The 57,671-nt window shown below is 36.2% G+C and carries 50 protein-coding genes (1 of these 50 running past the window's edge); 24 read left to right on the forward strand and 26 right to left on the reverse strand.

Annotated features, from left to right (window positions below; translation table 11 throughout):
* The 8 genes from AC13DP_RS11160 to AC13DP_RS11195 all read left to right on the forward strand — a co-directional run.
* The coding region (locus AC13DP_RS11160) for a beta-galactosidase small subunit-related protein (RefSeq protein WP_483067829.1) at positions 1-345 on the forward strand (345 nt) is incomplete at its 5' end.
* Between the two features lie 320 nt (positions 346-665).
* Positions 666-1,514: a glycoside hydrolase family 16 protein gene (locus AC13DP_RS11165; protein WP_483067830.1), complete on the forward strand. Its 849-nt coding sequence runs from the start codon at positions 666-668 to the stop codon at positions 1,512-1,514.
* Positions 1,515-1,517: 3 nt separating this feature from the next.
* Positions 1,518-2,747, forward strand: a complete 1,230-nt coding sequence (locus AC13DP_RS11170; protein ID WP_339812010.1) for a DUF2264 domain-containing protein — start codon at positions 1,518-1,520, stop codon at positions 2,745-2,747.
* Positions 2,748-2,767: 20 nt separating this feature from the next.
* Positions 2,768-3,886 (forward strand): glycoside hydrolase family 43 protein, encoded by a 1,119-nt coding sequence (locus tag AC13DP_RS11175; protein ID WP_083759731.1) that lies wholly within the window; start codon positions 2,768-2,770, stop codon positions 3,884-3,886.
* Positions 3,887-3,972: 86 nt separating this feature from the next.
* On the forward strand, positions 3,973-6,129 hold the full coding sequence (locus AC13DP_RS11180; protein WP_483067831.1) for a glycoside hydrolase family 43 protein: 2,157 nt from the start codon (positions 3,973-3,975) through the stop codon (positions 6,127-6,129).
* Positions 6,130-7,203 carry a glycoside hydrolase family 43 protein gene (locus tag AC13DP_RS11185; protein WP_483067832.1) on the forward strand — a complete coding sequence of 358 codons (1,074 nt, stop codon included), beginning with the start codon at positions 6,130-6,132 and terminating at the stop codon, positions 7,201-7,203.
* Between the two features lie 39 nt (positions 7,204-7,242).
* Positions 7,243-8,259, forward strand: a complete 1,017-nt coding sequence (locus tag AC13DP_RS11190; protein ID WP_483067833.1) for a glycoside hydrolase family 43 protein — start codon at positions 7,243-7,245, stop codon at positions 8,257-8,259.
* Positions 8,256-9,233 carry a glycoside hydrolase family 43 protein gene (locus AC13DP_RS11195; RefSeq protein ID WP_483067834.1) on the forward strand — a complete coding sequence of 326 codons (978 nt, stop codon included), beginning with the start codon at positions 8,256-8,258 and terminating at the stop codon, positions 9,231-9,233. Before AC13DP_RS11190 ends, AC13DP_RS11195 begins: the two co-directional genes overlap by 4 nt.
* 1 nt (position 9,234) lies before the next feature.
* Here the strand turns inward: AC13DP_RS11195 and AC13DP_RS11200 are convergent, their stop codons facing one another.
* Positions 9,235-10,560 (reverse strand): sugar porter family MFS transporter, encoded by a 1,326-nt coding sequence (locus AC13DP_RS11200; RefSeq protein ID WP_483067835.1) that lies wholly within the window; start codon positions 10,558-10,560, stop codon positions 9,235-9,237.
* 273 nt (positions 10,561-10,833) lie between these two features.
* Between AC13DP_RS11200 and AC13DP_RS11205 the strand changes: the two genes are divergently transcribed.
* Positions 10,834-11,193, forward strand: a complete 360-nt coding sequence (locus AC13DP_RS11205; RefSeq protein ID WP_013070419.1) for a hypothetical protein — start codon at positions 10,834-10,836, stop codon at positions 11,191-11,193.
* Between the two features lie 86 nt (positions 11,194-11,279).
* Here the strand turns inward: AC13DP_RS11205 and AC13DP_RS11210 are convergent, their stop codons facing one another.
* The 3 genes from AC13DP_RS11210 to rpe all read right to left on the reverse strand — a co-directional run bounded on the left by AC13DP_RS11210 (position 11,280) and on the right by rpe (position 13,756).
* Complete coding sequence (locus tag AC13DP_RS11210; protein ID WP_483067836.1) at positions 11,280-12,026, reverse strand: DUF1835 domain-containing protein; 747 nt, start codon at positions 12,024-12,026, stop codon at positions 11,280-11,282.
* Between the two features lie 109 nt (positions 12,027-12,135).
* Entirely contained in the window at positions 12,136-13,107 is a 972-nt protein-coding gene (locus tag AC13DP_RS11215) for a YpdA family putative bacillithiol disulfide reductase (protein WP_483067837.1), read from the reverse strand.
* Positions 13,094-13,756: a ribulose-phosphate 3-epimerase gene (gene rpe / locus AC13DP_RS11220; RefSeq protein WP_013070422.1), complete on the reverse strand. Its 663-nt coding sequence runs from the start codon at positions 13,754-13,756 to the stop codon at positions 13,094-13,096. Before rpe ends, AC13DP_RS11215 begins: the two co-directional genes overlap by 14 nt.
* 131 nt (positions 13,757-13,887) lie before the next feature.
* Here rpe and AC13DP_RS11225 point away from each other — a divergent pair, with 131 nt between their 5' ends.
* Entirely contained in the window at positions 13,888-14,304 is a 417-nt protein-coding gene (locus AC13DP_RS11225; RefSeq protein ID WP_483067838.1) for a lipoate--protein ligase family protein, read from the forward strand.
* A complete protein-coding gene (locus AC13DP_RS11230; RefSeq protein ID WP_483067839.1) occupies positions 14,270-14,893 on the forward strand; it encodes a lipoate protein ligase C-terminal domain-containing protein in 624 nt (207 codons plus the stop codon). The genes AC13DP_RS11225 and AC13DP_RS11230 overlap by 35 nt, the downstream gene beginning before the upstream one ends.
* 28 nt (positions 14,894-14,921) lie before the next feature.
* Here the strand turns inward: AC13DP_RS11230 and AC13DP_RS11235 are convergent, their stop codons facing one another.
* The 7 genes from AC13DP_RS11235 to tamL all read right to left on the reverse strand — a co-directional run bounded on the left by AC13DP_RS11235 (position 14,922) and on the right by tamL (position 24,545).
* Complete coding sequence (locus AC13DP_RS11235; protein WP_483067840.1) at positions 14,922-15,323, reverse strand: BLUF domain-containing protein; 402 nt, start codon at positions 15,321-15,323, stop codon at positions 14,922-14,924.
* 484 nt (positions 15,324-15,807) lie between these two features.
* Positions 15,808-16,671 (reverse strand): sigma-70 family RNA polymerase sigma factor, encoded by an 864-nt coding sequence (locus AC13DP_RS11240; RefSeq protein ID WP_013070425.1) that lies wholly within the window; start codon positions 16,669-16,671, stop codon positions 15,808-15,810.
* Between the two features lie 291 nt (positions 16,672-16,962).
* Positions 16,963-19,158, reverse strand: coding sequence for a polyribonucleotide nucleotidyltransferase (locus AC13DP_RS11245; protein ID WP_228252414.1), 2,196 nt, complete (start codon positions 19,156-19,158; stop codon positions 16,963-16,965).
* Positions 19,159-19,401: 243 nt separating this feature from the next.
* Positions 19,402-19,671: a 30S ribosomal protein S15 gene (rpsO, locus tag AC13DP_RS11250; protein WP_013070429.1), complete on the reverse strand. Its 270-nt coding sequence runs from the start codon at positions 19,669-19,671 to the stop codon at positions 19,402-19,404.
* Between the two features lie 210 nt (positions 19,672-19,881).
* On the reverse strand, positions 19,882-20,745 hold the full coding sequence (gene accD / locus AC13DP_RS11255) for an acetyl-CoA carboxylase, carboxyltransferase subunit beta (RefSeq protein WP_013070430.1): 864 nt from the start codon (positions 20,743-20,745) through the stop codon (positions 19,882-19,884).
* Positions 20,746-20,864: 119 nt separating this feature from the next.
* The gene (gene fbaA, locus AC13DP_RS11260) at positions 20,865-21,932 is read right to left on the reverse strand and encodes a class II fructose-bisphosphate aldolase (protein ID WP_013070431.1); all 1,068 of its coding nucleotides are present in this window, start codon (positions 21,930-21,932) and stop codon (positions 20,865-20,867) included.
* 45 nt (positions 21,933-21,977) lie between these two features.
* Positions 21,978-24,545 carry a translocation and assembly module lipoprotein TamL gene (gene tamL, locus AC13DP_RS11265; RefSeq protein WP_347405829.1) on the reverse strand — a complete coding sequence of 856 codons (2,568 nt, stop codon included), beginning with the start codon at positions 24,543-24,545 and terminating at the stop codon, positions 21,978-21,980.
* A 38-nt stretch (positions 24,546-24,583) separates the two neighbouring features.
* Between tamL and AC13DP_RS11270 the strand changes: the two genes are divergently transcribed.
* Complete coding sequence (locus AC13DP_RS11270; protein ID WP_228252412.1) at positions 24,584-25,306, forward strand: TrmH family RNA methyltransferase; 723 nt, start codon at positions 24,584-24,586, stop codon at positions 25,304-25,306.
* Between the two features lie 137 nt (positions 25,307-25,443).
* Here AC13DP_RS11270 and porT read toward each other — a convergent pair whose 3' ends face one another.
* Entirely contained in the window at positions 25,444-26,163 is a 720-nt protein-coding gene (porT, locus tag AC13DP_RS11275) for a type IX secretion/gliding motility protein PorT/SprT (protein ID WP_228251000.1), read from the reverse strand.
* Between the two features lie 16 nt (positions 26,164-26,179).
* A complete protein-coding gene (gene ubiE, locus AC13DP_RS11280) occupies positions 26,180-26,911 on the reverse strand; it encodes a bifunctional demethylmenaquinone methyltransferase/2-methoxy-6-polyprenyl-1,4-benzoquinol methylase UbiE (protein WP_013070435.1) in 732 nt (243 codons plus the stop codon).
* A gap of 139 nt (positions 26,912-27,050) precedes the next feature.
* Here ubiE and trkA point away from each other — a divergent pair, with 139 nt between their 5' ends.
* Both trkA and AC13DP_RS11290 read left to right on the forward strand, forming a co-directional pair.
* A complete protein-coding gene (gene trkA, locus AC13DP_RS11285; protein ID WP_013070436.1) occupies positions 27,051-28,400 on the forward strand; it encodes a Trk system potassium transporter TrkA in 1,350 nt (449 codons plus the stop codon).
* Positions 28,400-29,896: a TrkH family potassium uptake protein gene (locus AC13DP_RS11290; RefSeq protein WP_041578674.1), complete on the forward strand. Its 1,497-nt coding sequence runs from the start codon at positions 28,400-28,402 to the stop codon at positions 29,894-29,896. Before trkA ends, AC13DP_RS11290 begins: the two co-directional genes overlap by 1 nt.
* A gap of 187 nt (positions 29,897-30,083) precedes the next feature.
* On the opposite strand, the gene AC13DP_RS11295 is transcribed toward AC13DP_RS11290, so the two are convergent.
* Positions 30,084-31,274, reverse strand: coding sequence for a pyridoxal phosphate-dependent aminotransferase (locus AC13DP_RS11295; protein WP_272959364.1), 1,191 nt, complete (start codon positions 31,272-31,274; stop codon positions 30,084-30,086).
* A 24-nt stretch (positions 31,275-31,298) separates the two neighbouring features.
* A complete protein-coding gene (locus AC13DP_RS11300) occupies positions 31,299-32,405 on the reverse strand; it encodes a fatty acid desaturase family protein (RefSeq protein ID WP_228250998.1) in 1,107 nt (368 codons plus the stop codon).
* A 103-nt stretch (positions 32,406-32,508) separates the two neighbouring features.
* Between AC13DP_RS11300 and rsmG the strand changes: the two genes are divergently transcribed.
* Positions 32,509-33,138, forward strand: a complete 630-nt coding sequence (gene rsmG / locus AC13DP_RS11305; RefSeq protein ID WP_013070440.1) for a 16S rRNA (guanine(527)-N(7))-methyltransferase RsmG — start codon at positions 32,509-32,511, stop codon at positions 33,136-33,138.
* A gap of 110 nt (positions 33,139-33,248) precedes the next feature.
* Here rsmG and AC13DP_RS11310 read toward each other — a convergent pair whose 3' ends face one another.
* Positions 33,249-39,497, reverse strand: a complete 6,249-nt coding sequence (locus tag AC13DP_RS11310; protein ID WP_483067841.1) for a LamG-like jellyroll fold domain-containing protein — start codon at positions 39,495-39,497, stop codon at positions 33,249-33,251.
* Positions 39,498-39,777: 280 nt separating this feature from the next.
* A complete protein-coding gene (gene pruA, locus AC13DP_RS11315; RefSeq protein WP_013070442.1) occupies positions 39,778-41,406 on the reverse strand; it encodes an L-glutamate gamma-semialdehyde dehydrogenase in 1,629 nt (542 codons plus the stop codon).
* Positions 41,407-41,545: 139 nt separating this feature from the next.
* Here pruA and AC13DP_RS11320 point away from each other — a divergent pair, with 139 nt between their 5' ends.
* The gene (locus tag AC13DP_RS11320; RefSeq protein ID WP_483067842.1) at positions 41,546-42,265 is read left to right on the forward strand and encodes an NRDE family protein; all 720 of its coding nucleotides are present in this window, start codon (positions 41,546-41,548) and stop codon (positions 42,263-42,265) included.
* Here the strand turns inward: AC13DP_RS11320 and apaG are convergent.
* Genes apaG through AC13DP_RS11335 form a run of 3 tightly spaced genes read right to left on the reverse strand, consistent with a single transcriptional unit; the run spans position 42,257 to position 44,997 of the window.
* A complete protein-coding gene (gene apaG / locus AC13DP_RS11325; protein ID WP_013070444.1) occupies positions 42,257-42,643 on the reverse strand; it encodes a Co2+/Mg2+ efflux protein ApaG in 387 nt (128 codons plus the stop codon). The genes AC13DP_RS11320 and apaG overlap by 9 nt on opposite strands.
* A gap of 8 nt (positions 42,644-42,651) precedes the next feature.
* Entirely contained in the window at positions 42,652-43,725 is a 1,074-nt protein-coding gene (locus AC13DP_RS11330) for a DUF3667 domain-containing protein (protein ID WP_483067843.1), read from the reverse strand.
* Positions 43,726-43,743: 18 nt separating this feature from the next.
* Positions 43,744-44,997, reverse strand: a complete 1,254-nt coding sequence (locus AC13DP_RS11335) for a type IX secretion system plug protein (protein WP_483067844.1) — start codon at positions 44,995-44,997, stop codon at positions 43,744-43,746.
* 168 nt (positions 44,998-45,165) lie between these two features.
* Here AC13DP_RS11335 and AC13DP_RS11340 point away from each other — a divergent pair, with 168 nt between their 5' ends.
* The 8 genes from AC13DP_RS11340 to AC13DP_RS11375 all read left to right on the forward strand — a co-directional run bounded on the left by AC13DP_RS11340 (position 45,166) and on the right by AC13DP_RS11375 (position 52,634).
* The gene (locus AC13DP_RS11340) at positions 45,166-46,512 is read left to right on the forward strand and encodes a Na(+)-translocating NADH-quinone reductase subunit A (RefSeq protein ID WP_013070447.1); all 1,347 of its coding nucleotides are present in this window, start codon (positions 45,166-45,168) and stop codon (positions 46,510-46,512) included.
* Between the two features lie 11 nt (positions 46,513-46,523).
* On the forward strand, positions 46,524-47,708 hold the full coding sequence (locus AC13DP_RS11345; protein WP_347405819.1) for an NADH:ubiquinone reductase (Na(+)-transporting) subunit B: 1,185 nt from the start codon (positions 46,524-46,526) through the stop codon (positions 47,706-47,708).
* A gap of 2 nt (positions 47,709-47,710) precedes the next feature.
* A complete protein-coding gene (locus AC13DP_RS11350; RefSeq protein WP_228250990.1) occupies positions 47,711-48,454 on the forward strand; it encodes a Na(+)-translocating NADH-quinone reductase subunit C in 744 nt (247 codons plus the stop codon).
* A gap of 2 nt (positions 48,455-48,456) precedes the next feature.
* On the forward strand, positions 48,457-49,215 hold the full coding sequence (locus AC13DP_RS11355) for an NADH:ubiquinone reductase (Na(+)-transporting) subunit D (protein WP_013070450.1): 759 nt from the start codon (positions 48,457-48,459) through the stop codon (positions 49,213-49,215).
* A gap of 24 nt (positions 49,216-49,239) precedes the next feature.
* Positions 49,240-49,854, forward strand: coding sequence for an NADH:ubiquinone reductase (Na(+)-transporting) subunit E (gene nqrE, locus AC13DP_RS11360; protein ID WP_013070451.1), 615 nt, complete (start codon positions 49,240-49,242; stop codon positions 49,852-49,854).
* A gap of 16 nt (positions 49,855-49,870) precedes the next feature.
* Entirely contained in the window at positions 49,871-51,157 is a 1,287-nt protein-coding gene (gene nqrF, locus AC13DP_RS11365) for an NADH:ubiquinone reductase (Na(+)-transporting) subunit F (RefSeq protein WP_013070452.1), read from the forward strand.
* Between the two features lie 102 nt (positions 51,158-51,259).
* Positions 51,260-51,619 (forward strand): hypothetical protein, encoded by a 360-nt coding sequence (locus tag AC13DP_RS11370; RefSeq protein ID WP_013070453.1) that lies wholly within the window; start codon positions 51,260-51,262, stop codon positions 51,617-51,619.
* A complete protein-coding gene (locus AC13DP_RS11375) occupies positions 51,597-52,634 on the forward strand; it encodes an FAD:protein FMN transferase (RefSeq protein ID WP_049771415.1) in 1,038 nt (345 codons plus the stop codon). The genes AC13DP_RS11370 and AC13DP_RS11375 overlap by 23 nt, the downstream gene beginning before the upstream one ends.
* 272 nt (positions 52,635-52,906) lie before the next feature.
* On the opposite strand, the gene AC13DP_RS11380 is transcribed toward AC13DP_RS11375, so the two are convergent.
* The 6 genes from AC13DP_RS11380 to gpmI form a co-directional block, all read right to left on the reverse strand.
* Positions 52,907-53,680 (reverse strand): class I SAM-dependent methyltransferase, encoded by a 774-nt coding sequence (locus AC13DP_RS11380; RefSeq protein ID WP_347405818.1) that lies wholly within the window; start codon positions 53,678-53,680, stop codon positions 52,907-52,909.
* A gap of 69 nt (positions 53,681-53,749) precedes the next feature.
* Positions 53,750-54,316: an HNH endonuclease gene (locus AC13DP_RS11385; RefSeq protein ID WP_013070456.1), complete on the reverse strand. Its 567-nt coding sequence runs from the start codon at positions 54,314-54,316 to the stop codon at positions 53,750-53,752.
* Positions 54,309-55,124, reverse strand: coding sequence for a type I methionyl aminopeptidase (map, locus tag AC13DP_RS11390; RefSeq protein ID WP_013070457.1), 816 nt, complete (start codon positions 55,122-55,124; stop codon positions 54,309-54,311). Before map ends, AC13DP_RS11385 begins: the two co-directional genes overlap by 8 nt.
* A gap of 19 nt (positions 55,125-55,143) precedes the next feature.
* The gene (locus tag AC13DP_RS11395) at positions 55,144-55,554 is read right to left on the reverse strand and encodes a BT0820 family HAD-type phosphatase (protein WP_013070458.1); all 411 of its coding nucleotides are present in this window, start codon (positions 55,552-55,554) and stop codon (positions 55,144-55,146) included.
* Positions 55,555-55,613: 59 nt separating this feature from the next.
* A complete protein-coding gene (locus tag AC13DP_RS11400; RefSeq protein ID WP_483067845.1) occupies positions 55,614-56,153 on the reverse strand; it encodes a thioredoxin family protein in 540 nt (179 codons plus the stop codon).
* 19 nt (positions 56,154-56,172) lie between these two features.
* On the reverse strand, positions 56,173-57,671 hold the 3' portion of the coding sequence (gene gpmI, locus AC13DP_RS11405) for a 2,3-bisphosphoglycerate-independent phosphoglycerate mutase (protein WP_483067846.1). Its footprint extends 19 nt past the window's final position; 1,499 of the gene's 1,518 nt are visible here — the last part of the coding sequence; its start codon lies beyond the right edge, outside the window — the gene reads right to left on this strand; its stop codon occupies positions 56,173-56,175.

The raw sequence follows: 57,671 nt of genomic DNA on the forward strand, positions 1-57,671 counted from the left end.
AACCAGTTTACCTGGGAGTATATTCGTCCGCAGGAAGCAGGGTATAAAACTGATGCGAGATGGATTCGACTTGAAAATAAAAAGGGAGCCGGGTTACAGATTACCGGGGAACAACCCCTGGGCTTTAGCGCATTGAATGTATCGACAGAGGATCTGGATCCGGGGGAATGGAAAGCCCAACGTCACCCTACCGATATTACGGTTCAGGATAAGGTGTTTTTACATATCGATCTCAAGCAGCGCGGCCTTGGTGGTGATGATTCCTGGGGACGGTATCCGCATCAACAGTACCGATTGGAAGATAATAGTTATCAATATTCCTATATTATTTCTTTAATAGACTAGTAGTTAAAATTGGTATAGCAATAAGAAACTTTATGGAATCTTAAGTTTAAGAGTTAGACTCTAAAATAGATTCTAATGATATTACAGTGTGAGTTGGGAACTATCCCCTAACATGGATTAATTTCCTTTGGGGATAGTTTACTTAATAATCGAGATCAAATACATCAATGGAAAGATCCCGAGGGGAGAAATAAATTTAATAACTGACTCATGGATTTGCCTGAGGTAGTTTACTTGATAATGAATAATTGGTTGAAGCTAAAATAAACAGTCTTTGCGATTCCTTTCGTATTGTCATTTTTGATTCAGAATAATAGAATATGCTACAAAAAGTATCGATTTTACTGATTTTAATACTATTTTCTAGAATTTGTGCTGCTCAGCATCATAGTGCTATTCCCAATGGATATAAATTGCTTTGGGCTGATGAGTTTGAAGAAGGAAATAAACCAAATCCTGAATTTTGGAGCTATGAAAATGGTTTTGTGCGGAATGAAGAATTACAATGGTATCAATCTGAAAATGCTATTATTCAAAACGGCAACCTGAGCATTTTAGGAAAAAAAGAATCAGTAAAAAATGATCGCTTTAACCCTGAAAGTAACAATTGGAAAGAAAGCAGGGAATTTGCAGAATACACTTCAGCAAGCATAAATACTAGGGGTAAATTCGATTTTCAATTCGGTATTTTAGAAGTAAAAGCCAAGATCGATACGTCAATGGGAATGTGGCCGGCGATCTGGACTCTTGGTATAGAAAAAGGATGGCCTTCTAATGGAGAGATTGATGTTATGGAATATTATTTGGTCGACCAGAAACCTGCAATTTTGGCCAATGCCGCATGGAAAGGAGCAACCTCTTATGTGTCTTGGGATAGTGAGAAAATTCCTTTTTCAAAATTTCTGAAAAAAGATCCAAAATGGGCGGAGAAGTTTCATGTGTGGAAAATGGAGTGGACTAAAGATTTTATTAAAATCTATCTGGATGACGAATTGCTAAACACGATATCGCTTTCTGAAACTAAGAATCCAGACGGGTTTAATCCCTTTCATCAACCGCATTATATTTTACTGAATCTTGCTATAGGAGGTAATGGCGGTGATCCTTCGGCTACTACTTTTCCAAGGAAATATGAGGTTGATTATGTAAGAGTCTACCAGAAAAAATAATTTATGTTGAAAATATCCAATCTTAGTTTTTTAATTAGTTTACTTTTTATCAGCCTGAACCTATGTGCTCAGGAAGTTGAAGAGTCTTCTCCTAAAGAAGTACGAGAATTCTATGTGAATTCCTTAGTAAAAATAGCAGATCCTGTTTTAAGTAATCTGGCTAAAGGAAAATTAAAAGAAAGTATGCCTATAGAACGTTCACCTGGTGCCTGGGATGATCGTACTCATGTAACTTATCTAGAGGCTTTTGGAAGAACCTTATCGGGGATTGCTCCCTGGTTGGAGCTTGGACCAGATGATACTAAAGAAGGAAAATTTAGAAAAAAATATATCGAATTAGCGCAACTGGCTATTGATAAAGCGACCGATCCCGAATCGGCAGATTTTATGAATTTTAATAAAGATCGCCAGCCTTTGGTAGATGCTGCTTTTTTTGCTCAGGGTTTACTTAGAGCGCCAAAACAGTTGTGGGAGCCACTTTCAGAAACCACAAAAAAGAATGTTATAAAAGCGCTAAAATCGTCTAGAGATATCGAACCTTACTACAGTAATTGGTTACTTTTTACAGGAATGATCGAAGCCGCTTTACTAAAATTTGATGGCAAGGCAGATATGGTTCGACTTACTTACCCCATAAATAAACATATGGAATGGTATCTGGGCGATGGGATGTATGGTGATGGCCCAGATTTTCACTGGGATTACTATAATAGTTTCGTGATTCAGCCAATGCTATTGGACATTCTAAAAGTGATGGATGAAGCCGGAGTTGGTCGAAAAGAAGATTTTAAAAAAGTGCAGCAAAGAGCGCAAAGGTATGCCAGCATCCAGGAGCGATTAATTTCCCCTACCGGAACATATCCGCCAATTGGTAGATCTTTAGCCTATCGTTTTGGTGCTTTTCAATCACTTTCTCAGGTTGCTTTATGGAAAAATTTAAGTAAAGAGATAGCACCTTCTCAGGTTAGATCAGCTTTATATACCATGATAAAAAGACAAATTAAAGCAAAAGGAACCTTCGATAAAGAAGGTTGGCTTCAGGTGGGACTTGTAGGGCATCAAAATAATATTGGAGAAGGCTATATCTCAACTGGAAGTCTTTATTTATGTACAGAAGCTTTTCTTGTATTAGGGCTTTCTCCTGAAGATGAATTCTGGACATCACCCTCACAACCATGGACCCAAAAGAAAATATGGGGAGGGGAAAACATTCCTATAGATCACGCTCATTAATCCTTCAAAAAATAAAAACTATGAATTTGAAATACTTCCTTATTATAACTGCGTTTTTGTTCAGTATCAACGGAAAAGCACAATCTAAGGCTCCTAACTATACGGCATTTTATCCTGGTGAAATCTGGAAAGATACTGATGGTAATCACATTAATGCACACGGAGGTGGCATCATGTTTAAAGACGGTACTTATTACTGGTATGGAGAGCACAAAGGAAAATCCAGTTTGGCCAGAGTAGGGATTACTGTATACTCATCAGATGATTTATATAACTGGAAAAATGAAGGAGTTGCTCTTTCAGTGGCTAAAGATCCGGATTCTGAAATTACTTCAGGTAGTGTGATGGAACGTCCAAAAGTTGTTTTCAATGAAAAAACGGGGCAATATGTAATGTGGTTTCATCTGGAATTAAAAGGACAAGGCTACGCCGCAGCCCGAACCGGGGTAGCTACCAGTGATTCTCCCACCGGACCATTTACATATTTGAAATCGTATCGTCCAAATGCTGGTGAATGGCCAAAAAATTTTAAGGAAGTATGGAAAGAAACACCAAAAGATGGCGACCCAAAAGAATGGTGGACACCAAAATGGAAAAAAGCTTTAGATGAGGGGATGTTTGTTCGCCGTGATTTTGAAAAAGGACAAATGTCTCGTGACATGACCATTTATATTGATAAAGATGGTACCGCATATCATATCACCTCTTCAGAGGAAAATCAAACGCTGCATATTTCAAAATTAACAGATGATTATCTTGATTTTACAGGGGAATGGGTACGTATGCAACCAGGGGGGCAAAATGAAGCGCCTGCAGTTTTTGAAAAAGACGGGTATTATTATATGATCACATCAGGTTTAACCGGTTGGGATCCCAATGCAGCAAGATCTTTTCGCGCTAAATCTATCATGGGCCCGTGGGAGAAATTAGGAAATCCGGCAAAAGGAGAGGATGGCGATAAAACTTTCTTTTCCCAGAGTACTTTTATATTACCGGTAGCGGGAAAGGAGGATACCTTTATTTTTATGGCCGATCGTTGGAGGCCCAAAAATCATATTGATGGTCGTTATATCTGGTTACCGATTGAGTGGGAAAACAACAAACCAGTAATTCGTTGGAAAGAGAGCTGGTCGTTATAAATATAAAGTTTGAGGAATAACTATTCTAATTTCAATAAAAAGTGTATATTTAACACTTAATTGTTAAAATCTGAAAATCCACCACGATGAATATCAAATTCTTATTTAATTCAAGGTTTTTTGTCTTATTGTTATGTTCTGTCATACTTTTTTCATGTGCAGGCGGCGAGAAAGAAAAAGAATATACAGCGTATTTATTTACCTATTTTACTGGGAATGGCGATGGAGAAGAGGCGATTCGTTATGCCGTAAGTGATGATGGCTATAACTTCTACGCATTAAATAATAACAAACCTGTTATTGCTTCAGATTCAATAAGCCGGAGTGGTGGTGTTCGTGATCCTCATATTTTAAGAAAAGAAGATGGTAGTGGTTTTTATATGGTCGTAACAGATCTTTTATCCCAAAAAGGTTGGACAAACACAGCGATGACGTTATTGAAATCTGATGATTTGATAAGCTGGTCCAGTTCTATAATTGATATTCCACAAACCTATCCAGAATTTTCAGAGGTAATGCGTGTTTGGGCGCCACAAACCATTTACGATCCCGCAACTAAAAAATACATGGTTTATTTCTCGATGCTAGAGCCGGGAAGTTATGATAAAATATATTACGCTTATGTAAACAAAGATTTTACAGGACTGGAAAGTGCTCCGAAACAGTTGTTTTTTAACCCTAATGAAAAGGCTTCTATAGATGGCGATATTATTAAAAAAGACAACAAGTTTTATTTGTTCTATAAAACCGAAGGAGATAAAGATAAAGGGATAAAGGTCGCTATTTCAGATTCCTTAACTTCAGGGTATAAGGCTGAACCGGGGAATGTAGATCAAACCGATAAAGCTGTAGAAGGATCTGGTGTGTTTAAGCTAAACAACAGTGAAGATTATATTCTAATGTATGATATGTACACCAGTGGTACTTGTCAATTTACAAAAAGTAAAGACCTTAAAAATTTCAAAGTGATTGATGAAGATATTTCTATGGATTTTCATCCAAGACATGGTACCGTTATGCCCATTACAACTGAAGAATTACAGCGTTTATTAAAGGCTTTTCCTTCGAATGATCTGGTGGGGATAACAGGTACTTCAAATCCTGCTGTAAAAACCAATAATATTGTCATTAAAAGCGATGAAAATACGATTTATCTTCCTGTAAAATATGGGACAGATTTAAGCAGTTTTAATCCTGATTTTAAAGTACTTCCCGGCGTTGCAGTTTCTCCTGAAGGGGCACAGGATTTTTCTAATGGCGCCGTTGTTTATGAAGTTTCCAATGGCGATAAGACTACAAGTTTTAAGGTAACGGTAGCTGTAGCCAATAACCCTGTTGTTGAAGGCTATTATGCTGATCCTGAAATTATTTATTCTGAAAAAGATAAAAAATACTATTTATATCCAACCAGCGATGGCTTTGATGGTTGGTCTGGAACTTATTTTAAAACCTTTTCTTCTGAAGATTTAGTAAACTGGACAGATGAAGGAGTAATTTTGGATTTAGAGAAAGATGTTGAATGGACTAGTAGAAATGCGTGGGCACCAACAATGATCGAGAAGAAAATCGATGGGGAGTATAAGTACTTTTATTATTTTACAGCGGGACAGCAAGTAGGGGTAGCAGTCTCAGATAGCCCTAAAGGACCATTTAAAGATTCAGGAGCGCCATTAATTTCCGAGAAGCCAAGAGGAATAAATGGAGGACAAAATATAGATCCGGATATTTTTGAAGATCCGCAAACAGGTAAAAATTACCTGTATTGGGGAAATGGGTTTTTGGCCGTTGTAGAGCTTAATGATGATATGACAACAATTAAAAGTAAAGAGCCTATAGTTTTAACACCAGATAATACGTTTAGAGAGGGTGCTGAAATCTTTTTTAGAAACGGTAAATATTATTTTATGTGGGCTGAAGATGATACAAGAAGTCCAAATTATAAAGTACGTTACGCAACTGCCGATAGTCCGCTTGGGCCGCTCAGTATTCCTGAAAATAATATTGTGATTCAAAAAGATGTAGAAAAAGAAATTTTAGCTACAGGTCATAATTCGGTTATTCAGGTGCCAGGAAAAGACGAGTGGTATTTGGTGTATCATCGATTTACACGCCCTAAAGGTGAAGCTATGGGAGGAGCCGCCGGATTTCATCGAGAAGTTTCTATCGATAGCTTAACTTTTAATGAAGATGGTTCTGTAATTGAAGTTAAACCAACTTTAGAAGGAATAGCACCTTTACAATAAATGATGCGATTTTTGCCAGTTTTTGTTGCTTTGCCAATGCTCTTTTCCGGAATGGTTTCTTGTAAACAATCAACTTCCGGGGAAAATTCTGTAGAGAGGAACAGGGAAGAAGCGGTAGTAGCCAACGAAGAACTTAATGATAGAATGGCTGCTTACCTTATGGTTTATTTTAAAGATGATGATCATAGCCTGCATTTTGCTTTAAGTAAAGACGGTAGAAGTTTTACAGATATCAATAAAGGAAAAGCGGTAATTGCTGGAGATACTATTGCTGAACAAAAAGGGATAAGAGATCCTCATATTTACCGTGGTCAAGAAGGCAATTTTTATCTGGCAATGACCGATCTTCATATTTTTGCAAAACGTGATGGCATTCGAGAAACCGAATGGCAGCGTGATGGTGAGAAATATGGATGGGGAAACAATCGCGGATTTGTACTAATGAAATCCAGTGACTTAATAAATTGGAGTAATGCGAAGGTTCGTTTAGATCTGTTTTTTCCTGATTTAAAGGAAGTTGGTGCTGCCTGGGCGCCAGAGACTATATACGATCAAAAAGAAGGGAAATTGATGCTGTACTATACCATGCGAATGGGGAATGAGCGTAATCAGATGTACTATTCATACGTTAACGATGATTTTGATAGTTTGATGAGTCCACCAAAATTGATCTTTGAGTATCCAAAAGAGGTTTCTTATATCGATGCCGATATTAGCCAAATTGGTGATCAATTTCATATGTTTTATACACCACATGATGGTACGCCGGGAATAAAGCAGGCGATTTCCTCTAAAATTAATAAGGGGTACAACTACCAGGAAAAATGGATCGATGAAGAGCCAGAGGCTAGTGAAGCTCCAAACCTTTGGAAAATTATTGGTGAAGATAAATGGATCTTGATGTATGATATATACGGAATTCAACCACATAATTTTGGTTTTTTGGAGACTACCGATTTTAATGATTTCAAAAACCTGGGACATTTTAATGAAGGTAAAATGAAAGCCACTAATTTTTCTTCTCCTAAACATGGCGCTGTAATTCATCTTACTCAAAAAGAAGCTGAAATTTAGCCAGTCATTGGGATTTTGAATTTTAAAACACACACCTTCATGAAGCTAAACTTTGGTTTTTTAGTCCTGTTATTCCTTTCGCAATTATCAATTGCTCAGGATAAAATGGATGCTTATCTTTTTGCCTACTTTGAAGGAACAGGAAAGGGAGAACTGCAGGAACAATTAAGGTTTGCGGTGAGCGCAGATGCCCAAAACTGGAAAGCTTTAAACAGTAACCAACCCATTATAGGCTCAGACACTATTTCTAATTCTGGAGGGATTCGGGATCCTCATATTCTAAGAAATGATGGTCAGTTTTTTATAGTAGCAACAGATATGTTTACCATAAAACATGGCTGGGGAAGTAATCCTGGAATCGTTTTAATGCACTCCAAAAACTTAACAGACTGGGAAGCTAACGCCATAGATTTTCAAAAAGAATATCCTGATACCTTTAAAAATGTACAATGGGTGTGGGCACCGCAAACATTTTATGATAAGGATAACGATAAATATCTGGTGTATTTTACCATAAGGTTTTCAGGACAGGATAATCTAGATTTCTATAGTGCATATGCAAATAAAGATTTTACCGGTTTTGAAAGTGAGCCTAGTTTAATGTTCCGGGCAAAATATGGTGCAATTGACGGCGATATTATTTATAAAGATGGTATTTATCATCTTTTTTATAAAGGAAATACTAAAAACGAAAAGGGAGAAGAAATAAAAAATGGTATACAACAGGCGGTTAGTACTTCTTTAGAAGGACCTTGGAGGGAAGACTTTAAATATCTGGATTCCTATGCCAATTCAGATATAGTTGTAGAGGGTTCTTCGGTTTTTAAACTAAATGATAGTGAGCAGTATATCCTGATGTATGATCTATATTCCAGTGGCCGTTACGAGTTTCAGAGAAGCAAGGATCTTTTTAATTTTTCAGAAAAAACAGAAAACTTTACAAAAGATTTTTTTCCACGTCACGGTAGTGTGATCGGGATTACCAAAGAAGAAGTACAAAAACTCCAAAAAAAATGGGGTGGTGTACCCAAAGAACTTTTAAATGAAGGAGAATGAAAATAGTAAACACTTTTTTTATCGTATTTGTATGTATACTCTATGGAGGTAACTTACATGCACAACAAAAATCAGATTCTGCATTTATTTTTGAACCTACACAAAATCCGCTTTTTACCCACAAATATACAGCAGATCCGGCTGCTTTGGTAGAAGGTGATATGTTATGGTTGTTTAGCGGGCATGATTACGAAGGAGGGCAACAAGGTTATAAAATGAAAGATTGGCTCGTGTTTTCTACTAAGGATATGAAAACCTGGGAAGAACATCCAGTACCATTAAAAATTACCGATTTTGAATGGGCAACCAGTGGAGATGCCTATGCCGGTCACGTTGCTAAAAGATATGGAAAGTATTACTGGTATATTAGTACCAATTGGAATGGAATTGGTGTTGCCGTAGCCGATAAACCAGAAGGCCCATATAAAGATGCGTTGGGAGAGCCATTATTAACTAATGAAGATTGCTTCGCCTCTACACATTCCTGGACGTGTATAGATCCTGCAATTTTTATCGATGAAGATGATCAGCCTTGGATTTTTTGGGGAAATGGAGTTTGTTATTACGCCAGGCTTAAAGACAATATGATCGAAATCGAAGGAGATATTAAGAAAATTGATTTTGATGGTTTTGAATTTACCGAGGCGCCCTGGGTGCATAAGGCTAATGGCAAATATTACCTGACGTATGCTACTGGGTTTCCAGAAAAAATAGCTTATGCTATGGCAGATGATATCGAGGGGCCTTATGAATATAAAGGGATTTTAAATGAAATTGCAGGGAATAGCAATACCAACCATCAGTCAATCGTAGCATTTAATAATGATTGGTATTTTATTTATCATAATGGAGGCATTCAAACCGATGGTTCTAGTTATAGCAGATCTGTCTGTATTGAAAAAATGGAATACAATGATGATGGAACTATCAAGCCAATTGTAATGACAACCAAAGGAATTTATAATGAAGAATAAATTATTCTTCTGCTGCAGATAATCCCAGGCCTAAGTCTTCCAGAGATTTGCCTTTGGTTTCTGGCATCATAAATTTCACATACAACAATTGCAAAACCATCATAAATGCAAAGCAGGCAAAAACCCATCCCGGACCAATACTACCAAATAAAACGGGAACCAGTGAAGGGATGATGGCGGCCAGTACCCAATGAGTAGACGATCCAAAAGCCTGTCCACCCGCACGTAGGTGATTAGGGAAAATTTCAGAAATAAAAACCCAAATAACCGAGCCCTGTCCAATAGCGTGAGCGGCGATAAAAATAAAGATAAAGATAGGCACACTCATGCCGCCCCAATCTAAAAAGAAAGCGGCAGATACCATGGATAAAGAAATAATGTAGCCTATAGAACCTATAAACATTAAAGTACGTCGCCCTAAGCGATCGATTAAAAATAAGGCCAGGAAGGTGAAAATAATATTGGTTACACCAACACCAATACTGCTAAGCAGGGAAGCACTTTCTTCTAAACCAGCTTCTTCAAAAATCCTTGGGGCGTAATAGAGAAGAGCGTTAATTCCCGAGAACTGGTTGAAAAAGGCAATAAGAAAAGCTAATATCAAAGGTTTACGATACTTTTTCATAAAAATGGTTTCATGACTGGATTTTCCATGATCGGCTTGCCGCTTAATTTCAGCAATCTTATCGTCTAAGTTTTTAGAAGTATCAATTTTCGATAAAATACTTCGAGCTTTTTCAATTTTACCCTGTGCGATTAACCAACGGGGGCTTTGCGGGATAACCAGTACTAAAAAAGTATAAATTAATGCTGGCAAAGCTTCCATACCTACCATCCAACGCCAGGGTTCGCTACCGCTATCTCGTAAAAGGTAATTCGACGCATAAGCCGCAAGCATTCCTAATACAATATTGAACTGATAGAAAGCAACCAGGCGACCCCGGTCTTTTTCAGGAGCGATTTCAGAAATATAAGCTGGTGCCGCGATGGTGGAAGCTCCAACTCCCAATCCGCCGATAAATCTGAAAATCCCGAAAGTAATAGGGTCATCTACCAAAGCAGATCCTAATGCAGAAATTACATATAATATTCCTATAAAAAATAAACTCTTTTTTCTTCCCAGGGCATTGGTAGGAATACCTCCAAAAACCGCTCCAGCTACCGTGCCCCACAATGCCATACCAATTACATAGGTGCCATGAAACGCATCAGAGCTTTGCCAGATTTGTTGTAATTGTTTTTCAGCTCCCGAAATTACTACGGTATCAAAACCAAATAGAAATCCTGCAAACGCGGCGCAAAGTGACCAGAGTACTATTTTATTCATTCTGTTAAAATAAAAATTAAAATTTTTGAGAATATAGCCATTTTTATCGAAATGATAATTTAATGTTGAAAATATCAGGAATTTGTATTTCAGAAGTTTATAAAAAATACGCAATTATTTTATTCTGATTTTAGACAGGGTAAAATTGAGATACCTCCGAAAACGATATTGTGAAGATTTTATATCTTCGAGTTAAACCTTACATAAATGCTTTTTTAAGTCTATGGATTGAACATATTTTCGCTGAGTATTAACAACAAAAAAAATAAAATTATGGCATCTTATTTAAGAACGGAGGAGATAAAAACATCATTGCGGGTATTGGTAAATCAGTATATTGAGGAGTGCAGGGATTGTGATAAAATACCCCAGGATTTTATTGATTTGTTACGCCATAACTTTTTAGCAAAGTTCGTTTTTTATAATAAGAACGATAAAACTATAGAAATAGGTATTAATAAAGGATCATCACCAGAGGGGTATCCTAATATTAAAGTCTTTAGTTTTCCTGTAAATAAAGCTGTGGAATGGCTGGACGAATCATTTAAAAGTGAAACAAACGATTTAGAGTTCTATGGAAAATTACTGAATAGAAACGAAATAATTAGTTCATCAGAATTAGTATTGATTTAAAGAATAGTTCAAATGTTGTAATACGGGAGGTTGTCTCTTAGGTTTGTTGCGAACAAGTCTAGAAGACAGTCTCCTTATTTTATTGTTTACTTATAAGCGCTTGCTTGCTCAACAAGTTTTTTAACCTGTAAATCGCCAAAGCCATAAATACTTTCGCGTTTACAAAATTCCCTAAAAATAAGGGTGAAATCATCTGTTTGTAGCTCATTCATAATACTTAAGATAGAAGCTACCGGACGTCCTGGATAATTCTCCTGCGGAATTCGGGCGATATGGGCTTCAACGGCGGGAAGAATGAATGGGAATTCTTCTTGTAGATTTATAGCCATTTGCTTTAGTCTTCCTAGCTCGTTATTTTGATAGTACCGCCAAAGCTTTGCAAAATCCAGAATATTATGTACCAATTTTCGATGCTTATAAGCTAAGGTTAATTCTGTTTCACTTAATCTGCTAAATCCATATTGGCTATGCTCTTTTGGCATTATCAGGAAAATAGTTTTTAAAGATGGATTTTCAATGATTAAAGAAGTAACAAACCATAAATTAGCCTGGCAGAAAAGGTCATGTTCAAACCAAAGATTGATCTCGCAGTTTTGGTTAATATCCAAAATTTTTTGAAACTCAGATTTTACGTTTTTGAAATAATTTTCTTCAGTTTCATCATAGTTTTTACAAATAAAATTTGCCCTGTTTGTAAAAAAGCTATCAAAATCATCTCCTTTTGTAGTCCCTTCTATGAAACATTCCCTTGCTATAATTAATTTACCTTTAAGGGCTTTAGGAAATTGATACTTTAGGGCATCGCCGTTTAGAATATGACATTGGGGTAGCATAGGGAAAAAATGAATACCTAAAGATAGTTCATTTTAATGTAAAATAAAATATCCCAAATTCAGCAAAAATCAATAATTAAATTGCCTAATTTGGGATTCCCTGTTATAATTATCCAATGATATCGGCGACTATAAGTTTGGCGTGAATTCTGGAATTTTCTATAAACCATTTATGCGTTTCCATCCCTCCGCATATTACTCCGGCAAGGTAAATTCCGGGAATATTGGTTTCCATGGTATTTTCATCATACATCGGGATTTTTTTATCTTCGTCTTTTAAAGAGATTCCGATATTATCCAGAAACTCAAAATTAGGGCGATATCCCGTCAATAATAGCACAAAATCATTTTCTAGAGTCGTCTCGCCATCGGACGTTTGTACAATTACTTCTTTTTCTTTAATCTCTTTAATAGAAGAATTAAAATAGGCTTTAATGCTGCCTTCTTCTATTCTGTTAACAATATCTGGTCGCACCCAATATTTTACACGAGGCCCAATATCCTCGGCCCGTACAATCATTGTCACTTCACCGCCCTTTCTATAAATTTCTAAAGCAGCATCTACTGCCGAATTACTAGCGCCAACAACAATGGTTTTTTGAGTAGCGTAATAATGAGGATCGTTGTAATAATGCGCTACTTTAGGGAGTTCTTCTCCCTGCACACCAATATAATTTGGAATGTCATAAAATCCGGTGGCTATCACCACATTTTTTGCTTTATAAAAACCTTTTGTAGTGATAACTTCTTTTATAGTAGAATTTGATTTTACTTCCGTAACCTTTTCGAACAAATGAATGTTCACCTGGTTAGACGTTGCGATCCTGCGATAATATTCTAAAGCTTCAGCTTTTCTTGGTTTAGGGTTGTTGCTTATAAAGGGGATGCCATCTAACTCTAATTTTTCTGATGTTGAAAAGAAAGTCATATTAGTAGGATAGTGGTAAAGGCTGTTCACCAAACATCCTTTCTCCAGGATCAGATAGGTGAGGCCGTGTTTTTCAGCTTCCAGACCACATGCAATCCCAATTGGACCGCCGCCTATAATTACAATGTCGTAAGTATCGTTATGAATTTGCAAGATGCTTTAACTCTTTAATAGTTTCTAATTGATTTTCGGCTTTAAACACATAACTGCCGGCCACCAGAATATCTGCGCCGGCGTTTATTAGCTCTAAAGCATTTTTATTGGTTACCCCACCATCGATCTCGATTAAGGTTTCTGCATTCTGATTTAAAATCATTTCTTTTAAACGTTGTACTTTATGGTAGGTATGCTCAATAAAGCTTTGACCACCAAACCCTGGGTTAACACTCATTACAAGTACTATGTCGATATCCTTGATCACATCTTTCAATAAATCTACATTAGTGTGAGGATTTATCGCTACACCGGCTTTCATACCTTCTGCTTTTATGGCTTGTAATGTTCTATGTAAGTGGGGGCAGGCTTCATAATGTACGGTAAGATGGTTGGCGCCAAGATCAGCGAATTCTTTTATATATCGATCTGGATCTACAATCATAAGATGCACATCCAGTGGCTTTTTGGCATGTTTGTTAATTGCCTGTAGCACCGGCATTCCAAAGGAAATATTGGGTACAAAAACACCATCCATAATATCAACGTGAAACCACTGGGCCTGGCTTTTATTAACGGTTTCTATGTCGCGTTGCAGATTTGCAAAATCAGCGGCGAGTAGGGAAGGGGCAATTATCTTTTCTTTCATTGTAACAGCATGTTTCTCTAACAAAAATACTAAGAATATGTTTGAAGCGTAAAGAATTAGAGGAAAAGCTTTCACGGTTTCCCTATCGACCTATAATTGAATATCTTTGAAAAAAACTAAAGGAAAATACCATGATTTTTATCGAAAATGAAGGAAATAACGACCCGTTTTTAAACCTGGCACTAGAAGAGTATATACTAAGAAACTTTGATGAAGGGCAGGATTACCTGTTGTTTTACATTAATGAACCCTCGATTATTATCGGTAGAAATCAAAACACGCTTGAAGAGATTAATCATTCTTATGTTGAAGAAAAAAATATTAAAGTAGTACGAAGAATTTCTGGAGGTGGAGCGGTATACCATGATTTCGGAAATTTGAATTTTAGTTTTATTACAGATTATGATGTTAAAAGTTTAAATAACTTTAGAAAGTTTACGGAGCCGGTAATTAAAGTACTGAATAAAATGGGAGTGCCGGCTGAGTTAAAAGGTAGGAACGATATTGTAGTTAATGATCGTAAAAATATCTGGAAATGCTCAGTTTAGTAGTGTAAAAAGAATGTTTAGTCATGGTACTTTATTGCTAGATTCAGATTTGGATGAGGTCACTCGGGCGTTGCAGGTAAAAATGAGCAAGATTCAGTCTAAAGGACATAAATCGGTTCGCAGTCGTGTGGCTAATATTAGTGAATTTTTAGAGGAGTCATTAGATATCGAAAGCTTCCGAACTATTATTTTAAAGGGGTTGTACGAAGAACGCGAGGAATTCGAGACTTATCATTTAACGGCAGAGGAGTGGGAAGAAGTACGCCAATTAAAGACTGAGAAGTATGAAGCCTGGGATTGGAATTACGGGCGATCGCCTAAATTTAATATTCAGCGTACCAGGCGTTTCCCAGTAGGAGAGATTGATTTACGTATTTTTGTAAATAAAGGCTACATTGAAGAATTTAAGATTTTTGGGGATTTCTTTGGGAAAGAACCTGTATCAGATATCGAAAATAAACTAATTGGTGCCCGCTATGAAAAACTAGAAATAGAGTCGCTTTTAGCCAATATCGATACGAGATTTTATTTTGGAGATCTGCCTAAAAAAGATTTTATAAATCTTGTGTATGGAGAAGATGAGGAATAATTCCTCAAAAATTGGGTGCCATCAGGATTTAATCTACAAATGCTTTTAAAATGTTTTTCACAGTATTCTGGGAAGCATTATCTAAACATTTAATATAATCGAGATAGCTAATATCCTGTGATAAATTGCTGGTTCTTTTCGATAGAAAGGTAGCTTCATAACCATTAAATTCAGTGTTTTTAATTTCTTTATTAAAAATTTTTATCAGATTTCGATGTCTGCTATCTTTAGCAATATTATCGAAAAGTTCTTTAATGATAGATCTTTCTCCTTCTATCACCTGAAAAAAATTGCCTTCTGAAGATAATAAAATCCCAGTGATGCTATGATCTATATTCCAATTTTCGGTATAGGAGAGAACACTATCAATGTCTTTTTCTTCAATATAAGGAGAAGCTGTACTTACGTAGCAGATTGCCCATCTTTCCATAGTTTAAATAAAAATCGTTTAAAGACTAAAATTAAAGAATTAATTGTAAGGATTTTATTAAATCTTTGTTACAATTTATTATAAATGAAGCGACCCCGGGTCATCACTCCGGGGTCATTCATCAATCAAAAAACGAACAGTTATTTTCATGGTTAGGGTCATCACTCCCCACCACTAAACTGTTGTCATCTTAAATATCTTTTATTCTCTATTTCAATAGTAGTCAAAAGTAATGCCATTATAAAAAATAAATGCAGCTATGCTGCACCATAAATCAGTCAGCTAATTTAGTAAGTTTCAATTAGAATCAATAAATTTTAATTTAAGTTTAATAATTGATGCTAAAATAGGAGTGAAGTTATATTATAAAATGAAGCGACCCCGGGTCATCACTCCGGGGTCATTCATCAATCAAAAAACGAACAGTTATTTTCATGGTTGGGTCATCACTCCCACCACTAAACTGTTGTCATCTTAAATATGTTTAACCTAAATAGGTTTTTAAAATCTTACTGCGAGATGTATGTTTTAATCTTCTAATCGCTTTTTCTTTAATTTGTCTTACGCGCTCACGAGTAAGATCAAAAGTTTCGCCAATTTCTTCAAGAGTCATAGGATGTTGATCTCCTAATCCAAAATACAAGCGAATAACATCAGCCTCACGTGGTGTAAGTGTTTCTAAAGCACGTTCGATCTCTGTTCTTAGTGATTCATGAAGAAGATCTTTATCCGGGTTTGGGGACTCACCAGATCGTAATACATCATATAGGTTAGAATCTTCACCTTCTACTAAAGGAGCATCCATAGATACGTGACGACCAGAGTTTTTCATAGACTCTTTCACGTCATTAATGGTCATATCCAGCTCTTTTGCAATTTCTTCAGCACTTGGTGGGCGCTCGTGAGATTGCTCTAAGAAAGCAAAGGTTTTATTGATCTTATTGATAGATCCAATTTTGTTAAGCGGTAAACGTACAATACGAGATTGCTCAGCCAAAGCCTGTAAGATAGATTGTCTAATCCACCAAACAGCATACGATATAAATTTAAAGCCACGAGTTTCATCAAAACGTTTCGCAGCTTTAATAAGTCCTAAATTTCCTTCGTTAATAAGATCGGGAAGAGTTAATCCCTGGTTCTGATATTGTTTTGCTACAGAAACAACAAAACGTAAATTCGCTTTTGTTAATTTCTCTAAGGCACGGTTATCACCCGCTTTAATTCGTTGTGCTAATTCTACCTCTTCGTCTGCGGTAATTAAATCTACTTTACCTATTTCCTGCAAATACTTATCCAGCGAAGCAGTTTCACGGTTAGTTACCTGCTTCGTAATTTTAAGTTGTCTCATCTATCTTCTCCTTGGGTTTTAATTGTGAATAGCTCTTGTATATAGTTATACGTAAGAAGACCGAAAAATGTTACAAAATGTTTACGCAATTTTTTGTGGGTGTTATTTAAAATGGCTGTCTTAGACCAATATTTTAGCTATAAAAAGAAGTATTTTGTAGTAAATACGGGCTTTTGGAACAAATCCATAAATCCAATGCGTAAAAATGATTCGCAACAAAAAAATAAAATAAAAATAAAAAAGGCTTCGAATTTTCGAAGCCTTTTTCATACTATATGATAATTAATAGAATTATTTTCTATCGTTTCTTGGTTTGCGATCTTCACGTTTACCGTGTTCACGATCACCACCTTCTTTACGTTCTGGACGCTCTGGTCTTGGAAGTAAAGCTTTTCTAGAAACTTTTTCTTTTCTTGTTTTTGGATCTACACCAAAATATTTTACATCAATAACATCACCAAGGTTTACAACATCGGTCACATTATTTGTACGTTCCCAGGCAAGTTCAGAAATATGAAGTAAAACTTCGTTTCCTGGAGCTTCTATATACTCTACCACTGCCCCAAAATCCAGAAGTTTGATTACTTTAACTTCGTAAACACTTCCTTTCTCTGGTTTAAAAGTAATGGAATCGATTTTAGCAAGAACTTTATCGATACCTTCCTGACTGGTACCAAGAATTTCTACAATACCTTCTTCTGTAACAGGATCTTCGTTAATAACGATTTCTGTTTTTGTTTCTTTTTGTAGTTCCTGAATTACTTTACCACCTGGCCCAATTAAAGCACCTATATAATCTCCAGGAATTCTTCTGGTAATAATTTTTGGAGAATGTGCTTTTACATTTGCATTTGGTTCAGCAATCGTATCGGTTAATTTTTCAAGAATATGTAATCTTCCGTCACGAGCCTGCTTAAGTGCCTTTACTAAAATTTCGTAGGAAAGTCCTTTAATTTTAATATCCATCTGGCAAGCGGTAATACCATCTGCAGTACCGGTAACTTTAAAGTCCATATCCCCTAAGTGATCTTCGTCACCAAGAATATCAGAAAGTACAGCGAAATCTTCACCATCAGAAATTAATCCCATAGCGATCCCTGAAACTGGTTTTTTTAGCTGAATTCCCGCATCCATTAGGGCCATTGTACCAGCACAAACAGTTGCCATAGAAGAAGAACCGTTGGATTCTAAGACTTCAGAAACCACACGCACTGTATAAGGGCAATCTGAAGGAATCATTCCTTTTAATGCTCTTTGTGCAAGGTTACCGTGACCAATCTCTCTTCTGGAAGTACCTCTAATAGGATAGGCTTCACCGGTAGAGAAAGGAGGGAAGTTATAATGTAAGTAGAAATTTTCTTCACCTTGTTGAGTTGGAAGATCTACCTGATTTGCTTCTCTAGAAGTACCTAGTGTTACGGTAGCAAGCGCCTGGGTTTCCCCTCTGGTAAATATAGAAGAACCGTGTGGAGAAGGTAAATAATCTACTTCACACCAGATGGGTCTGATTTCAGTAGTTTTTCTACCATCTAAACGAATTCCTTCTTTAAGAACAACGTCTCGTACTGCTTTTTTATGAGCATCACTAAAATAAGAACTAATAAGTTTTTGTTTCTCTTCAAGTTCTTCTTCAGAAAACATCGCTAAAACTTCTTCCTTTAAATTAGAAATAGCTTCGCTTCTTTCGTTTTTGGTGCTTCCCTGCTTAGCGACATCGTAAGCTTTCTGGTAAACAGCATCGTATATTTTTTGTTTTAAATCCTCGTCTTCTTCGGTAACTTCATACTCGCGAATCTCAGTTTTTCCGGCAGCTTTTCTCAATCTTGTTTGAGCTTCACACTGAACTTTAATCGCTTCATGAGCAAATTTGATGGCTTCTGCCATTTCTTCTTCAGAAATTTCATCCATCTCACCTTCAACCATCATTACAGAATCTGCGGAAGCTCCAACCATCATATCAAGGTCGGCTTTTTCTAGCTGTTCAAAACTTGGGTTGATAACCAGTTCTCCATCAATACGTGCTACTCTAACTTCTGAAATTGGAGTTTCAAAAGGAATGTCTGAAACCTGGATAGCGGCTGAAGCAGCTAAACCAGCCAGAGCATCTGGCATTACTTCAGGATCATGAGACATCAACTGAATCATTACCTGAGTTTCGAACTTATAATCTTTAGGGAAAAGAGGTCTTAATACACGATCTACTAATCGCATTACAAGAATTTCTTCACTACTTGGCCTTGCTTCACGCTTAAAATATCCTCCAGGAAATCGTCCTGCTGCAGCAAATTTTTCACGATAATCTAATGTTAAAGGGAAAAAATCCATCGTAGTAGGTGTGTAAGATGATACTACGGTACATAAAAGCATGGCGTCTCCCATTCTAACAACAACAGAGCCGTGTGCCTGTTTTGCCAGTTTTCCGGTTTCGATCGAGATTTCTCTTCCATCTCCAAGATCGATAACCTCTTTAAAAGTTTGTGGAATCATAAATTTTGAATATTTGATCTGAATAACTTCACCAGATCTATTTTGTTAAACAAAGGTCTTTCCGTCTTTATCTGGACGGCCAGGAGTTGTGTTGTTGTCGTTGCAGGCAGACCAATGAAAAACTACCCTTTTTGGGTGACAATTTCTAAAATAGGAGTCATCCTAAATTGTAAAGAACTTATTTTTGGGTATTTACAGCTACCCAGACTGTATAAAAAAAGGGGGCAAAAAGCCCCCTGAAAATTATTTTCTTAATCCTAATTCCTTAATAATGGCACGATATCTCATGATATCCTTTTTCATTAAGTAATCAAGAAGGCTTCTTCTTTTACCTACCAATCTTACTAGAGAACGCTCTGTATTAAAATCTTTACGATTACTTTTTAAGTGATCAGATAAGTGAGAGATTCTGTAAGTGAATAATGCAATTTGTCCTTCAGCGGAACCAGTGTTGGATTTTCCTTCACCGTACTTTTCGAAGATTTCTTCCTTCTTTTCTTTAGTTAAATACATTCCAATATTATTTAAATGATTTTTATGTATTGACAGCTTTTCTGTCAGGGCGCAAATGTACTACTTTTTTGTATAAATGCTATTTATTCTTGGAATTTTATTGCCACAGGGCAAGGGATATAATACTGTTTTCCTATTCACTAATGTTTAAAAAGGGTTCCAAATGTATATCTCTTATTCTTGCCTTGATATTCTTTGTTTTTATTGCTTTTAAGCTCTTACCGGTTGATTTTGGATAAGATCCAGGTAAAGATTTACTTTATTCTTAAGTTCAGATCTTTTGGTAATAAAATCTAAAAACCCGTGTTCTTTCAAAAATTCTGAGGTTTGGAAATCTTTTGGAAGGTCTTTACCTGTTGTGTCCTTAACGACACGAGGTCCGGCAAACCCAATAAGTGCGCCAGGTTCAGAAATATTAATATCCCCTAACATCGCAAACGAAGCGGTCGTTCCTCCCGTGGTAGGATCTGTACATAAAGAAATATAAGGAAGTTTAGCTTCAGCTAATTGCGCTAATTTTACTGAAGTTTTAGCTAGCTGCATTAAAGAAAGAGCAGCTTCCTGCATTCTGGCACCACCAGATTTAGAAATGATCATAAAAGGCAGGTTGTTTTTGATCGCATAATCTGCAGCTCGTGCGATTTTTTCACCTACCACAGAACCCATAGAACCTCCAATAAATTTAAAATCCATGCAGGCAATAACAAGTTCTTTTCCTTTAGATTTTCCTACGGCTGTTCTTACGGCATCTTTAAGTCCTGTTTTATCCTGAGCTGTTTTTAAACGATCAGTATATTTTTTGGTGTCCTTAAAGTTAAGCGGATCTTTGGCAGAAAGTCCTTTATCTAATTCTTTGTATTTGTTGTCATCAAAAAGAATCTGGAAATATTCGTTACTCCCTATTCTTACATGATATCCGTCTTCAGGACTTACATAGAAATTGCTTTCTAATTGTTCTGCATCAACGATTTTTCCGGTTGGGGACTTATACCATAAGCCTTTAGGAACATCCTTTTTCTCCTCAGTAGGGGTTTGGATACCTTTTTGTGTTCTTTTAAACCAAGCAGCAGCCATAGTATTTCAGGTTTTTATCTCTTCCGTTCAATCAGCTTCATTTACGAAAGAGCAATTAATATCAAAAAATAAAAAAACAGCTGAAATTAGATAATCTCAGCTGTTCGTTAAGCTTATTCTTATAAAGTATTTACATTGTTAAGATCTTCGAAAGCTTTCTTTAAACGAGCTTTAAAAGTTAGTTCTCCTTCACGTACCCATTTTCTTGGGTCATAGTACTTTTTGTTAGGAGAATCTTCACCATCAGGGTTACCAATTTGCGAGGCAAGATAATCTTTGTTGTCGCTCATGTAATCTCTAATTCCTTCCAGGTATGCATATTGAAGATCTGTGTCGATATTCATTTTAATCACTCCGTATCCAATAGCCTCACGAATTTCTTCTACTGTAGACCCACTACCACCATGGAAAACAAAGTCGATGTGGTTTTCTTCAACATTGTATTTTTTTGTGATGTATTCCTGAGAGTCTCTTAGGATAGTTGGTGTAAGTTTTACATTTCCTGGTTTGTAAACTCCATGAACGTTTCCAAAAGCAGCAGCGATAGTGAACTGGTCACTAACTTTGCTTAATTCTTCATAAGCGAAAGCTACTTCCTCTGGTTGTGTATATAATTTGGAAGCATCAACATCACTGTTATCAACTCCGTCTTCTTCACCACCGGTAATACCTAACTCAATTTCAAGAGTCATTCCCATCTTGCTCATACGCTCAAGATATTTTTTACAAATCTCAAGGTTTTCTTCCAGGGGTTCTTCACTTAAATCGATCATGTGAGAACTATAAAGTGGTTTTCCGGTTTTTTCGAAATGCGCTTCGCTGGCATCCAGTAAACCATCAATCCATGGTAAAAGTTTTTTGGCACAATGATCTGTATGCATAATTACGGTAGCTCCATAAGCTTCAGCTAATGTTTGTACATGCTTTGCACCGGCAATACCACCCGCGATTGCAGCTTTTTGACCTTCGTTAGAAAGACCTTTACCACCATTAAATTGTGCACCTCCGTTAGAAAATTGAATAATAACAGGAGAATTTAATTCAGCAGCAGTTTCTAATACAGCATTAATACTGCTTGAGCTAATTACGTTTACAGCAGGAAGAGCAAAGCCTTTCTCTTTAGCGTAATTAAATATTTCTTGTACTTCTTTTCCGGTTGCTACACCAGGTTTAATGTTGTGACTCATAATTTAAGTTGAATTAGGTTTACAAAAATAATAAAATAAACTGGCTTAGAAAGGATAATTGATCCCAACATTATATACTGCACTACCAAAATTATATTCTTTAAACCATCTGTTACCTAATACTCTGGCAGGATTGTAAGTTTTAAAACCAATGTCAAAACGGAGGATAAAGAAATTAAAGTCGTAGCGTAAACCAAAACCAGAACCTACGGCAAGATCCTGCAGGTCTGCAAAAGACGTAAAGGTAGAAGCATCGTCTTCTACTATATCAAGTACATTCCAGATATTGCCTATATCAACAAAAAATGCACTATTTAAAGATCCAAAAAGATTATAGCGGTGTTCAATATTAAACGCTAGTTTCATGTTGGCTTCATTAAATTCATTACGTCCTCCACTGCTCCCCGGTCCAAGGTCATAGGCTTGCCATGCGCGATTATCATTAGGGCCACCGGCAAAGAAACTTCGGGTAAAAGGGATGCTGTTGGCGTTTCCGTAAGGGATAGCGACCCCGCCAAAAGCTCTAATGGCAAAAATGTTATCATGCCCCAAATCCCAGTGTTTGATAAAATCGACTTCCGGTTTTACATATTGTGAAAAATTTACGCCTAAGATATCGTAATTGCCATTTTGATTTTTATCCAGATTGGCAATACCGGCTACTGCCGATAAAAAGTTTCCCGCAGTTTCAATTTTAAAACGAAATCGGGTAAACTCGCGGTCGTAAAGATTATCTTTTGTATTCCATAAATACGTATAGTTAGAAGCGAAAATCAAATTGTTTTCTGTAAGTCGTTGTTTTCTTTCCCCAATATTTCTAACGATCTGCGATTGTTCATTGGTTAATCCTGTAGTAGCGCTACGATTATTCTGAATATCATTTATAAAGGCATCAGCGCCATTAGGAATGGTAAGATTTCCGTTACCGTTTAAATAGGCGGGATCGGTAACCACATTCACAGAGTTTACAACTTCGTTTAGATCCTGATACGAGCTGCGATAGACATTAAAATAATTAGCAGCATTAAGGTTTCTTACGTATTGAATATCCAGCAAATCAAAACTGTTTGAAAGCTTTCTGGAAGGGGACCATTTATAATTCAATTCTCCTGTAATGTTTTGTTTATCAAGCCCAATATTGGTCTGTGTGCTTACCCCAAGACTTAAAGAGGTAAACGGAGACATATATTTTGGAATAAATCTTTCGGTATTAAAGGGTAAAAATATCCTGGGAAAACTTAGGCTTACGTCCGCTCCAATTTCGGTAATATCAAAAAACTGATCCTGGTTACTGGAAGTTACAGCATCTTTAGAAGATCCTACGCTACCCCGGGCCGAAATTTCGAAATTTTCAGCACCACCAAAAACATTTCGTATTAATAAAGAACCTCCAAAACCAATTCCAAATTGCTGGATATTGGACTGAGAAACGTCAAAATTGAACCCTAACGAATATTTTTGTTGCGGAGTTAGGAAAATATTGGTAATTAAATCGGTGCCGGTGCTATCTGCCGGGTCTGGCATGTACTGGATATTAGGATATTTAAAAACACGATAAGAATTTAGACGGTTATAAGTACGGGTGCGATCAATATCACGGTAAATTCGCCCGGGCCTTATAAAAACAGCATCAGTAATAGCATCGGGTTTAAAATCCAGCTCGTCATAGGAATATAGATAATAACCACCCTTTACCTGTGCACTATCTAAAAGAGGTTTATTTTTATTTACAAACTTATAATCGGTAATAATGTTTACCCTACTAATTTTGTGAATTTTAAATGTTTTTTTTACCGTATCTTCTTCACTAGTTGGTAAATCACCGATAATAACGCTGGTATTTACATTGTGATTAGTATTAATGGTATCAGCATCAAAACTTATATATTCCTGTTCGAAATCATAAATTCCATTATTTCTGAATAGGGTAGTTAAACGATCTCTTTCTGCATTAAAATCTAAGGTTTTGTATTGTACGCCAGATTTTATGATCGTGTTTTGATCGTGTTCCTTATAAATAGAATCCAGTACAGGAGAACTAATCCTGGTTTTTATAGAATCGATATCATAAGGCGTTCCAGTCTCTACAAAATATTCAACACGGGCACGTTTTTCTTTATTTAAAGAGATTACCTCAGATTTGGTTTCTACGTTAAACCAGCCATTATTCCAGTAATAGGATTTCAATTTTTCTTCAGAATCCTGAATGTCTTTACTTCGAACTGTCACCGGTGCTTCACCGGTTCTCTTAATCCAGGCATTAAAATCTTTTTTATTTTGGATTAACTGGTCAAATTGTTTTCTAGAGAGCCGGTTTACCAGCCTCCTGAATTTGACGGAATCCTGAATATATTTTTTATTTAATACCGAATCGATATGGGGCCTGGCCAGGTTGTAAAAGTGTAAACGTAAAGGAATGCCAAGTAAACGGGTGTTGGGCTCTTTGTCTAATTGGTTGTAAATATTTGCCTGACTAATTTTATCACCATTTACAAAAATTTCGTTTTTCTCTAATAGTTGCTGGTTCTCGTCTAAGCGTTTTACCGCATCACACGAAAATATAAAAAAGAGAACTAAAAAAAATAATGATATTTTTGCGAAAAGCCTTTTCAAACATTAGGTTTTAAAATGATCAAAAATACATTTTTTGGATGGTTAGTAAAAGCCAAATTAAATTAATAACGAGCCTGGGTCAAAAAAAGTACCGACAAAAAAATGGACTTTTTGTGGCTGAAGGAATCAAAGTAATCCGGGAGCTTTTAAATTCTGATTTTCGATTAGACAAACTATTTGCTTCTGAAGCCATTTTTGATGTTTCTAAAGATCAGTTTGTTTTGGCTGAGGAACGTGATTTAAAGAAAATCAGTTTTCTTAAAACACCACAAACAGCTCTTGGCCTTTTTAAAATTCCGCAACAAAACCTTGGAGTTTTAGAGGATCTAACTGTCGCCTTAGATGGCGTACGTGATCCTGGAAATCTGGGTACAATAATTAGGCTTTGCGATTGGTTTGGGGTTAAAAATCTGGTGTGTAGTACAGATACGGTAGATTGTTTTAATCCAAAAGTAATCCAGTCTACCATGGGATCCATCACCAGAGTAAATGTGGTTTATAAAAACCTTTCTGAATTTCTACAATCTCAGGATATAGTGAGTTACGGTACCTTTATGGATGGTGAAAATGTATATCAAAAAAGGCTTCAGCAAAAATCTGTTTTGGTTTTAGGAAACGAGGCTAATGGAATCAATCCGGAAATTGAAAATTTGATTTCAGAAAAAATCAGTATTCCACAATTCGGACAATCTCAAGAAACAGAAAGTTTAAATGTAGCAACAGCTACAGCAATTTTCCTAAGTGAATTCCGCAGAAATTAACTTATAACCCTGAATTTTATGACTGGGCTTTCTTGCATTCAATTTGAAATTGTTAAAAAGAAAGGTTCCAATTTTAAATCTGGGGGTTTGGGCCAGTGATTATAATTTTTCTTCTAAAAGAAGTTTGTTGTCGAATCTTATTGAAAAGTGAAATTTAAAAATATGGCACGGGTGGTCATTTTATCAATATTGCCGGTAAACTGACTATTTGGAGTGTCATCACGAACCAACTCATCGTTAAAACCAAACACGCCGCGAATAGAAGGCGTGAATTTAAAATAATAAAGATAGAAATCAATACCAAAACCAATTTCCCAATTATAATTATTAGTCGTCATTCTAAATTGCCCATCGTAATTATCATCGGCTTTATCTTCATTGCTGGAAAGATTAGCCGAATAAGAAACTCCACCAATTATAAAGGGCCTAAAATTATTTAAACGATTCGTATTGATTTTTAACAAAAGCGGTACGTGAATATAGGTAGAATTAATCTCCCGATACCTGTTTTCTTCATTTACACCATTTCCTAAAGGAAAATAAAAACCTCTGGAAGCAAAATTTACGCCCGGTTGTAATCGTAAATCAAGATTTTTGTGAAGTTTTAAGTTACCTAAAAGACCAACGTTAAAACCAATATTTCGCTGTATTCCTACCTCACGGCCGGTACGAGGACTAGGGTCATACTCATCATACTTAAAGTTGAAATCATAAGTGTTGAAACCAAGAAAATAACCCCAGGACCACCGTTTATTGTCGATATCTACACTTTGCTGAACTTTTTCTTTAGAAAAAAGCTGTGCCTGCGCCTGTGTAAACGAGAATAGAATGATGAGTAGTAAGAAATATCGTATCATACAATTACCTTGATAATTACTTCGATGCATTATAAATGGTTGCAACTCCTAAAGTTTGTGGATTACTTGCTACAGATATAAACCCAATTTTCTTTAAAATATTGTTGAATTTTTCTCCATATGGAAATTCGGCTGCACTTTTACTTAAATAGGTGTAGGCTTCTTTGTCTTTAGAAAATAATTTTCCGATAGTTGGTAAAATAAAACTGCTATAAAATTTATATCCTTGTTTAAATGGAAATTTAGTAGGTACTGAGGTTTCCAGTACTATAAATAATCCACCTTTCTTTAGTACCCGGTAAATTTCTGATAAGCCAAGTTCCAGTGTTTCAAAATTCCGAACCCCAAAAGCTACAGTGATGACATCAAAAGAATTGTCATCAAAAGGTAAAGCCTCAGAATCTCCCTGGATCATTTCGATCTTGGTTTGCAGGTTTTTGGACATAATCTTTTTACGTCCTACTTTTAGCATGCCTTCAGAAAGGTCTAAGCCTACAATTTTTTTTGCGTTAGCAGCTTCAGCGATCTGGATGGCAAGATCTCCGGTACCTGTAGCGATATCCAAAACAGTCTCTGGCTGGTGATCTTTGGCCATTTGTACCACTTTTTTTCTCCAGCTCACATCTGTTCCCATAGAAATAACCCGGTTTAAGCCATCATAATTTCCAGAGATATTATCGAACATTTGTTCTACCTGCTGCTTTTTGCTTTGAGAAGAACCTTGATACGGAGTTACTTTTTTGCCCATTTTTGCAATTTTGGATCAAAGATAAGTTTTATAGAATAATTTGTAGATAAACATTTCTGAATTGTTCTTATCTACTCAGTTTTAGGTTTATTTAAAAATAACTTACATTTGCTACTTCTTTACAATTTGAAGCTGTTATATGAAGATAATTATCGCCGGCGCAGGTGAAGTGGGCTTTCATTTAGCTAAATTACTTTCTTTTGAATCTCAGGACATAACCCTAATCGATCCTAATCGGGATAGATTGCAATATGCAGATACGCATTTAGATATTCGTACCATAAAAGGGGATGCAAGTTCTATTGCGATTTTAAAGGAAGCACAGGTAAAATATACCGATATGTTGATTAGTGTGACTTCTAGCGAGGCGACTAATATTACGGTATGCGTACTGGCTAAACAGCTTGGTGCAATGCGAACGATTGCCAGAATTTCGAATACTGAATTTTTAGAGAAAAAAGAGGAAATTGGTTTTACCCAATTTGGGATAGACGAGTTAATTTCTCCGGAAGCTTTGGCTGCAAGAGAGATTGGTTTGTTATTAAACCAGTCGGCTTTTAACGATTCTTATGAGTTTGAAGAAGGTGCTCTAACCATGATCGGGTTAAGTTTATCCAGAACGGCCCGTTTTGTGGGGAAAACGGTAAAAGAAGCGGCTAGAATTTTTCCGCAACTTAATTTTGTACCTATTGCCATCCAACGTTTTGGAACGCAGTATACCTTGATACCTCGTGGTGATACCCAATTTAAAGAAGGTGATCAGGTATATTTTATTACCCTAAAAAGCGGGGTAGAAGAACTCTATAAGCTTACCGGGAAAACCAAACAGGAAATTAAAAGTGTAATGATCCTGGGAGGGAGTAAAATTGGAAGAAAAACCGCCAGGGACCTATGCCGAAATAACTTTAACGTAAAGTTGGTGGAAACCAGTAAAGATAAAGCTTACGATCTTGCTGATGAATTGCCGAACACTCTGATTATTCATGGAGACGGCCGAAATGTAGAATTGCTGGAAGAAGAGAATATTCACGATATGGATGCTTTCATTGCAGTAACCGGTAATTCTGAAACCAATATTATGTCTTGCCTGGTGGCAAAATCTAAAAGTGTAAAAAAGACTATCTCTTTAGTTGAAAATATGGATTATTTTCAGCTAAGTCATTCTATAGGAATCGATACCTTAATTAATAAAAAACTGCTTGCGGCTAACAATATTTTTAGATATATAAGAAAAGGAGAAGTGGTGGCGATGACAAAACTTAACAATATGAATGCCGAGCTTTTGGAATTTATTGTTAAGCCGGGGTCTCAGGTAGCCGATAAAAAAATCAAAAACCTGGATTTTCCACGATCAGCAATTATTGGCGGGATTATTCGCCATGGCGAAGGGATCATCGCTTTGGGCGAGTTTTTAATTAAACCCGGCGATCGTATTGTTGTTTGCTGTCTTCCAAGATCTATTAAGAAGGTTGAAAAATTATTCCTGTAATGCCAAAATTAAACTTTAAGGTCATTTTGCATGTTATGGGACTGCTGTTAATTTGTAACGGTGGTTTTATGTTACTGTCTGTACTTATTAGTTTTATTTATAAAGATGGGGTTACCCTGGGAATGTCTGCTGCCGCTTTAGTGACGTTGCTTATTGGCACGCTACTTATGTTTACTACCCGTGGACACAGAAAAGAATTAAAAGTTAGGGAAGGCTATATTATTGTAAGTTTTGGATGGATCTTTATGGCGTTAAGCGGATCTTTGCCTTATGTAATGACCAAGGCTATTCCTGATTTTACCAATGCTTTTTTCGAAACCATGTCTGGTTACACTACCACCGGAGCTTCGATTTTAAACGACATCGAATCGATACCCAAAGGAGTATTGTTTTGGCGAAGCTTAACCCATTGGATTGGAGGGATGGGAATTATCGTTTTGGCGATAGCAATATTACCACTGTTGGGGATAGGAGGAATGCAGTTATTTGCTGCAGAATCTCCCGGGCCAAGTGCCGACAAGCTAAAGCCAAGAATTACCGATACCGCAAAACGATTATGGCTGATTTATGTAAGCTATACCGCTGCAGAAACACTGTTGTTAATGCTTGCGGGTATGGACTTTTTTGATGCCATAAATCATGCCTTCAGTACCTTATCTACCGGAGGCTTTTCTACCAAAAATGCCAGTATGGCTTATTGGAATGATAATCCAATGATCCAGTATATTATCATCCTATTTATGTTTTTAGCGGGTAGTAACTTTGTGATGAGTTACTTCGCGTTTAAAGGAAGAGTACAACGCGTACTACAGGATGATGAGTTTAAGTGGTATTTCTATTTTGTGGCTGCTTTTACAATCATATCATCCTTAATTGTATATTTTCAGGCAGATGTTTCGTTATCATCCATAGATCATCCAATGATTTGGGGCGAAGGCGAAAGTGCATTTAGACATTCGTTATTTCAGGTGTTAACAGTAATTACTACCACAGGATTCGTGTCGGCAGATTTTACGATGTGGACCCCTTTCCTAACCATTTTTTATTTTGGAATGTTCTTTCTTGGTGGTTGCGCCGGGAGTACCGCAGGTGGGGTAAAAGTGATGCGTCATATTATAATGATTCGTAACGGATTGATCGAATTTAAGAGAACCCTTCATCCCAATGCCATCTTACCGGTACGTTTCAATAAAAAGTCTATTAACAGTGGTATTGTATTTAATATTCAGGGATTTTTTATTCTTTATATGTTGTCTTTTATTATCGGTGCTGTTGTTTTAGCTGCTTTAGGTTTAGATTTTGAAACTGCTATTGGTGGCGCTGCATCCTCTTTAGGAAATATAGGACCTGCTTTTGGAGCGCTTAGCCCGGTAAATAATTTTGATTTATTACCTGATTTTGGGAAATGGTGGTGCTCTTTTTTAATGCTTATAGGAAGGTTGGAACTGTTTACAGTTTTAATTATTCTTACTCCGTTTTTCTGGAGAAATCGCTAATCGGTATTTGATAATTTAATAAGATATTCAATATAGATTAAAAAAACCGGCGCTTGGCCGGTTTTTAAGTATAGCTAAATAGAATCAAGTACCCGCAAGTATTAATAGGTAAACTTTTTTGCAATTTAAAATTATCCCGATAATTATTAGTACTTGGTTATTTCAGCTTTTTGCGGTGTCAATAAATTTATTCAGTTAAAGCTGACTTTATTCTTTTTAATGCTTCTTCTATTTGTTCTTCGCTGGCCGCATAAGAAATTCTAATACATTCAGGGTTTCCAAAAGCATCACCGGTAACAGTAGCAACAAGTGCTTCTTCTAATAAGAACATCGAGAAATCTGTTGCATTGTTGATCGTATGTCCTTTAATGGTTTTACCAAAGTAATGCGAGATATTGGGAAAAACATAGAAAGCACCTTCAGGCTCTGTCGTTTCGAAACCTTCGATATCATTTAGTAAATCTATGATGAGTTTTCTTCTGGATTTAAAGGTATCTATCATGTAGCTAATCTTGCTAACCGGAGCTTCCAAAGCAGTAATCACTGCTCTTTGAGCAATACAGTTAGCTCCGCTGGTTACCTGTCCCTGTAATTTGTTACAGGCGCGTGCAATCCAGGCAGGAGCTCCAATATAACCAATTCTCCATCCCGTCATGGCAAAGGCTTTTGCAACTCCATTCACCGTAACGGTACGGTCGTACATATCCTCAAACTCGGCCATGGAAGCATGTGCACCAATATAGTTAATATGCTCGTAAATTTCATCACTTACTATGATGATATCTGGGTGTTTTACCAAAACATCAGCTAAAGCTCTAAGCTCTTCTTTAGTGTACACCATACCACTTGGGTTACACGGTGAGCTATACCAAAGCATTTTTGTTTTAGGGGTAATAGCAGCTTCAAGTTGCTCTGGAGTCATTTTAAAATTAGACTCTAGTGTGGTAGGAACTTCAACAGGGACACCTTCTGCAAGTTTTACGATTTCAGCATAACTAACCCAGTAAGGACATGGTAAAATAACTTCGTCACCGGCATTAAGCATCGCTAAAGCTACGTTTGCCAAAGATTGTTTAGCTCCTGTAGAAACTACAATCTGAGGGTGCGTATAGGTTAAATTATTATCTCTTTTGAATTTAGTAATAATAGCATCCTTTAGTTCTACATAACCATCTACCGGGCTGTAAGAGTTATAATTATCGTTAATAGCCTGGATGGCGGCATCTTTAATAAAATCTGGTGTATTAAAATCTGGCTCTCCCAGTGAAAGCCCGATAATATCTTTACCTTCTGCTCTTAATTCACGCGCTTTCGCTGCCATTGCCAGCGTTTGCGAGGTTGCTAAATTGTTAATCCTGTTAGAGAGTTTTTCTTGCATTTTAAAATGATTAATAAATAAGTATTAAGACGATATTGCAGGTTTTGCCCCCATTTCTTTTAAATATTTAAAATGGGCAATAATCGCTGCGCGTGTGGTTTTGTATTCGTTGTATGGCAAATTGCATTCCCTGGCGGTCTCTTTTACGATCTCGGCAATTTTTGAATAGTGAATATGACTAATATTTGGAAATATATGATGCTCTACCTGGTGGTTTAAACCGCCGGTGAACCAGTTTACTATTTTGTTTTTGGTTGAAAAATTTACCGTGGTAAATAATTGATGGATCGCCCAGGTGTTTTTCATAGAACCGGTGTCATCTGGTAATGGCATATCGGTCTCTTCAACAACATGAGCCAATTGAAATACAATACTTAAAATTAATCCGGCAGTATAGTGCATTACAAAAAATCCGATTAAAATTTTCCACCAGGCAATCGATAAAATAAGCATGGGAAGCATGATCCATACCGAAACATAGATGAGTTTTGTAATAGCAACAGTGCTCCATTGCTTTATGGGGTTAGGCATTTTTCCATAAGAAAGTTTTCTTTTAAGATACCTTTTTGTTTGTTTAAAGTCTGTGGTAATAGCCCAGTTAAAAGTTAAAAGACCATATAAGAAAATAGAATAATAATGCTGAAATTTATGGAATCTTCGCCATTGGGCATGTTTAGAAAAACGAATGATTCTACCGGCATCTAAATCTTCATCATGGCCGTGAATATTGGTATAGGTGTGATGAAGCACATTATGTTGTACCTGCCAGTTGTATACATTCCCGGCAAGAATATAAATCGTGCCTCCCATAAATTTATTTACCCATTTTTTAGAAGAATAGGAGCCGTGATTGCCATCATGCATAATATTCATGCCAACGCCGGCCATCCCCATTCCCATAACAATGGTAAGCAAAAGCATCCACCATTGCGAGATGTTTAAAGTGAGGATAAGAAAATAAGGTGTTAAAAACATGGAAAACATGATGGCCGTCTTTAAGTGCAATTGCCAGTTTCCTGTTTTTTTTATATTATTTTCTTTAAAATAATTGTTTACTCGCTTGTTTAGGGTTCTAAAAAAATTGGCAGAATCCTTTCGCGAAAATCGTATATGTGGTTGTGATAAATCCATTTTTATTTTTAATCTATAGTCAAAGGTAAAATATTAAACTTTCGAAACGAATTAAATAGCCACTTTAATACTAAATTTCTAATTTTGTTTAAAAATTAATCAATTGGAATTAATCAGGAAATATTTTGACGGACTTAGTCCAGAGCAAATTACTCATTTTGAACGTTTAGAAGATCTTTATAAAGACTGGAACCTTAAAATTAATGTGGTAAGCAGAAAAGATATCGACGAATTGTACCTGCGACATGTATTACATTCTCTAGGGATTGCTAAGGTTCAGAAATTTAATCCAGGTGCGCATATACTTGATGTAGGCACTGGTGGCGGTTTTCCTGGTATTCCAATGGCTATTCTTTTTCCTGAGGTAAGTTTTCATTTAGTAGATTCTATAGGTAAGAAAATGAAAGTGGTAGAAGAAGTTGTTGAAGGTTTAGGCTTGCAAAATGTAAAGACTACGAATGACCGTGTAGAGAATATCGATGGACATTACGACTTTATTATCAGTAGGGCAGTGGCGGCTATGCCTACATTTGTGAGATGGACTAAAGGGAAAATTGCTAAAAAAAGCACTCACGAATTAAAGAATGGAATTCTTTATTTAAAAGGTGGAGATTTAGCTGAAGAGCTCGCCGATTATCAAACGGCAAAAATCTATAATTTAACCGATTATTTTGAAGAAGATTTCTTCGAAACCAAAAAAGTAGTGCATTTACCATTAAAATATAAAGGCTAAAAAAGTGAAGTGGAAGCTCCACTTTTTATACTAATTATTCTTATTGTTAAAAAACTCAAAACATGAGCTATACAGTAGTGATAATTAGCTTTTTTGGATATTGAAAATTCTTAATTTCTAACAAACTTCAGATTAGTTACGCCTTTTTCCGTATAAATTTTCAGAATATATACCGCCGAACTCATTTTGCTTTCCATTGGAATGTATATTTCTGAAATAATAGGGATATCATTAAATGCTTTTATTAGACTTCCGTTAATGTTATAAATTAATAGTCTTTTAATCTGGATTAATTGTGGGTTTTCCAGATAGACACTTTGCTCTTCTGATAGATATAGCACTTTAAAGTTTCCTGTAATTTCTTCTTCGCTCTCTTCATTATTTTCCTCTTCTGAAATCTCTGGCTTCTCAGGATTTTCATCATTCTCACCAATATCTTCATTATCATCATCGCCTGTTTCGTCGCTGTCGGGATCTTCTTCAGCTGTTTCTTCCGCGTCAGGATCTTCAGCTTTTTGGAAAGTTATGGCGAAGCGATTTTTGTGATAGCCACTATCAATAGTGGCAATATATTTTTCTGCTTTTAAGTCATAATAAGTACTGTCTTTACGATCTAAAAGGTAAATTTCTTTTTCGGAAGGAATGTTTTCAAGAGAGTCAATTTCAATATAAAATTCATTATTCGACAAGACTATAAGTCCAAGGTCGAGCACACGATCATCATTAAAGTCTGGTATGCCCTGAATCACAAGTGGCTGATCTTCCATTAGCCAGAACATATCTTCCTTCTGGCGATCGTAAAGTGGAGCATCATACCCTAGATCAAATCCAAAGCTTGTGTTTTTATCAGCGCCTACAATGATTTGTCTATTAATGCCTCCAGGAGATTTAAAGTTTAATCGAATTTTCTGTCTTTCATCTGCCTTTACTTTTACGCTTGCATTAAGTGTTTTTAGAAAAACACTCTCTGGTTTTAAAAATTGTGATTCACTTGAAACGCTTTCTTTAGCAAATATTCTTTGGGCATTTCTAAATAGAATATCTCCTTGGCTAATAATGGTAATATTACTATTAGCATTGTTCAAATAGCTACTTACAAAAAATCCCTGTCCCACCGGGATATATTTTCCCGGTATTCGTTTGCTTTGCGAATTATTCGCATTAATTCTTTCGTCTGTAGCAACTGCCGGTACACTTCCTATTAAGTTTAAGGTCGCATAGCCGCCAACATAATCCTTTAAATAATGTGAATTACTATCGCCAAAATGATCCCAAAAATATACCGCTCCATTAAAAAGGTTTTTATCCCCTGTGGCACCATTAACAGTATTTTTATCAAGATTGTCAAGAATAAATTGTTCTGCATCTAAAGCTGAGGGATAAGGATTGCCAATTAGAAAAATTTCATTAGGTTGAATTTCTAATGTTATATTCCCATTATTAGGGAGCCCATTAAATGTATAATTCTGTAAAGTAGAAATAGCTACAGAACCAGAGGTTCCTTTCATTGTATAACCTTCACCAGCCTTTAGTTTTGTGTTTTGGTTTATTTGTTCCCATGCGGAATAAATTGCGATTTGGTGAAACCTATGTAACCAATAAGTACTAATTCTTTTTGGTCCCGTATAATTTCTGGAATCGGCCCAGGTATTTTGTCTACTAAATGAAATTTCCTGGATATTATCGGGATCGGTGCCGTCTTTTAAGACTTCTCCGATGGTGAATCCCGAGTTTATTGAATTTGTACTTACAGGAGAAGACCAATAGTTGTAGTTATAAGAATTCGCTGTGCCTTGTTGGTCTTTTTGAATGCTTCCACTGCTGTTGGGATCGAGTACACTTCCTTCGGTTTGGATTAATTGAGATTCTCCATTTAAGTCTATAATTCCGTCCAGCTTTAAATAGTCGGTTACGATTAATGGGTTGCCGGTCCCTCCTTTGGGTGGATTTGTTCCCATTATATTTAGAGTTCCTCCATTTGAAATTAATCCTAGCAATTGTAAAGGTTTTGTAGAAGTCGCATAAGGATAGAATATATCCTGAGAAATTTCTACAATATTCCAGTCTATAGTCGTTTCTCCATCAATACCATAACTTCCGGGAACTTGCCAAACATTCCTTTCTGATATTTTTGAATCGTTTATTGTAGGAGCCAAAAGCCATGTAGCCGGATTTGTCCAGTCTTGATTTTCTTCACTAAGAACATAGGGGAGGGGCGCAGTGTTATCCTGGGTAGTGGTAATATTTCTGATAAGACCATTGCTGTGATTGCCGGTTATTTCAGGAGTTAAACCTTTAGTAATAGCTTCAGGGTCACCTTTTAACTGATAATATGCTTCGATATCGGACCATTTTAGATCCCCGGGTACATCAACAGGTAGTAAATTTCCTCGTAAGGGATTACTGGCAACTGCAATACGTTGATTCATTAAAAATCGTAGCTGTTTTTCTGTAAGGCTTTTGTTCCAGATTCTTAGTTCTTCAATCCAACCATCAAAATAATTAGAAGGAGTATCCTGATTGGCGCTATCAAAAATAGCACCGATAATAAACGGAGAGTTACTATTGCCAGGAGCACTACCGCTTTTATTTGCTAAAGGAATACCGTCTACGTATAACTTCATATTCTTTTCCTTATACATTACGGCGATATGATGCCAGACTCCTTGCTTCACCTTATGTGAGGTTGAAATAGAATTATCATTCCACCTAAACGTTGGGGAGCCGGAGTTAATGATCAAATCATAGCCTCCTATATTTAGGTTTTGAACATCTCTTTTTGAAATAATTGTTTTTAAGCCGATATTACTTTCAGATTTAATCCATGCTTCAATGGTAAACTCTGTTTTATCCTGCATATTAAAAGAGTCACCTATCAAAATATGATCGTCTATTCCATCAAAATCGAGCGTATTGCAATTAGCTGATATTTTTAGATTTAAGTCTGCATAACTTGAACAGTTATCATTGGATACGGTCCATCTTAACGTATATTCTCCTTCATCACCTATAAATTTGGTGAAGGGGTCGCTGGGATCTATAAAATTATAATTTGAGGGACCATTGACTACACTCCATCTGCCAGTTCCAAATTCCGGTGTATTCGCATCTAGTGTTGTTTGAAAATAACCGCATCCTAAAGTTTTGTCTTCTCCAGTGATCGCCTGGGTTAATTTTTCCGGTTCTATGATATTGATTGTTCGGATAGCCTGACATTGATTGGCATCAATTACGGTAATAGTATACTCTCCAGGTTCAAGATTATTAAGTGTTTTTGAGGTTGATCCGGTTGCATCATTCCATAAATACTCATAAATGGCAGTTCCGTTCTCAACTTTGGGTGTGCCACCTGTAGGATTTACCGTCACCGTTGCTTTATCACAGGGACAAATAGGCTGCTGAATTTCAAACTCCATGGTAATCGGCTCATCAGGCTGCGTAATAACCACCGATGGGATTTTAAATATCGTTCCTTCGGAATCCTTAACCCAAACATCATAAGAACCGGCCTTTAAGATTTCAAATAAATTTTCCTTTTGATAACCCGAATTAGCATTGGTGATACTATAACTGTAAGGAGCTCTTCCTCCCGAAGCTTGTACCTTTATAGTTCCTAATTCAGAATCAAAACAATCTAACTGATTGGGGGTGGCTCTGGCGTAAAGGGGAGTAAAAACAATTTCCTGGTTATTAGTAGAGAAGCATTTAGACTTGCTGCTTTGTCCGCAGGCATTTTTGCTATTGTTGGAGAAGGTCAGGTAAATATTATCAATCGAAACTTCGTCACCACACTGGTAATTAATAGGTATCGTACGAGCATTAATGGGGATTCCTTCTTTTTCATAAAAACAACCAAACTCTCTTATTATTTTGGTTTCGCCAGTTTCTAAACTTTTAACGCTATAAGTGAATTCTGTATATAATGAGTATCTAGTTGTATTTTGATCAAGTTGAACATAAATATATTTCTGATCTCCGTTATTACAATTTTCTGATGTTATTTCTGTGCCTGAAGCATCACCAATGTAATATCCAGAAATACCAAAATCGTTAGAACCGCAATTGTCTACATAACATTCGCCTACATATTGTTGGTATATAAAATCACGACTAAAACCTTGGGCATCGGTAACCGTTAAAGTGATGTTTCGGTTACCTTCTGTAGGATAGGTAACCCTGTGAGATCCTATTCCGGTATTGGTGGTGTATGTTCCATCTGAGTCGAAATTCCAACTATAAGAATATGGAGGCATACCTCCATAGGCCGTAACATTTGCTACTTCAAAATAACTAACACGTACATTATTTTCCCCTTCACATATAGAAGTCGGTAAGATCTCTGCTTTTAAAATCTCATTAACCACAACATCCACAGTCTTACCACAACCGTTTTTGTCAAAAACGCTTAGTTTATAATTACCGGCCGCCAGATTTGTTGCTTTTTTTGTAGTAGCTATGACCATAGAATTACCGGCAGCTCTCCATTCATAGGTGTAACCAGGAGTTCCTCCACTGGGGTAAGCCTCTGCAGTACCTGTTTTAGAGTTAAAAACAGTAGTTCTGGTAGTGTTTACAGTTACATTTACTGCAGCGTCTGGCTCGTTTATTTGAATATCATTTGCTATTAATTTTTCACAATCTGTATTATTTTTATCTCTTATTTTCAAGGTATATGATCCTGGTTTTAAATTGTTAAAAACAGCTGAATTAAACCAGTTTTCACCATTATCAATACTATATTGAAAAGTTTCACTGCCTCCGGAGGCTCCTTTAAATTCAATTCTACCTGAGTCTTCCTGATAACAGTTAACATTAATTTTATTGTAATTAGAAATAAGTTCGTCTGGTTGATCTATGGTAAACAGTTGCTGAATACTACAGGCATTTGCATCTTTTATAAAGAGCGTATAAGTACCAGAGCTCAGGTTTGAGAAGTTCTTATCTGTTTGAAAATTAATGTTATCAATAGAATATTCATATGGGGTGGTGCCACCATTAACGTCTCCTATGGTAATTTCTCCATTTGAAGCGCCATAGCAATAGACATTGGTTATCGATGGAGCGCTAGCTTTAAGGTCTTCAGGTTGTGAGATTTGTATAGTCTGACTAATTGTACATCCATTGTTGTCAAGGATGGTTATATTGTATACGCCAGAAGATAAATTACTAAACTTTTTGTTTGTTTGGTAATTAGTGCCATCGATCGAATATTGGTATGGTGTTATTCCACCAGATACTCTTCCAATTGTGATACTTCCGTTACTTCCTCCAAAACAGGAAACGTTTTCTGAAGAAAGTCCAGACATACTTAGTTGTGTGGGCTCTTTAATGATAATATTTGTTGAAATAGAGCAATTATTTGCATCGCGAACATATAGCGTATAATTCCCTGCTGTAAGTGAATTAAATTCGGTATTAGAAGAAAAGCTAATTCCATCGATCGAATATTGATAAGGTGCTGTCCCACCGGAAACACTGCCAGCAGAAATAGTTCCGTCATTTCCACCAAAACAAGAAACATTTTCGGAGATTGGTGTTGCCATAGCTAATTGCTCTGGCTGTGTAATTTCGATATTTGTTGAAATAGAACAGTTATTAGCGTCGCGAACATACAGGGTATAATTCCCTGCTGTAAGTGAATTAAATTCGGTATTAGAAGAAAAGCTAGTTCCGTCTAAAGAATATTGATAAGGTGCTGTCCCACCAGAAACAGTACCCGCTGAAATTGATCCGTCATTTCCACCAAAACAAGAAACATTTTCGGAGATTGGTGTTGCCATAGCTAATTGCTCTGGTTGTGTAATTTCGATATTTGTTGAAATAGAACAATTATTTGCATCGCGAACATACAGTGTATAATTCCCTGCTGCAAGTGAATTAAATTCTGTATTAGAAGAAAAGCTAGTTCCGTCTAAAGAATATTGATAAGGTGCTGTCCCACCGGAAACACTGCCAGCAGAAATAGTTCCGTCACTTCCTCCAAAACAGGAAACCTTGGTGGGAGAAAATGATTCAAGAATAAATTTGTCTGGCTGATTAATAACAATTGATTCGATACCGGTATTTCCTGAGTCGTCGGATACTGATATGGTATAAGATCCGGCTTTTAAATTTACAAGATCTTTATTCGATGAAGAAAAAGAATTTGGTCCAGTCCATTGATAAGTATAGTTGCCGCTACCTCCAGATACTTCAATATCAATACTGCCATTATTAGCATTATGGCAGGTCGCATCTTTTGATGAAGATGTGATAATAAGGTCCTCTTCCAATCCGAAAGATTCAGATTGGTTGATTAAAGAAAGCGCTAAAAATAGCCCTAAAATTATGATGGCTCTAGGAAAAGTAGTTTTCTGCATAGGCAGATACCTTTAAAACTTTTCTTTGTAGCTATCTTTAAGTAGGATAAATTATTTTCAAAGATGCTTAGGGCACTCAATTTTCTCTTATCATTATGCATCGTAGCAAATCTAATATTTTTTTACAAAATATCGATAAAGTGCTGTTTTTTAGCGATAAAAGTTTTTGTTTTTAATTTTATTGTCTTGATGTTTATTATTAAAGTCTTTGTTGTTAATTCTATAAATAAAAAAAAGGCTACAATAAGTAGCCTTTTGGAATAAGTATCTTTATGAAAGATTATTCTTTCATAAATGGATATTTATAATCAGTTGCAGGAACAAAAGTTTCTTTAATTAAACGAGGAGATATCCAACGCATCAAATTAAGTTTAGAACCTGCTTTATCGTTCGTTCCACTAGCTCTTGCTCCACCAAATGGTTGTTGGCCTACAACAGCTCCGGTCGGTTTATCATTAATGTAGAAGTTACCTGCCGCATTTTGTAAAATATCTGTAGCTCTCGCTGCTTCGTAACGATCGCCAGAAAATACCGCTCCAGTAAGAGCATAAGCACTTGTGTTATCTACGGTATGAAGCGTTTCTTCCCATTTTTCATCTTCGTAAACATAAATAGTTACAACAGGACCAAATAGCTCCTCTTCCATAGTAGTATAGTGAGGGTCTTTTGCTAAAACAACTGTTGGTTCTACAAAATATCCTACAGATTTATCGTAATTACCCCCAACTACAATTTCTGCATCATCATCTTTTTTTACTTTCTCTATATAAGAAGCTAATTTATCAAAAGATCGTTCGTGAATTACAGCAGTAAAGAAATTGGTGAGATCTTCTGGAGATCCCATTTTAATTGATTTTACATCTTCTACCACAAAATCTTTGATTTCTGGCCATAAACTTTTTGGAAGGTAAACCCTAGATGCTGCACTACATTTTTGTCCCTGAAATTCGAATGCCCCTCTGGTAATTGCAGTAGCAACCTGTTTAGGGTTAGATGTTGGATGTGCGATGATAAAATCCTTACCGCCAGTCTCGCCAACAATTCTTGGGTATGACTTATATTTATGAATATTATTACCGATTTTGGCCCAAATATTTTTAAAAACTTCTGTGCTTCCGGTGTAGTGAATACCGGCAAAATCTGGGCTTTTTAAAACCGTATCTGTAATCATTTCAGGATCTCCCATAACCATATTTATAACTCCTTCTGGGACTCCTGCTTCCTTAAATACATCCATTAAAACCTGTGCAGACATCATTTGGCTATCACTTGGCTTCCAAATAGCAACATTTCCCATTAAAGCCGCACTAGTAGGAAGATTACCAGCAATTGCCGTAAAGTTAAATGGTGTTACAGCGTAAACAAAACCTTCTAATGGTCTGTATTCAACTCTGTTCCAACATCCATCAGAAGAGTTTGGTTGCTCATTATAAAGCTCTGTCATATACTCCACGTTAAAACGTAAGAAATCACAAATCTCTGCAGCCGAGTCAATTTCTGCCTGAAAAATAGTTTTTGATTGCCCTATCATTGTTGCCGCATTCATCTTTTGGCGATATGGGCCAGAGATTAGATCTGCAGCTTTAAGGAACACAGCAGCTCGTTGTTCCCACTCTAACTTTGCCCATTTTTTACGAGCTTCTAAAGCAGTATCTATTGCTTTTTCAATATGTTTTTTCTCAGCTAAATGATAAACTCCACATTCATGTTTATGATCGTGAGGTGGATTTATAGTAGCTGTTTTTCCGGTCCTGATTTCCTCAGAACCTATGTAAAGTGGTACATCAAATTTAGTGTTGTACAACTCTTTATATGTTAATAATACTTCTTCTCTTTCTGGTGTTCCCGGAGCGTAAGTTTTTACTGGCTCATTTACAGCTTTAGGAACGTGAAAAAATCCTTTTCCCATGTTATTGTTTTTCTAGTTTTTATAGGTTTTTAAATCATTTTAAAGGTAAAAAAATAATAAAGATTAAGCATAACTAAATTAGGCTTTTAAGTAAGCTTAACTTTTTTCGTACATTCAGCTTTTTGTTTAAGAAAATATTATGTGTACAGTAAGTATTTTTCCCGGAGAAGAAAATTCAAATTCTTTCTTGTTAAGCTTTAACCGCGATGAGGCCGTAAATCGGCGAACTTTTGCACCTACAATGCATTATGTTAATGGATGTGAAATGATTTTTCCAAAAGATGCGGTTGCAGGAGGTACCTGGCTGGGTGTAAGCGATAAAAAACGACTGGTTGGGATTATGAATGGAGAATTTAAAGCTCATAAACGAAATCCACCTTACCAAAAAAGTAGAGGAGTTATTGTAAAAGAATTTTTAGCTGCAGACGCCGTAAAAGCCTACGCTGAAAATTATGATTTTAAAGGAATAGAACCTTTTACAATGCTTTGTGCAGATTGGAATTTAGGTTTGGTAATTACAGAAATGGTTTGGGATGCTAAACAACTCCACTTAAGAGATATTCCGCTAAAACCTCAAATCTGGTCTTCTTCACCTTTATATGACTCGGACATGAAAAAACAGCGAGAGAATTGGTTCGATGATTTCAGGAGAAATAATGAAATTACAGCAGAGAAAGTTTGGGACTTTCATCATAAGGCCGGCATTGGAGATCAACATATCGATTTAATAGTAGATCGTGGATTTTTAAAAACACAAAGTATTTCCCAGATTGAAATTAGCGAAAATAGAAAGCAGTTTAGATATGAAGAATTAGCTACCGGAAACATTGAAATACTAAGCTTGGATCATTTAGTTTAGTGCGAACGGCGCACTTAACTTAAAAGAAGGAATCTGTACTCTGAATTTTCGGGTAGAAGTGAAATTAATCATGTTGTAATATCCGCTCATGGCCCCAAATGGAGTATTTAGAAGGCATCCACTTTGGTAGGTGTGTTTTTCTCCTGGTTTTATCACTGGTTTTTTGCCAATAACCCCTTCACCTTCTACAGTTTCGGTTTTATTTAATGCATCTTTGATTTTCCAAAATCTAGATTTTAACTGAACCGAATCATTACTTTGATTTTCTATCGTCACTTTATAACCAAAAGCATATCTTACCTGATAGCGATCGTAAAGAATGCCATCAAAAAAAGTCTGTACTGAAATTTTAATACCTTTAGTTATTTGTTCAACCATATGAATTTCTAAAAAATTGCGAACGAGCCGAATACCGATATCAATCCCACAATTATGGCTAAGGTAAAAAATATTATGTTGAGAATCATAAATTTAACAATGGTTTTGAATTTGCCCTGTGCGTAGAATTTTCGTAATCCCTGGTACAGATATCCGATAAAAATAATATTGGCAATATTTACTCCGTAACTATTTTTGGTGAAAATATCTATAATCAATGCAACGCTATACAATATGAAAAACATGCTCTGTGTATGAAATGCAAATGTAAGATGCTCCATATAGTTATATTTCGACCGAATATAAATCAGACTTAAGAAAAGTGTAAAGATGGGTAAGAATATAAATATGATAAAAGGAAGTTTACCGATTAAGTAATTAAGGAAAAGTTGAGGGTTTTCTCTTACTAAATTAAAATCTATAGCCTTTTTATACACCCACCGGTTAAACGCCGAGTTTTTTAGTTTGAGTTTAGAAAGCGCATCTGAAGGATTTGTATTTCTGGATTCAATAAAATAATGGTGAAATAAGGTAGTTTTAACGTCTAAAGCCTTCATAAAAGACATCGTGTCTATTTCCTCTTGTTTTACTAAGTAGTCTTTATACGTTTTTTCTTTATTTGAAAGTATAATTGAATCCAATTGTTTAAAAGAGGCTCCTCCAAAGTCGATATCAGCATTATTTTCCTCATTAAGTTTTTTTAATTCTGTAGTAATCTCTTCAGGGTTTTTGCCAAGATTTATACCTTCAAAAGAATTATCGTAACCATAGATTAGAAAGAAAATAATGGCTGTAGTTAAAAAGAAGCGATAAGGATTTACGTATCTCATTCTCTTACCCTGAATATAATCTTTGGAGATTTTACCAGGTTTAAAAAGCAGTATCCTCATAGTTCTTATGAACCGGGAGTCATAGGCAAAAAGACCTGAGAAAAATTCAGAAAAGAAGTCACCCAAAGCCAATTTTTTAATAGAGTTTAATTGGCCGCAATTGGGGCAAAACTTATGCTCTTCTTCTAAACTTCTCCCGCAGTTAAGACATTCTTCACCGCGATACTTTACTAAAGATCGTCTAGAGTTCATGAGATTATATGCAATTGGTTAGTTGCTAATATTCTTGGAGTTTGCCGTGCCCATGCCAATAATCCTGTCATATCTTCCCCCGATTTCGCGATAATAGATGAGTACTCGATATTCATTTTCTGTTTCGTCGTAGTTTCCACTAATAAACCCTTCATTTATGGCACCGTCTTTATTTACAAGTACATATTTATAATCGTAGTATCCCTGTTTAAAAAGACGGGCAGTTTCATAATATCCGGTTTCTTCGTTGTAATTAAGCGCCGTACTTTGGTCGGGAGTGAAATTATTAAAATTTCCGTAAATATGTAATATTCCACCATCTAATGGCTCATAATTTTTTAAAGAAAAGTGAACCCAGGTATATTCGGCTTCAGTGTCAACATCTTCAGCATCAAGTTGTCTAATTACAAATCCGCCATTAATATCAGGATTATAAGTATAAGGGGGCGTAGCCCTAGAGATGTCCAGATTCAAATAATGGTGGTATAGTTGATCTACGTCGATTCTTGCAATATCTGCGGTTGTCGCTCTAAGATCTTTGGTGTCAAATTTCAAATATTCATTAGCGCCCCAAAAGGAAGTTGGCATATCATATCGATAAATTAACTGGTTACCGATGGTGTATTGGGGTTTGATGTCTTTAATGGCAGTTTTTAAGTTGTTATTCTGAATAATTAAAGGCTTTACAGTTTGATCGGGATTTCGAAGCAACAGGCTAGGGGAATCTACTGTGAAATTTACCACTTGTTTAGTGTCTATAAATTGAAGTTCTCTAGCTCTTTTGATAACAGGAGTGACAGTAACTTCAGATTCGTAAATCATAAATTTTCTTGAAAAAACCAGTTCTTCATTTTCATTGAAAATCTTAATCATATAATTTCCAGAAACTTTTAGTGCCTTGGTATACTGGTTCGGAATACTTAATTCGTAATGCGAAAAAGGCTGAAGGGTATTATAAGAATTTTGGTAATTCATAATTCTTATATTATCCAGGCCTTCCATATATTCATTTTTCGAAAGTTGTGTAGGGCGCCAGTTATAGTCGTAATATTGTATTTTATAATAATAATCGGCTTCATCTCCAATGATATCGTCAAATGTTAAATTTAACATTCCGTTGATTGGGATTATAGGATTTCCATTATTGGTAGAATTTTCCCCATATAATTTAACAGTTCTTATGTAATTTGGTGGAGCCATTTCCTGCTCTGCTTGACTAAGGCCAAGGCTTGTAAAGCTTAAGAAAACGATCAAAAAAACTAATCTATTCATTGTGAAAAAATATAGGTAAATGTACTTACAATTAGTATACCTTAATTTAATGCTTCTTATTTTAACAATTGACTAGCCCGAAAAAACAGTAGTTTGTTGGGAAAAATCTCGTGAAAAATATAAATTTGCACGACTTTAAAATAAACTTTATAATATACACTCCATCCTATGTCAAAAGACATTCGAATTAAAAGAGGACTTACTCTACGATTAAAAGGGGAGGCGGAAAAACAAATAGTTGAGGCCCCAAGGTCCAAGACCTATGCGATTAAACCTCCAGATTTTCACTCAGTTGTTCCTAAAATGGTTCTTAAAGAAGGAGCCAAAGTACTAGCGGGAGACGAAATTTTCTTTTCTAAATATACAGAAGAGGTAAGATTTACTTCGCCGGTTAGCGGAACCCTGAAAGAAATTAAAAGAGCTGAAAAGCGCCGAATAGTTGAGGTGATTATCGAAGCCGATACTACAGATTCTTACAAAGATTTTGGAAAACTTAATGCAGCTACCGCTCCGGCTGAAGCTGTTAAGGAAAAAATCCTTGCAAGTGGTTGCGGTGCTTTTATCATGCAACGTCCTTATGACATTGTAGCAGATCCAAAAGATACGCCAAAGGCGATTTTTATCTCTGCCGTAACTACAGCACCTTTAGCTGCAGACTTAGGCTTTGTTTTAAAAGACAAGGTAAAAGCATTTCAGGAAGGTATTTACGCTTTACAAAAACTTACACCGGGGAAAGTCCATCTATCTGTAGATGATTCTTCGTATCCAGTTCTTAAGGATATCCAAGGTGTAGAGTTACATAAAGTTAGTGGCCCTCACCCTGCAGGTAATGTAGGTGTGCAAATCCATAAGATCGATCCTGTAAATGCGGGCGAGCGCGTTTGGGTGGTAGGTGCAGATCACGTTCCGGTAATCGGAAATCTATTTTTAACCGGATACTTCCAGCCTAAAAAAGCAATTGCTTTAGCAGGAAGTGAAGCTAAGGATAGAAAATACTATAATGTGATTATTGGAGCAAATTCTGCAGATCTTATCGGTAATCAAGTTCCAGATGATGTAAGGATTATTTCTGGAGATGTGTTAACTGGAGATCAGATCTCCAATAATCATTATTTAGGATTTTATCATAATACATTAACCTTAATTCCTGAAGGTAACAACTACAGAATGTTTGGATGGTTACCTTTTACTTATAATAATATCCATTCTAATTCGAAAACATCATTGTCATGGTTGTTTCCTAATAGAAAATATGAGCCTACCACTAATCTTCATGGTGAAGAGCGTGCTTTGGTAGTTACGGGAGAAATGGAAGAGGTTTTTCCTATGGATATTTATCCAATGCAATTGCTAAAGGCATGTATGGCTGGTGATATCGAGAAAATGGAAAATTTAGGAATTTACGAAGTAGCTCCTGAAGATTTTGCATTGATAGATTATGTAAACACTTCTAAAATAGAAGCTCAGGAAATCATTCGTCTTGGTTTAGACTTAATGATTACTGAAGTAGGATAAAAAGTTTAATTATGGAATGGATAAGACAACGATTAGATAAATTTAAAGAGCCTTTTGGTAAGGGCAAAAAACTTGAAAAGTACGCTCCTGCCATTAATGCTCTGGATACTTTTTTGTTTACACCTAACCACACCACTAAAACCGGTGCTCACATTCGTGATGGTGTAGATCTAAAAAGAACAATGATTACAGTAGTGTTAGCCCTAATCCCGGCCCTTATTTTTGGGATGTGGAATGGTGGATACCAGTACTTACATCAATTACCAGAATATGCGAATGGTGTTCCGTTTATGGATGCCTTTTTAGAAGGAGCTTCGAAAATCGTACCTATGATCATAGTTTCTTATGCTATAGGTCTTGGAATTGAGTTTGCTTTCGCAATTTTTAGAGGGCATGAAGTTAACGAAGGTTACCTGGTAACTGGATTACTTATTCCTATGGTAATGCCAATTGATATTCCGCTTTGGATGGTTGGTGTTTCTGTAGTTTTTTCTGTAATTATTGGTAAAGAAGCTTTTGGGGGTACAGGGATGAATATTCTTAACCCGGCCTTAACGGCACGTGCATTTGCTTTCTTTGCCTATCCAACTTATATGTCTGGTAATACTGTATGGGTACACAATGCTTATGAGGTCGACGGTGTTTCAGGAGAGACTATTTTAGGGAAGTTAGCATCAGGTACAGATGTTCCTTACAATACAATGGATATGTTCTCTGGTTTAATTCCGGGTTCTATTGCAGAAACGTCAACAATTTGTATTCTGGCCGGTGCTCTTATTTTAGTACTTACTAAAGTAGGGAGCTGGAGAATTATTTTAAGTGGGTTTATTGGGGCAGCAATAATGGCTTTTATATTTAACTCACTTCCAGCTTTAGGTGTTGAAGGAAATGATCTAACTAATTTCCCATGGTACAATCACCTGGTAATTGGAGGTCTTGCTTTTGGAGTGGTGTTTATGGCAACAGATCCTGTATCTGCAGCGCAAACAATGAAAGGGAAATGGATTTATGGATTTTTGATTGGATTCTTTGCGGTGATGATCAGAATCTTTAACCCTGCATATCCGGAAGGAATTATGTTAGCGATCTTATTAATGAATGTATTTGCTCCTGTAATCGATCACTATGTGATTCAAGGAAATGTGAAGAAAAGAAAGAAAAGATTAGCTACAGTTAAAGAAGTGAAAACAGCTTAGTTATGGAAGAGAAAACAGTAAATAAAACAAATACAAACGGCTATACTTTTATATTCGCTATTATAATGGTGTTAGTGGTAGCCAGTGTACTTGCTTTTACGGCAACATCGCTAAAGCCTTTGCAAAGTGAGAATGTGCGTAATGAAAAAATGCAAAACATTCTTGCTACTGTAGGTATAGAAACCAGCAGGGACAGCGCACAGGCTTTATATGATAAATACATTACAGAAACAATTTCTTTAAGAGAAGATGGTTCTGTAGACAAATCGGTTGATGCTTTTGAGGTAGACCTAACAAAAGAATTGCGTAAACCAGTGAATGAGCAAATTTACCCATTATATATAGCCGATATCGAGGGTGCTAAATATTATATAGTACCTCTTAGAGGTAAAGGACTTTGGGATGCGATCTGGGGATATATTTCTCTTAAGGATGATGTCAATACAGTAAAAGGTGCTGTTTTTGATCACAAAGGGGAAACACCAGGTCTTGGAGCAGAAATTACACAGGCATGGTTTCAGGAACGTTTTGAAGATGAAAAAATATTTGATGGAAACGGAAATCTTATAGGAGTGTCTGTTGTAAAAGGAAGTAAGGGAGATGCAGATAAAGATGATAATCAGGTTGATGCCATATCTGGTGCTACCATTACCGGTAACGGCGTTTCTGATATGATATCTGAGAGATTAAAGCATTACCTGCCTTATTTTAAGCAACAAACTGATGTTAAAGTAGCAACTAAGTAATTATGAAGACAGATAACAAACAAACTTCTACAGATTCGGCTCAAAAGGCTGCTGAGAAGAAAAAAGATGAAATGATTCTGTTCTTATCAAGTTCAGAAGAGAAGGAACATTTTCTGTCTAAGAATAACAGGAAATTATTATCAGATCCATTTAACGACAATAACCCGATTACTGTACAGGTATTAGGTATTTGTTCGGCATTAGCAATTACGGTACAATTAAGGCCTGCTTTAGTAATGGCTTTGGCGGTAATAGTAGTAGTAGCTTTTTCTAACATCATCGTTTCTTTAATTAGAAATTTAATTCCTAATAGAATTAGGATTATCGTACAGCTTGTAGTAGTTGCCTCTTTAGTGATTTTAGTGGATCAGGTACTTAAAGCCTACTCTTATGATGTGAGTAAGCAGCTTTCGGTTTTCGTAGGTCTTATTATTACAAACTGTATCGTAATGGGACGTTTAGAGGCTTTCGCTTTAGGAAATGGTGTGTATAAATCTTTTCTTGACGGTATAGGAAATGGAGCCGGTTATGGTTTTATTCTTATCGTAGTGGCTTTCTTTAGAGAACTATTAGGTTCAGGGAAATTATTTGGATACGAAGTCTTAGGACATAAAGCGCCAACATTAGCAGATTCTACTGGTCTTTATGCCTTAGGTTATGAAAATAACGGTTTGATGTTGTTATCACCAATGGCACTTATTATTGTAGGGATCATTATTTGGGTACAACGTGCAAGAAACCGCAAACTAATCGAAGAATAATTATCAACAGCGAATTATCTTATTATGGAATATTTAAATTTATTTGTTAGAAGTATTTTCATAGAAAATATGATTTTTGCCTACTTCTTAGGAATGTGTTCCTATTTAGCAGTGTCAAAAACAGTGAATACCGCTGTTGGTCTTGGTGCGGCAGTAATATTTGTACTTACCGTAACGGTACCAATCAACTTTCTATTAGATCAGTATTTATTAAGCCCTGGTGCTTTATCCTGGTTAAATCCTGAATATGCTAATGTGGATCTTAGTTTCTTAAGTTTTATCATGTTTATTGCGGTAATTGCCTCTATGGTACAACTTGTAGAAATGATTGTAGAGAAATTTGCTCCGGCACTGTATGGAGCATTAGGTATTTTTCTTCCGCTTATTGCAGTAAACTGTGCCATCTTAGGTGGGTCTTTATTTATGCAACAAAAGAATTTTGGAGGGATAGGAGAAGCCGTAACTTATGGTTTTGGTAGTGGTATAGGATGGTTTTTGGCCATTATTGCTATCGCTGCAATTAGAGAAAAAATTACCTACTCTAATGTTCCTGCACCATTAAAAGGTCTTGGTATAACATTTATCATTACAGGACTAATGGCGATAGGATTTATGAGTTTTATGGGTATTAAATTATAAAAGAAAAACAACAACAATGACAGTTATAATTGCAAGTATAGTTGTATTCTTAATTTTGATCCTTCTTTTGGTTTCTATTCTTCTAGGGGCTAAAGCGAAGTTAATCCCTTCGGGACCGGTTAAAATTAATGTAAACGGAGAAAAAGACCTTGAAGTTAGTTCTGGAGGAACGCTGCTTGGTACTTTAGGTTCAGAGAAACTTTTCCTTCCTTCTGCTTGTGGTGGAGGTGGTACCTGCATCCAGTGTAAATGTATCGTTAAAGAAGGAGGAGGAACACTTTTACCTACAGAAGAACCACACTTTACCCGTAAGGAAATCGCTGATGGCTGGAGACTTGGTTGCCAGGTGAAGGTAAAACAGGATATGAAGATTCAGATTCCTGAAGAAGTTTTTGGAATTAAAAAATGGGAAGCGACGGTAGTAAGAAACTATAATGTTGCTTCTTTTATTAAGGAATTTGTAGTGGAAATTCCTGAAGATATGGACTATAAAGCGGGAGGATATATTCAGATTGAAATTCCGAAATGTGAGGTTCCATATAAAGATATCGATATTACCGCTCACCCTGAAGAGCATGAAACACCGGATAAATTTCAAGCGGAGTGGGATAAGTTTAACTTATGGCCTCTTGTAATGAAAAACAATGAAACCGTGGAGCGTGCATATTCTATGGCTTCTTATCCGGCAGAAGGACGTGAGATTATGCTTAACGTTCGTATTGCTACTCCACCATGGGATAGAGGTAAGAACGGATGGATGGATGTAAACCCTGGTATTGCTTCCTCATATATCTTCTCTAGAAAGAAAGGTGATAAAGTAACTATATCAGGACCTTATGGAGAATTCTTTATTAATGAAAGTGATGCAGAAATGCTTTACGTAGGTGGTGGTGCAGGTATGGCACCAATGCGTTCTCACTTATATCATCTTTTCCGTACTGTAAAAACAGGTAGGAAAGTAACGTACTGGTATGGTGGACGTTCTAAACGAGAACTTTTTTATACAGAACATTTTAGAGCCTTAGAAAGAGATTTTCCTAACTTTAAATTCTATTTAGCGCTTTCAGAGCCTTTAGAAGAGGACAATTGGAAAGAAAAAGACGGAATTGATGGAGAAGGCGACGGTTTCGTAGGCTTTATTCACCAGGTTGTAATTGATAATTACTTGAGTCATCATGATGAACCAGAGGATATAGAATATTATTTCTGTGGACCACCGCTTATGAATAAAGCGGTAGAGAAAATGACCGAAGATTTTGGAGTACCTCGTGAGAATGTAAGATTCGATGATTTTGGAGGATAATTCAAAATTTAGCATATAATTTTAAAAAGCCGACTTGAACAAGTCGGCTTTTTTTATAATCTTTTGTGTCAGGCTTTAGTCTTCTATTCGTAATTTTGTAGCATGGCGAACGAATTATCAAAACAAGAACTTCATAACCTCGCGATGAATGTAGTAGGGAAAGACCTTGAAAAAAAAGGATATGAATTTTTAGGGGTAAACAGTAGTATAAAAGCAAATCCTCAATTTGTAGCATTAAAAGACAAGAAACTTCATTTTGTAGTGGTTCGTGCTATTAATTATCCTATGGATCCTAGGATAATGGACAGGGTGTATATGGAAACAATGAAGCAACATGCTTCTAAGTTTGAGGCGAGAACATTTTACGCCGGTGTTGGGATCGCAAATGCTAAAGATTATGAATTACCGGTAACTCACGAAGAAAATTATATTATCAATTATGATGGCTGGCAGGAAATTTAAGGTTTTAGTATCAATATTAGTTCTTTTTATCGCCTTTAGTTTTAGCGCTTGTGAAGGCAATGAATTTGAAGAACAGAATTACTCAGGTAATGCTTTGGGTACTTCCTACCACATAAAAATTTTTACAGGAAAGGAAGATTTACAAATCGAAAAAGGATTGGATAGTGTTTTTCAGGTAATAAATAAGTCTATGAGTACTTATTGGGAAGATTCTGATATCTCTTTGATCAATCGCGGAATAGATTCTATAAAAGTCGACGCAAACTTTCAAAATGTTTTTAAAGCTTCAGAACAAATTTATAAAGAAACTAATGGCTATTTTGATCCCACTGTAGGTAATTTAGTCAATGCCTACGGATTTGGTCCTGACAAAAGCCTGGAAGCATTAGATGTAGATACTATAGACTCCTTACTGCAATATGTAGGATTCGATAAATTGAAGTTGACTGATGAAGATCGTATTGCAAAAGAAAATCCACACATTTATCTTGATTTTAATGCCATAGCAAAAGGATACACAATAGATGTTATTGCAGAATATTTTGAAAATAAAGGCATACATAATTATTTAATTGAATTGGGAGGAGAACTAGTTAGTAAAGGAGAGCACATTACAAAGCAGAAGCCTTTTATTGTAGCTATAGATGATCCATTGCAAGAAGAAGGGGAAAGAACCTTTCAGGCTACTTTAAAGCTAAAAAACAGGGCTATGGCGACATCTGGTAATTATCGTAAGTTTAGAGTAGATTCGACTACCGGAGAGCGTTTTGTGCATACCATAAACCCGCTTAACGGAAAACCGGAAAGAAGCAATTTGCTGAGTGCCTCGGTTTTAGCTGAAAGTTGCATGTTGGCTGATGGATACGCAACCGCATTTATGGCTTTGGGATTAGAAAAAGCGAAAAAATTATCCTTAGAATTAGAGGATGTGGATGTTTATTTTATCTATGCTGAAAACGATTCCATTAAAGTATATGCTTCTGCAGGATTTCAAGAAAGCTTGCTTACGGATTGATTCTGATAGAATAGGTTTGGTTTGGGTTCACTCCATGATGATATAATTAGTTTCAGTACCGATGTTGCTGTATCTGTGGGCGTAGACATCGAAAAAAAGAACTTGTAATAAGATCAACTAGTTTTAACTACAAAACTCTTGCTATAATCATTTGGTTAAACTATGTAAATATTCCATAGCGTTTGTTCCAGAAATTTGCATAATCTTTAGATTATTCCTTCATAGACTTTACTGAGCCTTTACATAGAAATTCTTAAAAGGGTAGAGGTGATTTAAGCCGTTGGCTTAAGGCATACCGGGATAATTTCTCCCTTAGCAAGCCGAAATTTATCAACTTCAGCAGGGGATAACTCTTCTGTAAAATTTACTTCCTCAACTTTAAAGCCTATACTTCTTAACTTTTCAAAATAGTCTCTTCCATAAATACGCACATGGTCATATTGGCCAAAAATACGTGCTCTTTCTTTAGGATCTGTAATACTATTATCTTCAAAAGTAGTAGAGCGATCTAATTCTTGCGGAATTTGTAAAATAGCGGTACCTCCTGGTTTGAGCACACGTAGGATTTCCTGCATGGCTTTAGTATCATCGGGGATATGTTCTAAGACATGATTGCATAAAATAAAATCATATTGATTGTTCTTAAATGGAAGATTGCAGATGTCTGCCTTAACATCAGCTAAGGGAGAATTAAGATCTGTGGTAGTGTAATCGAGATTGCTTAAATTCCTAAAGCGTTTATAAAAGGCCTGCTCTGGGGCAAAGTGCAGGACTTTTATAGGAGCTTTAAAAAAGTTTGTTTTTAGCTTTAAATAAAGCCATAATAGCCGATGACGCTCTAAAGAGAGCGTAGAGGGTGATAAGACATTTTCCCGCTGATTCTCATACCCATATGGCAAAAATTTTTTAAAACTTTTGCCGTCTATAGGATCAGTATAGGTATTACCTCTTAGTGTTAGAACCAAAAATGGTTTAACAAAATAACTAAGACGTATTAATAACGGTCTTGGTACTGTATTGAGAATCTTTTTAAAGAGCCTTTTCATTTAAATATATCTTTCCGGAGCCAAAGATATTCAAATAAAATGCTTTCAGCAGGATTTTATATTGAATGTCTAAACTTCAATATCTCCCCAGTTCTCACCAGATTTAATACGGTAAAGTTGCATTTCGGAAACTCCAAATTGTTTTGCTAGAACTCGTATTCTTGTTTTTCTGTTTGGATCCAGCAATTTCTTTTTAAGAATAACCGCTTGTGCATAGGTTAATTTAGAATAAGAGGTCACTTTTCTAAGCTTACGTTTTTTCTTATTCTCTTTAACGCTAGGGCTGTGGTATTGATGTGCAACCCATTCGTCTTTGGTAGCCCATGCAATGTTCTCTACGCGATTATCATCTTTTTGGAAATTTTTATGAATTACATATTTATCACCTTCTTTTTTGTCAAGAAAAAGTTCTGCGACAATGCGGTGTATGTAATAAGTCTTGGATTTTCCAGACTTTAGTCTCACGGCAAAATTAAGGTAGCCTCCAACTCGGCCGCCACGCATTAATTCACCTTCTTCTTTGTTTTTTAGGAAGCTTACCAGTCTACCGTAATTAGATACTTTGTAGACAAAACGGTCTTCCCATTCTTCTTTGTGTAGGGTTTTCCAAACCTCTCCTCTGAAATTTTTAATCATAGGTTTTTGCTCTAAATTCGTCTTCTTCGTTACTTTCTATGCCTAAAGCTTCATAGATATAACTGAAGGTGGACAGCAGCTCCGGTTTGCCGTCGATTAAGGCTACATCATGTTCAAAGTGAGCACTTGGTTTATTGTCTGCAGTTAAAATAGTCCAGCCATCGGGAAGCTGTTTTATGCGGCGTGTTCCCAAATTCGTCATGGGTTCTATCGCAACAACCATTCCTTCTACAAATTTTTTTCCTCGACCTTTTCTGCCATAATTGGGCATTTCAGGGTCTTCGTGCATTTTAGCGCCAAGGCCGTGGCCAACAAGCTCACGAACAACTCCGTAACCATGGTCTTCAGTAAATTTCTGAATAGCATAGCCAACATCACCGACACGATTGCCGGCTTTGAATTCTCTTATTCCTACGTAAAGTGACTCTTTGGTAACCTCCAGGAGTTTTTTAGTTTCTGGGGCAATTTCTCCTACAGCAAAGGTATACGCATGGTCTCCGTAAAAACCATTTTTTAAAGCGCCACAATCAATAGAAATAATATCACCTTCTACAAGGGGTTTTTCGTTAGGAATCCCATGCACAACCTGCGCATTAGGACTCATACAAAGGGAATTTGGAAAATCGTACATTCCAAGGAATCCGGGATGAGCACCGTGGTCTCTTATAAATTCTTCAGCTAGCTTATCTAAATGAAGTGTAGTTACACCAGGTTTAACCTCTTTGGCCAGCATTCCCAGGGTTTTAGACACGATTTGTGCACTTTCCCTCATTAATTCAATTTGTTCCCTTGTTTTAGGTATAATCATTAGTGTTACTCTTTATACTTTAAAGTCTACCGAAAAATCGGTTTTTCTTCTTTTTAAATTGTTTTGGGTTTTTGCTCCCCGTTTTTTTAGAAATAATCTGATAGATTTCTCCCCAACCCATCATGCCACCTATGTTACGGTCATCAATAAAAATATCGGCCAAAATCTTACGACTTAGACTTTCATCAAAATTTTCTTCAGGGTAGCTTTTATTTACAGCATAGAAACTTATGCCATTATTTTTGCAAAATGTCACGGCCTCCTCTAAACGAGTGCCTTTGCGGTAAGTCCATAGAATAAGGTTATGACCATCTTCCTGTAGCTTTTTTAAAGTTTCAAAAGCAAACAAAAGTGGCTTACCTATTTCAGGGTACTTATTTTCTACAATAGTACCGTCAAAATCTATCGCTATTGTTAGTGTAGGGGACATAACGTTCAGCAAAATTAAATGAATAGCAATTAACTATCCGTTTTCAAATACTTATTTATTTACTCGGCATACGAATTTTTATAATCTTTACCGCTTACAATTTTAGCGATATCTTCTTCCAGGCTTTCCTGAGCAAATTCTACAAATCGGTTTACTTCCTTCCCATTTTTATAAAAAATTATTGTGGGAACGCGATTTAAATTCATCTTCTCCTCATATTTTTCAGGAGTAGATTTACTATAATCTACTGCTATTGCAGTAAGCTTGTCTAAGTTATAACCGCTTTCATCTAATATTTTAAAGAAACGAGGAGTTTCCCTTTTACTATCCCCGCACCAGGTCCCCATAAAGATCTTTATCTCATAGTCGTTAATATGATCTTTAATAGTTTCCATAGCTTTAGCGTTTGGTTCAAACTTTTCATATCTGGGCTCAAACCATTCAGCATAGGGCTCTTGCAATAAATCTGCCTTTTTAAATTTTCCTAGGAGCATACTTTGTTGAGTAGTAATCTGCTCGTTATTTTTACTCTCTTTGGATATATTTATGGTGCTACAACCTAATAATACAGCAACCATAAAAGGAATAAATTTTGTCATTTTATCTGTGGCTTATTTATTAAATTAAGGGATCCTGAGTCATTAATTCTGGTTTTTCAATTCCCATTAATTTTAAAATTGTTGGTGCAATATCGCCTAATTTACCACTTTTTATCTCTTTTACATCTTTATCTAAAAGAATTAACGGCACGGGGTTAGTGGTATGCGCAGTATTAGGAGAGCCATCTTCATTAATCATGGTTTCACTATTACCGTGATCTGCGATTACGATTACAGAATAATCATTATCCATTGCTGCCGTACATACATCTTTAGCACATTCATCTACGGTTTCGCATGCTTTAACTGCCGCTTCAAAAACACCGGTATGGCCAACCATATCTGGGTTAGCAAAATTTAAACAAATAAAATCAGCAGATTTTTTATTTAATTCTGGAATAATTTTATCCCTAATTTCATAGGCGCTCATTTCTGGTTTTAGATCATATGTAGCTACTTTGGGGGAGTTGCACATAATTCTTCTTTCTCCTTTAAAAGGTTCTTCACGCCCGCCGGAGAAGAAAAACGTAACGTGTGGATATTTTTCGGTTTCAGCAATTCTTATTTGCTTTTTACCTACAAATTCTAATACCTCACCTAAAGTACTTTTTATATTTTCTTTTTTAAAGATAACGTTTATGTTTTTGAAGCTATCATCATATTTAGTCAGCGTTACATAATATAAAGGCATTTTCTTCATATCGTATTCTGGAAAATCGTCCTGACTTAAGGCTTGTGTTAATTGTCTACCACGATCTGTTCTAAAATTAAAGAAAATGACCACATCTTTTTCCTGTAATTTAGCAACAGGCGTGCCATCTTCGCTGGTAACAACAATTGGCTTGATAAATTCATCGGTAATACCTTCATCATAACTTTCCTGTACAGCCTGAACGGGATTTTGAGTTTTTTTGCCTTCTCCTTTTACAATCAGATCATAAGCTTTTTCTTCTCGTTCCCATCGTTTATCTCGATCCATCGCGTAATAGCGGCCAATTATAGATGCTAATTTACCATTGGTTTCTTTTAAATGCTCTTGTATCTCCTCTACAAAACCTTTACCAGAATGTGGATCAACGTCACGACCATCTGTAAAGGCGTGTAAATATTTCCTTTTTATACCATAATCTTCAGCTGCACTTAAAAGCCCTTTAATATGATTAATGTGAGAGTGTACACCACCATCACTTAAAAGCCCCATAAAGTGAATAGGCTTATCATTTTTTTTGGCATATTCAAATGCTTCGCGCAATGCAGGCTCTTCAATAAGTGTTTTGTTTTCTACGGCCTGATTGATCTTTACCAAGTCCTGATATACTACACGACCCGCTCCCAGGTTCATATGTCCCACTTCACTATTTCCCATTTGTCCTTCAGGTAAACCAACATTCATTCCGTCAGTTCTTAACTGGGCATGTGGATACTTTGCAGAAATTTCGTCTATAAATGGAGTTTTGGCTTTGGCAACAGCAGAGACTTCTTCATTTTGAGTTTGTCCCCAACCGTCTAATATCATCA

The sequence above is a fragment of the Zunongwangia sp. L-65 genome (assembly GCF_056859415.1).

What these genes read in the sequence shown, in the direction of transcription:
- AC13DP_RS11295 (WP_272959364.1), bottom strand. Translation starts at nt 31,274, where the DNA reads ATGCAAGAAAAACTCTCTAACAGGATTAACAATTTAGCAACCTCGCAA.
- AC13DP_RS11210 (WP_483067836.1), bottom strand. Translation starts at nt 12,026, where the DNA reads ATGCTACCCCAATGTCATATTCTAAACGGCGATGCCCTAAAGTATCAA.
- AC13DP_RS11290 (WP_041578674.1), top strand. Translation starts at nt 28,400, where the DNA reads ATGCCAAAATTAAACTTTAAGGTCATTTTGCATGTTATGGGACTGCTG.
- AC13DP_RS11330 (WP_483067843.1), bottom strand. Translation starts at nt 43,725, where the DNA reads ATGAACTCTAGACGATCTTTAGTAAAGTATCGCGGTGAAGAATGTCTT.
- AC13DP_RS11380 (WP_347405818.1), bottom strand. Translation starts at nt 53,680, where the DNA reads ATGAAAAGGCTCTTTAAAAAGATTCTCAATACAGTACCAAGACCGTTA.
- AC13DP_RS11385 (WP_013070456.1), bottom strand. Translation starts at nt 54,316, where the DNA reads ATGATTAAAAATTTCAGAGGAGAGGTTTGGAAAACCCTACACAAAGAA.
- AC13DP_RS11190 (WP_483067833.1), top strand. Translation starts at nt 7,243, where the DNA reads ATGAAGCTAAACTTTGGTTTTTTAGTCCTGTTATTCCTTTCGCAATTA.
- AC13DP_RS11175 (WP_083759731.1), top strand. Translation starts at nt 2,768, where the DNA reads ATGAATTTGAAATACTTCCTTATTATAACTGCGTTTTTGTTCAGTATC.
- AC13DP_RS11320 (WP_483067842.1), top strand. Translation starts at nt 41,546, where the DNA reads ATGTGTACAGTAAGTATTTTTCCCGGAGAAGAAAATTCAAATTCTTTC.
- AC13DP_RS11345 (WP_347405819.1), top strand. Translation starts at nt 46,524, where the DNA reads ATGGAATGGATAAGACAACGATTAGATAAATTTAAAGAGCCTTTTGGT.
- AC13DP_RS11185 (WP_483067832.1), top strand. Translation starts at nt 6,130, where the DNA reads ATGATGCGATTTTTGCCAGTTTTTGTTGCTTTGCCAATGCTCTTTTCC.
- AC13DP_RS11240 (WP_013070425.1), bottom strand. Translation starts at nt 16,671, where the DNA reads ATGAGACAACTTAAAATTACGAAGCAGGTAACTAACCGTGAAACTGCT.
- AC13DP_RS11225 (WP_483067838.1), top strand. Translation starts at nt 13,888, where the DNA reads ATGATTTTTATCGAAAATGAAGGAAATAACGACCCGTTTTTAAACCTG.
- trkA (WP_013070436.1), top strand. Translation starts at nt 27,051, where the DNA reads ATGAAGATAATTATCGCCGGCGCAGGTGAAGTGGGCTTTCATTTAGCT.
- AC13DP_RS11235 (WP_483067840.1), bottom strand. Translation starts at nt 15,323, where the DNA reads ATGGAAAGATGGGCAATCTGCTACGTAAGTACAGCTTCTCCTTATATT.
- AC13DP_RS11340 (WP_013070447.1), top strand. Translation starts at nt 45,166, where the DNA reads ATGTCAAAAGACATTCGAATTAAAAGAGGACTTACTCTACGATTAAAA.
- apaG (WP_013070444.1), bottom strand. Translation starts at nt 42,643, where the DNA reads ATGGTTGAACAAATAACTAAAGGTATTAAAATTTCAGTACAGACTTTT.
- AC13DP_RS11200 (WP_483067835.1), bottom strand. Translation starts at nt 10,560, where the DNA reads ATGAATAAAATAGTACTCTGGTCACTTTGCGCCGCGTTTGCAGGATTT.
- map (WP_013070457.1), bottom strand. Translation starts at nt 55,124, where the DNA reads ATGATTATACCTAAAACAAGGGAACAAATTGAATTAATGAGGGAAAGT.
- AC13DP_RS11400 (WP_483067845.1), bottom strand. Translation starts at nt 56,153, where the DNA reads ATGACAAAATTTATTCCTTTTATGGTTGCTGTATTATTAGGTTGTAGC.
- ubiE (WP_013070435.1), bottom strand. Translation starts at nt 26,911, where the DNA reads ATGGGCAAAAAAGTAACTCCGTATCAAGGTTCTTCTCAAAGCAAAAAG.
- AC13DP_RS11395 (WP_013070458.1), bottom strand. Translation starts at nt 55,554, where the DNA reads ATGTCCCCTACACTAACAATAGCGATAGATTTTGACGGTACTATTGTA.
- nqrF (WP_013070452.1), top strand. Translation starts at nt 49,871, where the DNA reads ATGACAGTTATAATTGCAAGTATAGTTGTATTCTTAATTTTGATCCTT.
- nqrE (WP_013070451.1), top strand. Translation starts at nt 49,240, where the DNA reads ATGGAATATTTAAATTTATTTGTTAGAAGTATTTTCATAGAAAATATG.
- porT (WP_228251000.1), bottom strand. Translation starts at nt 26,163, where the DNA reads ATGATACGATATTTCTTACTACTCATCATTCTATTCTCGTTTACACAG.
- AC13DP_RS11270 (WP_228252412.1), top strand. Translation starts at nt 24,584, where the DNA reads ATGGTTAGTAAAAGCCAAATTAAATTAATAACGAGCCTGGGTCAAAAA.
- fbaA (WP_013070431.1), bottom strand. Translation starts at nt 21,932, where the DNA reads ATGAGTCACAACATTAAACCTGGTGTAGCAACCGGAAAAGAAGTACAA.
- AC13DP_RS11375 (WP_049771415.1), top strand. Translation starts at nt 51,597, where the DNA reads ATGATGGCTGGCAGGAAATTTAAGGTTTTAGTATCAATATTAGTTCTT.
- AC13DP_RS11355 (WP_013070450.1), top strand. Translation starts at nt 48,457, where the DNA reads ATGAAGACAGATAACAAACAAACTTCTACAGATTCGGCTCAAAAGGCT.
- accD (WP_013070430.1), bottom strand. Translation starts at nt 20,745, where the DNA reads ATGGCTGCTGCTTGGTTTAAAAGAACACAAAAAGGTATCCAAACCCCT.
- AC13DP_RS11230 (WP_483067839.1), top strand. Translation starts at nt 14,270, where the DNA reads ATGATCGTAAAAATATCTGGAAATGCTCAGTTTAGTAGTGTAAAAAGA.
- AC13DP_RS11195 (WP_483067834.1), top strand. Translation starts at nt 8,256, where the DNA reads ATGAAAATAGTAAACACTTTTTTTATCGTATTTGTATGTATACTCTAT.
- AC13DP_RS11300 (WP_228250998.1), bottom strand. Translation starts at nt 32,405, where the DNA reads ATGGATTTATCACAACCACATATACGATTTTCGCGAAAGGATTCTGCC.
- pruA (WP_013070442.1), bottom strand. Translation starts at nt 41,406, where the DNA reads ATGGGAAAAGGATTTTTTCACGTTCCTAAAGCTGTAAATGAGCCAGTA.
- rpe (WP_013070422.1), bottom strand. Translation starts at nt 13,756, where the DNA reads ATGAAAGAAAAGATAATTGCCCCTTCCCTACTCGCCGCTGATTTTGCA.
- AC13DP_RS11245 (WP_228252414.1), bottom strand. Translation starts at nt 19,158, where the DNA reads ATGATTCCACAAACTTTTAAAGAGGTTATCGATCTTGGAGATGGAAGA.
- rpsO (WP_013070429.1), bottom strand. Translation starts at nt 19,671, where the DNA reads ATGTATTTAACTAAAGAAAAGAAGGAAGAAATCTTCGAAAAGTACGGT.
- AC13DP_RS11165 (WP_483067830.1), top strand. Translation starts at nt 666, where the DNA reads ATGCTACAAAAAGTATCGATTTTACTGATTTTAATACTATTTTCTAGA.
- AC13DP_RS11170 (WP_339812010.1), top strand. Translation starts at nt 1,518, where the DNA reads ATGTTGAAAATATCCAATCTTAGTTTTTTAATTAGTTTACTTTTTATC.
- AC13DP_RS11205 (WP_013070419.1), top strand. Translation starts at nt 10,834, where the DNA reads ATGGCATCTTATTTAAGAACGGAGGAGATAAAAACATCATTGCGGGTA.
- AC13DP_RS11350 (WP_228250990.1), top strand. Translation starts at nt 47,711, where the DNA reads ATGGAAGAGAAAACAGTAAATAAAACAAATACAAACGGCTATACTTTT.
- AC13DP_RS11310 (WP_483067841.1), bottom strand. Translation starts at nt 39,497, where the DNA reads ATGCAGAAAACTACTTTTCCTAGAGCCATCATAATTTTAGGGCTATTT.
- AC13DP_RS11180 (WP_483067831.1), top strand. Translation starts at nt 3,973, where the DNA reads ATGAATATCAAATTCTTATTTAATTCAAGGTTTTTTGTCTTATTGTTA.
- AC13DP_RS11370 (WP_013070453.1), top strand. Translation starts at nt 51,260, where the DNA reads ATGGCGAACGAATTATCAAAACAAGAACTTCATAACCTCGCGATGAAT.
- AC13DP_RS11335 (WP_483067844.1), bottom strand. Translation starts at nt 44,997, where the DNA reads ATGAATAGATTAGTTTTTTTGATCGTTTTCTTAAGCTTTACAAGCCTT.